This window comes from Stenotrophomonas sp. YJH_SMC_29, from assembly GCF_059371235.1.
The window spans coordinates 57,672-109,201 of the sequence record NZ_JCAFUK010000019.1 but is presented as its reverse complement, the minus strand read 5'-3'; the positions used below and the strand labels follow the sequence as shown (position 1 = coordinate 109,201).

The following is a 51,530-nucleotide window of genomic DNA, read 5'->3' as shown; positions in this document are numbered from 1 at the left end:
CTGCTTACATCCACGGCTTCTACAATCCAGCCCGGCTACACTCGGCGCTGGGCTACCACTCGCCTAACAACTACGCCCGGCAGCTCCGGACTGCCGCCTGAAACGGCTTCATGGCGTCCGTTTTCAGGGGGCCAGATCAGATACCCCGCCAACCCCACCCGCCCGGCCCCAGACAGATTCCGGCGGCCGATCCACCACGGGAAATCAACAAGCAAGAGCAAAAGCGGGTCGCTTCGCTCGCAAAGCCGAGCCCGCCAGCCAACCGCCTTTGCTTTTGCTTTTGCTGTTGCCTTTTCTCTTGATCTTCCCGTGGTGGGTACCGGAGGCAGGAAACTGTCCAGGGCCGGGTGGGTAGGCGGGGCGGGGGTATCCGCGCCATGGATGGCGCGGCTAAGCCCCCATGGATGGGTTTACGGCGTCCCCCGACCCGCCTACCCACCCGGGCAAATCCATGAACCCGCGCTTTCAGCGACCCACCCAAACCCACCACGGAGGGGCTCCGCCGTTCGCCGACCTCCGCCGAAGGCGCGCTTTCCGCGCAAGAAAAAATTTCCAACCGACGTGTCGATTCCCCGCCCCCTGGTTCGTTGTACTCAGTGAAGGGCACGCACCACGCGTCCCACGGGAGACCGCAATGAAAGTGATGGTGATCGTGAAGGCCAACGCCGACTCCGAAGCCGGCCGCATGCCCAGCGAACAGGAACTGTCCGAAATGGGCGCCTTCAACGAGCAACTGGTCGCGGCCGGCATCATGCTGGCCGGCGAAGGCCTGCACGCCACCCAGCGCGGCCGCCGCATCCATTTCGGTGGCACCGCCCCCCGGGTCGAGGCCGGTCCGTTCGGCCCGGCCAGCGAACAGATCGCCGGCTTCTGGCTGTGGGAGGTGCGCTCGCTGGAGGAGGCGGTCGAATGGGCCAGCCGTGCGCCGTTCGGCAGCGGCGGCACGCTTGAACTGCGCCCGCTGATGTCCGCGGAAGACTTCGGTGAGGCCTTCACCCCCGAATTACAGCAGCAGGAACAGCGTCTGCGTGCACAGCTGGAAGGTTGACCCGATTCATCTCCATGCCGGGCACGATCCGGCGCCATCCCCTTGAACCACACACGGAGCATTGCGATGAAATTGATTCCCTTCCTCGGCTTCAGCGGCCAGGCCCACGAGGCGATGGCGTTCTACGCCAAGGCACTCGGTGGCCAGGTCACTTCGGAAATGAAATACCGCGACATGCCGCCGTCCGATGGCTCGCCGGGCTGCAACGAGATGCCGCCGGAAACCCTGGACCACGTCGCCCACAGCCAGCTGGAGATCGGCAACGCCATCGTGATGGCGGCCGACGGCCCCGGCGGCGGCGAGGGCAGCTCGACCACCATCAATGTCGACGTCGACAGCGTCGAAGAAGCCGAACGCGTGTTCGCTGCACTGGCCGAAGGCGGGCAGGTGCAGATGCCGATCGCCGAAACGTTCTGGGCGCACCGCTGGGGCATGCTGATCGACCGCTACGGCAAGCCGTGGATGGTCAACTGCATGAAGGAGCCCTGATCCCGCCTTCTCCATCCACCCAGGAGCTTTACCGATGAGTGCACCACAACCGCAGATGATCTTCGTCAACCTGCCCGTGCAGGACCTGAACGCGTCCAAGGCCTTCTTCGCCGCGCTGGGCTACAGCTTCAACCCGACCTTCACCAACGACGATGCCGCCTGCATGGTCATCAGTGAAAGCATCTTCGTGATGCTGCTGACCCAGCCGTTCTTCAAGCAGTTCACCACCAAGCCGATCGCCGACGCGCGCAGCCAGACCGAGGTGATCACCTGCCTGTCGGCGGGCAGCCGCGAGGCGGTGGACGCGATGGTGGACAAGGCACTGGCCGCCGGTGCCAGCGAACCGCAGCCGGCGCGCGATTACGGCTTCATGTACCAGCGTGGCTTCCAGGACCTGGATGGCCATCTCTGGGAAATCGCACACATGGACGGCGAGCCGGGCTGACCGCCGCCGCAAGGGAGAACCCTCATGGCTTACGTGGATGCTTACGTGCTGCCGTGCCCACAGGACAAGGTGGCGGCTTACCGTCGCCTTGCCCGCAAGGCCGGCGCGGTGTGGAAGGACCATGGCGCGCTGCAGTACATGGAATGCGTGGCTGACGATGTGGAACCGGGCAAGCGCACCTCGTTCCCGCGCGCGGTCAAGGCAAAGCCCGGCGAAACGGTGATCGTTGCGTTCGTGGTGTTCCGTTCGCGCGCGGCACGCGACCGCATCAATGCCAGGGTGATGGCCGACCCGCGGCTGGCGTCGCTCGGCCCGAAGGACATGCCGTTCGATACCAAACGCATGTTCTGGGGCGGCTTCAAGCCCATCGTCGAAGCGTGAGCCATGGCGCTTGTGCGGGCCGGGCGTGCGTGCTGTGATCGGCGCATGCTCGATCCCGCACTGACGCAGCGTCTGGAAACCCTCTGGCGGATGGAGTCGCCAGTGTTGATCGCGCGCCTGGCGCGGCTGCTCGGCGGCGATGTCGGCCGTGCCGAGGAACTCGCCCAGGACACCTGGCTGGCCGCGCTGGAGCGCTGGCCGGAGCAGGGCATCCCGGACAACCCCGGAGCCTGGCTGATGACCACTGCGCGCAACCGCGCCATCGATGTGCTGCGCCAGCACCAGCGGGTGGCGCAGCAGCATGCGCAGTGGGGCGAGGAACTGCATCCGGCGGCACTGCCGGCGCCGGATGACAGCCAGGCACTGGAGGACGACCTGGGCGATGACCTGCTGCGGCTGATGTTCGTGGCCTGCCATCCGGTGCTGCCGGCCGATGCGCGGGTGGCACTGACCCTGCGCCTGCTCGGTGGCCTGACCACCGTCGAGATCGCGCGTGCGTTCCTGCAGCCGGAGCCGACCATCGCCCAGCGCATCGTGCGCGCCAAGCGCACGCTGGCGCAGAAGCAGGTGCCCTATGAAGTGCCGCGCGCGGACGCGATGCCGGAGCGGTTGGCCTCGGTGCTGGAGGCGGTCTACCTGGTGTTCAACGAAGGCTATGCGGCCAGCGCCGGTGACGACTGGATGCGTCCGGCGTTGTGCGAGGAGGCGCTGCGGCTGGCGCGCATCCTGGCCCATCGCCTGCCGGTGCCGCCGGTACTGGGCCTGCTGGCGCTGATGGAACTGCAGGCCTCGCGCGCGGCGGCACGCGTGGATGCACAGGGCACGCCGGTGCTGCTGGACCAGCAGAACCGAGCGCGCTGGGACTGGTTGCAGATCGAACGCGGCCAGCAGGCGCTGGCGCGCGCGCTGGCGGCCGGTGGTGGCGACGATCCCTACGTCCTGCAGGCGCGCATCGCCGCCTGCCATGCGGTTGCGCGGCGCGCCGACGCTACCGACTGGCCGCGTATCGCCGCGCTCTATGCACAGCTGCTGCAGGTGCAACCTTCGCCGGTGGTGGCATTGAACCGGGTGGTGGCGATCCTGCGCAGCGAAGGCCCGTTCGCCGCGTGGGCGCAGCTGCAACCCCTGCTGGTCGACGCGCGCCTGCGCGACTATGCGCCGCTGCAGGTGGTTCGTGGCGAGCTGTTGCAGGCACTGGGGCGTGAGCAGGATGCGCGTGACGCTTTTGCCGCGGCCGCCGAACTCAGCCAGAACCGCGCCGAGCGCGGACTGTTGCGGCGACGGGCGGGACTACCGCCCACGGACTGAGCCGACAAGGACAGCACTTGTCGCCGGGCGCCTGAGCGGCTATGTTTCGCGCCCAGCGGACGCATCAGCGTCCGCATTCCATGCGTATTGACCGAGGAGCGGTTGGATGTATTCAAGGACGAAGAGCGCATCGCGCGCTTTTGCGCGCCTGCTTGCCTGTGCCCTGTGCCTGGCCGTATGGCCGATGGCCGTGCAGGCCGCCGACAAATCACAGCAGGCCTATTGGGCCGGGTTTGCCTACACCGCCGACGCCGCTGCCGTGCAGGCGACCACGCCGCATGCGCACGCCGTGCTGGAAAAGCGCGGCTTGATCCCGCTCAACCAGGCGCTGGCACAGTCGCTCAAGCGCCGAGCTCCGGCCCACCTGGAGCTGATCGACCAGCCGGTGGCGATGCTGGACGGCACCACCAGCGCGACCGTGCTGGCCGCCGCGCTGGACCGCGAACTGGTGTCGGTCGAGCCGATCGGCGACCAGTACAAGGTGCTGGTGGAAGTGGCGCTGCAGGCGCTGTTCTTCGACTTCCGCGAGCGCCAGGTGATTGCCTCCTATCCGCTCACCCTGCAGCGCATCGACGTGCAGGACTACCGTCCTGACAACGATGATATCGACGCGATCGTCGCCGATCTGCTGTACGGCAGCGCCGATACCAGCCTGTCGCAGGTACTCGCGGCGAGCCTGGCACAGGCCCGGCTGCCCGACGCCGCCGTGCGCCGCCTGCAGGTGGGCGGGGTGACCCTGTCCGATGCGGTGCGCGCCAAGCTGCCCGACCCGAACTGGGAAGCGACGCTGCGCGCGACGCTGGCGCACGAGTTGTCCAAGACGCTGTCGTCCAACACCGGCGTCGGCCTGCTGCCACCGGCCTCGGGCCAGGCGATCGGCGGTGCGATGGCCGCTCGCTTTGCGGATGGCAAGGTCTACCAGCTGAAGATTCCCGAACCCGACTACGTCATCACCCTGCAGGTCGACGCGCTGAAGAACGGCGTGATCCAGGAAACCCCGGCGATGAAGACGATGCTGTTCGGTGCGTTCTTCACCGCCAAGGTGACCGAGCCGTTCTCGGGCAAGGTCTATTTCGAACAGCCGCTGCGCAAGGGGGCCACCAAAGTGGTGCCGGTCACGCAGTGGCAGGTTGACCAGTGGTCGGCCAGCTACGAAACCCTGCTGGCCGGGCTCGACGCCTTCGCCGGCGCCGCTGCCAGGCGCGCTGATTCGCGCGCGTGGCTGGACGAACAGAAGCCGGGCGGCCGCCCGTTGCAGCAGCAGACCCAAGCCCTCCAGGAGTTGATCAAGTCATGTCGTTGATGCGTACCATCCTGCTCATCCTCATCGCGCTGGTGGTGGCCTCGCCGGTCGCTGCACAGACCGCCAGCTCGCGCGGCACCGGCTCGGCCAGCTACGGCCTGCGCCTGAGCGCCGATACCCGCGCCCAGGCCCTGAACAAGGCCAAGGTCAACGCACTGGAGGCATACATCGCCGAAACCGGTGCGGCCAAGCTGCGCCTGTTCGAAGCCCGCCGCGCCGAGTTCATCGGCGAGATCGACCGCTACGTGCTCAGCGCCGTGCAGCTGTCGGACACCGAAGACAAGAAGGCCAAGACCTACACCGTCACCGTCCGCGCCGAGATCAACACCACCCTGCTGCAGACCAAGCTGGATGCGGGTTCGGCCGTGGCCGGCGCCACCGCCGCACAGCGCTCGCTGCTGACTTTCCTGTTCATGGCGCGCTCGCAGGACACCGTGCAGTCGTTCCAGGACAAGGAATACCGCCGCGTCGACGCCAGCAGCAGCTACAGCGAGAACACCCGCGAAGGCGACAGCTTCCGCGGCAACTCGGTCAGCACCAACGGCAGCATCAACCAGAACGGTTCGGTGTCGGTCACCAGCGGCGGCAGCACCACCGCGCGCGCCGACAACATCACCTGGAAGGTGGCCAACGCCGCCGAAGTCAACACCGCGATGACCGGTGCCTTCAGTGCTGCCGGCTACGAAGTGGTGGAAGCCGAGTACGTGGAAGGCGAGTCCCGCGGCCTGCTCAGCATCGAGCGCATCCGCAAGGACTTCAGCACCGGCAACGATCTGGCTCCGGCCACCCTGCGTGACACCGCCAACGGCATCCGCGCGGCCAACATCCCCTACATCGCCGTCGGCACGCTCGACGTCGGCATGCGCGACCGCGATCCGGCCAGTGGCAACACCCGCGTTTTCGTCACCGTCACCGGCAAGGTGCTGGATGTGACCGGCCGCTTCCCACGCACCGTGTCGTCGGTGGGCCCGGTGCAGTTCTCCGGTACCGGCCCGAACGAAACCGTGGCCCGTACCAATGCCCTGCAGCTGGCTGCCGAAAAGGCGGCCCAGCAGATGATCAACGAACTGAACGTCAAGGCGGTCCGCTGATCCGCCGCCCCCGGCAGGTGCCGAGCTCGCTCGGCATCGCCCCGGGGTTCACCGATTCCCCGCGTGCCGCACCGCGGCCGTCTCTCCCAAAGGACATCCTCATGATCCGCAATACCGCTCTTGTCGTGGCCATCGCCGCCGCTACCCTGTCGATGCCGGCGCACGCCGGCCTGGGCAAGCTGAAGGACCTGGCCGGTGCCGCCACCGGTTCCTCCACCAGCAGCGCCTCCAGCGCCGCCGCTCCGGACGAAGCCGCGCAGGAAGCGCTGGTGCGCCGTTTCGTCAGCTCGCAGTCGCACTCGCTGCAGGCCCAGACCTCGTTCGCCCGCGCCTTCGGCCTGGCCGAGCAGGTGCAGCTGCTGGAAGCCGAGCGCCAGGCGCTGTCGTCGGGTTCGGTCAGCGTCGATGCGATGAAGAAGTCGGTGTCGGTCAGTGAAGCCGCCCAGGCCGCGATCAACGAGCGCCAGGCCGCGCAGCCGGAACTGAACGCTGAATCCAAGCAGCACTACGCCGAAGGCCTGGTCTCGCTGCTGGCGTCGGCCGCCGAAGCGCAGAAGCTCGGTGGCGAGGCGAGCAACTTCACTGCCGGCATGAAGAACCTGGGCGCGACCCAGATGGCGACCGTTGGCCGCAAGCTGGCGGCAGGTGCCTGGGTTGCCAAGGAATCGCCGGGCTTCATCCAGGGCCTGTACGGCTCGACCAAGTCGGCCGTGACCTTCGCCAAGAAGAGCAAGGTGAAGGTGCCGTCGAACGCCGATTCGATGCTCGACTCGATCTGATCCGAGGTTCAACCCCATGCGTACGACCTCCCGCCTGATCGGCCTGGGCCTGGCCACGGTGCTGCTTGCAGCCTGTGGCAAGCAGGACACCCCGGCCGCCGATGCGCCCGCACCCGCCAAGGAAAAGGCAACCAGTGCACTGGCCAGCAATGCGCCAGTCGAAGCAGCGCCCCTGCGAGGCACGCCGGATTTCGGCGGCACCACCCAGGTCGCGCGCGAGGCCGACGGTATCGGCAGCACCCCGGAACTGGCGGTGCTGGCGGCACTGCAGTCGGCGGTGGCGCAGGTCAACGGCGTACGCGTGGCCAGCCAGATGCAGAGCCTGCGTGCAGGCCTGCATGTGGACGTGGATGACGAACACGTCGGCGATATCCGCGCCGACGCGTTCACCCAGCAGATGATCGCCGGCTCGCAGGGCGCAGTGCTGGGCTATGAAATCCTGTCGCAGGACGAAGTGCGGCAGCTGGATGAAGAAACCATCGCCCGCGTGCGCGCCAGCGACGAAGGCTGGAGCTTCAAGGGTTCGGCCTCTGCCAGCGCGTCCGGCGAGGCCACGGCCAAGGGCGGCGGTGCCTCGGCCAGCGTCAAGGAGAGCTACGACGAGAAGGTCAGCGTCGATGCCCAGCGTGGCGCACGCTCGTTCGATTCGGACGTGACCCACCGCAGCATGCGCAGCTACTGGAAGGTGCGCGTGCGTGCACAGATTGCCCAGTACCGCGCACCGGACGAGCAGGGCAAGCCGAAGATCGTGGTCGCGCTGCCGCGCACCAGGGCCGGCAGCTATGCCGTGGGCGATGGCCGCGTGAGTGCCGATGAAGTGGCCGACGCGATCCGCGCGCGCCTGTCCGACACGCTGACCCAGACCCAGCGCTTCATCGTGCTGGACCGCGAGTTCGGCGACGAACTGCAGGCCGAGATCGACCACATCAACAGTGGCAACGTGCGTTTGCAGGACACGGCCCGCGTCGGCCAGCAGCTGGCGACCGACCTGATCCTGATCCCGACCATCGAACGCTTCGAGTACCCGCGCAGCGTGCGCAACCTGCGCATGTCCGACCGCCAGGTGACCTCGTATTCCGGTGGCGGCCGCATCACCCTGCGCCTGATCAACGCCACCACCGGCCAGGTGGTGATGTCCGACAGCTTCGACCACCAGCTGGCCTCGACCGGCCCCAGCACCCTGCCGCGCGTGGTCAACGGCCGCAACATGGCTGCGGCGATGATGGAATCGTTGTCCGGCCAGATCGGTACCACCATCGTCACCACGCTGTTCCCGGTATCGGTGGTATCGGTGGACGGTGACCAGGTGGTGCTGAGCCAGGGCGGCGAGACCCTGCAGGCCGGCCAGCGCTGGCAGGCCGTGCGCCTGGGCGAGGAACTGAAGGACCCGCAGACCGGCCGCTCGCTGGGCCGCAGCGAACACCCATGCTGCACCATCCGCATCGACCGCGTGGCTGCACAGACCTCGTACGGCACCCTCGAAGACGGCGTCGACGCGATGCGCGGCGGTTTCCGTCCCGGCCAGATCGAACTGCGCCAGAAGCTGGGCAGCAAGCCCGCTGCCGCCGCCAGCGCGACCGCTTCGGCGGCCCCGGCTGCCGCCGCCCGCCCGGCCGCCAAGCCGAAGCCCAAGCCTGCTGCCGCCCCGGCCGAAGACCCGAACTGGTAACACGCCCAAGCAACACACAGATGGGGTCAGATCCCTTTCCCGCCGGGAAAGGGATCTGACCCCTTCGTGTTTTCGTCCGTGTCGACCCGGGTCGACAGCCAGCAACAGCAGCGGGACCGACCCGCCATCCCACGGAATGCCGCTGTTGCTTCGGCTGTTGCCCCCGACGTTGCCGGCCAGCGGCCGGCACTACCGCAGGTGCAGGGCGCAGCCCTGCCGAATCCCATTACACTCCAGAAGGATTTTCCTGCTGGAGAGAGCAATGAAACGAGCGGTACTGGGCGTGCTGGCCCTGTCGGTGTCGAGCGCACTGATGGCGGCCACCCCGAAATTCGATGGCGCGCGGATTTCCGCCGACGTCAAGGAACTGGCCTCCGATGCCTACGAAGGCCGCTCGCCGGCCACCGCTGGCGAAGCGAAGACCATCGCCTATCTCAGCAAGCAGTTCGCCGATGCCGGGCTGCAGCCGGGCGGTGACCTGAAGGACGGCAAGCGCCTGTGGACCCAGGCCGTACCGCTGCGCAAGGGCGACATCGTCGGCACGCCGCAGCTGGCGCTGCACCAGGGCGGAAAGACCGTTGCACTGGAGCAGGGCAAGCAGATCGCCGTGCGCGCGGCCATGAACGGCGCCAGCAGCGTCGACATCAGCAAGGCCCCGCTGGTGTTCCTCGGCTACGGCGTGAAGGCACCGGAGCGCAACTGGGACGACTTCAAGGGCGTGGACCTGAAGGGCAAGATCGCCGTGGTGCTGATCAACGACCCGGACTTCGAAACCGGCCAGGGTGATTTCGACGGCAAGGGCATGACCTATTACGGCCGTTGGACCTACAAGTACGAGGAGGGCGCCCGCCAGGGGGCGCTGGGCGTGCTGATCGTGCACGAGACCGCACCGGCGTCGTACGGCTGGGCCACCGTGGCCGGTTCCAACACCAACACCATGTTCGACGTGGTGCGTGACAACCCGGCAGAAAGCCACCCGCTGCTGGAAGGCTGGATCCAGCGCGACCTTGCCGTGGAGCTGTTCCGCTCGGCCGGGCAGGATTTCGAGGCACTGAAGAAGAAGGCGCAGCAGCGCGACTTCACCCCGGTGCCGCTGACCGGCGCCAGCCTGGACGCGACGTACGCGGTGAAGACCGAAGTGATCACCTCGCACAACGTGGCCGCGCGACTGGAAGGCAGCCGCCATCCGGACGAGACCATCATCTACAGCGCGCACTGGGACCACATCGGCGTGGGTGAGCCGGACGCACGGGGTGACCGCATCTTCAACGGCGCGCTGGACAACGCCAGCGGCACCGCCTCGCTGGTCGAGCTGGCCCGTGGCTTCGCCAAGGAGAAGCGCCCGCAGCGCTCGCTGCTGTTCCTGGCGGTCACCGCTGAGGAAAAGGGCCTGCTGGGTTCGGAGTACTACGCCACCCATCCGCTGTACCCGCTGGAAAAGACCGTGGCGGTGATCAACATGGACGGCATGGCGCCGTTCGGCCCGTCGCGTGACTTCGGCATCTACGGTGCCGCGCGCTTCGAGCTGCTGGACCAGCTGAAGGACGTGGCCAAGGGCTGGGACATCCGCTACACGCCGGACCCGAAGCCGGAAGCGGGCCTGTTCTTCCGCTCCGACCACTTCCCGTTCGCCAAGCGTGGCGTGCCGGCGCTGTCCTGGTCGGCCGGCCAGGACTGGGTGGACGGTGGCGTGGCCGCAGGCAAGAAGGCCTCCGAGGACTACACCGCCAAGCGCTATCACCAGCAGGGCGACGAATGGCAGCCGGACTGGGTGTTCGCCGGTGCCGCCCGCGACCTGGAAGTGCTGTACACGCTGGGCAACCAGCTGGCCAATTCCCGCGATTGGCCGAACTGGAGCAAGGACGAGGCGTTCCGCGCCGTGCGTGACGCCAGCGCCGGCCAGCGCAAATAACGGCGTCCGGTAGTGCCGGCCGCTGGCCGGCATTGCCGCCCCCGGAAACGCCGGGCCGTGCCCGGCGTTTCCATAACGGCTTCCATCCCCACTTTCCCGGCCTTCGTCGCAGGCCGCTTGTTTGCCCAGCCGGCCGTCCTATGCTCGGCTCACCCTCTTCCTCCAAGGCGCCGCCGTGTTCGCCAGCCTTTCACTTCTGTTCCGTCACCTGCTGGCCTGGGCCGCGGCGCTGTTCGTCGCGGGCATGGTCTGGAGCGGCATCTTCAGTGGCATGAACGATGGCCCGGGCTGGATCTTCGGGCTGCTGGCGATGTTCCTGATCATTTCCGCGCTCGGCAGTGCCATCACCCACGTCCGCCGGGTCTGGCTGGTGGCCGGTCGCCTGGATGCCACCACCCTGTCCGGCCGCCAGCGCCGCCAGATCGAACTGCCCATGGACGCCGGCCACGCCTTCTCGGTGGTGGAGGCGGCGATCTCCGAACTGCCCCGCGTGGAAGACGTGGAAAGTTCGGCCGGCAGCCTGCAGGTGCGTGCCTATGTCCGCCGGGTCGACCTCTGGAACGGTCGCCAGCCCTCGCGCTGGAACCTGCCGGCGCGGCTGGCGATCAAGCGCAACAGCGTGCTGGCCACGGTGACGCCGGGGCAGGGCACCAGCACCGTGACCCTGCTGTTCGAACCCGACGCGGGTTGGTGGGCCGACCTGCTGGCGCTGGATGAAGGCAGCAACTACGAGAATGCCGAAGCGGTCACCCGTGCGATCAGCCGCCGCGTCGGTGACCAGCGCCGCGACGAGCAGGCCGCGGCCGAACAGACGCAGGTGGAAAAGGAACTGTCGGTGGCGCGGTTGAACCTGCTGCACGCGCAGGTGGAACCGCACTTCCTGTACAACACGCTGGCCAACGCGCAGGTCCTGACCCGCACCGATCCGGCGCGTGCCGAGCAGATGCTCGGCCACCTGATCCAGTACCTGCGCAGCTCGCTGCCGCAGGTGGACGAGTCGGTATCCACGCTGGGCGTGGAGCTGGAACGCACCCGCGCCTATCTGGAGATCCTGCGCATCCGCATGGGGGCACGCCTGGCGGTGGAAGTGCAGGTGCCCAACGAACTGCACAGCGTCCACCTGCCGGCGATGGCGCTGCAGACACTGGTGGAGAACGCGATCAAGCACGGCCTGGAACCCAAGCCCGGCGGCGGTACGATCTGGATCCTGGCGCGCGGCTTCGACGACCACGTGACCGTGACCGTGGCCGACGATGGCCTCGGCTTCGGCCACGGTACCAGCGGTACCGGCATCGGCCTGAAGAACCTGCGCGAGCGCCTGCGCCTGACCTGCGGCGAGCAGGCCGGCGTGGCGATCGTGGCCAACTTCCCCAGCGGCGTGGCCGCGACCATGACCCTGCCGCAGTCGAACAAGGAGCGCAGCCATGCCGCTTGAAGCCCTGATCGCCGAAGACGAAGAGCTGCTGCGGCAGTCACTGGTGGAGCAGCTGGGCCGGCTGTGGCCGGAGCTGAAGCTGGTGGCCGAGTGCGAGGACGGTGCCAGCGCGCTGGAGCAGCTGGCCGAGAAAAAGCCGGACATCGCCTTCCTCGACATCCGCATGCCCGGCATCAGTGGCATCGAGGTGGCACGTTCGCTGTCCGAGCTGAGCCCGCGCACCCAGGTGGTGTTTGTCACCGCGTACGACCAGTACGCCATCGACGCGTTCGAGCAGGGCGCGATGGATTACCTGTTGAAGCCGGTCAGCGACGAGCGCCTGTTGGCGACCCGCGAGCGCATCCTGTCGCGGCTGCCGTCGACGCGGCAGGACGATGCCGTGCTCGAGCGCCTGCTGCAACGGTTGGGCACCCCGCAGGGCGCGGCGGAGCGCCCGCCGCTGGCCTGGATCACCGCCAGCAACGGGCGCGAGACGCAGCTGATCATGCTCGAGGACGTGGCCTACTTCCGCGCCGACAACAAGTACACCACCGTGGTCACCGCTGCTGGCGAGAGCCTGTTGCGCACGCCGTTGCGCGAGCTGCTGGAAGTGCTCGATGCGCAGCATTTCCGCCAGATCCACCGTTCGACCATCGTCAACATGAAGGCGGTGGCGGCGGTCAGCCGCGACGATACCGGGCGCGGCGTACTGCGCCTGCGCGGGCGCACGGAGACGCTGGTGGTCAGCCAGCCGTTCATGAGCCTGTTCCGCGGCATGTAGCCGCACCGTCACTGCCCCTGCACCGAGGAGCGAACATGTCCCGTCTACTGATTGCGTGCGTGGCCGTGCTGGCACTGGCCGGCTGCGAAAAATCCTGCAACACCTCGATCACCCGGACCCAGGCCAACGGCGTGGATACGCTGTACAGCAAGAGCACGGTGGTCGAGGGCGAAGCCCGCTTCCAGTGCATCGCCAGCAGCAGTGGCGCCTGCCACTACCTGGTGCTTGATCCGGCCTGCAGCCCCGATGCCGCGTGCACCTCGCCGCCGCTGCACCGGTTCACTGTTGCAGTGGGCAAGACCGAGGCCATGCGTGACCTGCCCGACGGCTTCCGCCAGTGCGTCAGCCAGGACCCGATGGAACACTGCCACCGTGAGTGATCACGGTGGCAGTGTGGATCCCCCGCTACCCGGACGGGTCAGTAGGCAGGCTGCAGCGTCAGCTCGTGATGGTGTTCGGTTTCGCCGACGTGGTTCAGGCGCCCGACCAGTTCCGAGTGCTGCTTCATCCGCCCGATCTCGGTCATGATGCGGATGTCCTCGTGGCGCAGTTCGCGCTTGGCGGTGACCGCCTGCTTGTAGTCCAGCACTTCCGGGTAGTGCTCGGCCAGGTCCAGCGCCTCGGCCACGTGCTCGACGCTGTCGGCCTTGGAACTGATGCGCGCGCGGCTGTTGAAGGCCTTCATCCAGCGCTCGAAACCGGCCTGCTGATCGAACATGTTGGCCATGAACCAGATCACGAACAGGATCGAGACCCAGGAGCCGAAGACGATCACCACGCGGGTGAAGGTGATATGGAAATCGTCGCGCCACAGGTAATTGGCGATCAGGCCGAGGATCAGCAGCGAGGCCGCCTGCCAGCCAACGATCGACGCGATCAGCCACTGGCACTTCGCCTGGGCCAGCACCGCCACTTCATCGCGGATCTGCTGCTCGCTCAGGTTGCGCCAGTGCGCCACCTGTTTGTCGAACGGGCTGCTGTAGAGCTCGTTGTCGCGAAGCAGAATTCCCAAACCCTTGAACAAAGCAATCATGGCTGGCTCCTTGTGGAACGTGCGTCGATCAGCATTGGACGGTGTGGCAGGTCCAGTTCTAGCACTTCCAGCGGGCCGTGCAACGGGGGCAATGCCAAGCGGCGCAAGGGTTTGCCCGGCGGGGGTGAAAATTGATGCATTGCATCATCGCAGTCGCAGCCTGCGACAGGATGTCGCAGGGTGAAACGTGCTGCGGCCGCACATGAAACCCTGGCTGAGTGCGAAGACTCGCCGCCGGCGCCGTGATCGCCGAGAATCGGGGCCGACCGCGCAAGATGCGACCGTTCCTCCGCCTTCCCTGGACCTGTGATGCCGGCCTTGCTGCAGCGACTCTCCCGCCCCGTGACCGCGCCGATCCGGCGCTGGGTACTGGAGGCCTTCCCGCGCGGGCAGAGCGGCATCGATTACGACCATCCGCAGGGTGATCCGGGCTGGTTCGGCCCGGACAGCGTGACCTGGCGCGTGCATGCCGAGCTGCCGTCGATGCTTGCCGGCGGCCTGTGCGCATTGATGCTGCAGACCCTGCACCCACGCGCGCTGGCCGGGGTCTACGACCATTCCAACTTCCGCCAGGACCTGGTGGGCCGGCTGCGCCGCACCACGGCCTTCGTGGCCGGCACCAGCTATGCGCCCACCGGTGAGGTGGAAGCGCTGGTGGCCAGGGTGCGCCGCATCCACGCGCAGATCCGCGGCCGCACCGCGCAGGGCGAGCCCTATGCCGCCGACGATCCGCAACTGCTGACCTGGGTCCATGTGACCGAAGCCTTCGGGTTCCTGCAGGGCTTCCGCCGCTATGGGCGCGAGGTCCCCGCGCACATCGCCGACCGCTACTACGATGAGTACCGCTGCGTGGCCGAGGCGCTGGGTGCGGTGGATGTACCGCGCAGCGAAGCGGAGGTGGCGGCGTATTTCTGCGCGCGGCAGCCGGAACTGCGTGTGGATGATCGCTCGCGCGAGGTGCTGGAGGTGCTGTCCGGCGTGCGCCTGCCGGTCCCGGTGCCGGGGCTGTCGCGCGACGTGTTCCTGGGGGCGGGCGCGGCGTTGCTGCCGGACTGGGCCGCAGGCATGCTCGAGCGCAGCGGCCGCCAGCGCGCGCAGGCGGCGGCATCGGCGAAGCTGATGCAGGGCATGGCACCGCTGTTCCGCCGCGCGCTGCCCGATGGCCTGGCCAGCCATGCCTGCGCGCGCATGGGCGTACCGGTGGAGATCCTGCGGGCGTGGCCCGCGGATGCCTGGTAGGAGCCGACCCGGGTCGGCACGCGTTTCGTGCGGCACCGCAGAAGCGCCAATCCAGGGTGGATCTACCAGAGCGGATTCGGGGGTGGACCCACGCGATGCGTGGAGGGGCGTTACCCTGCCACCTTCAATCCACGCAGGAGCATCTCCAGCGCCGCCGTCGCCCGCCGCAGGCGCGCATCCCCCTCTTCGCCCTCGGCGATCCAGAACGCGGCCTCGGCCAGGCTGCCGTACACCAGCGACGCCAGCGCCTGCGCATCTACCGGTGCCACCATCCCCTGGGCGACCAGACGTTCGATCAGGTGCTGCATCGAGTGCACGCAGTGGCGCTGCGATTCCGGTGAGGCGCCGCCGAGTACCGCACGCGCATCGCGCAACACGATGCGCTGGATCTCCGGTTCCAGGGCCATTTCCAGATAGGCGCGGCAACGCTGCACGAAACCCTCCCAGGCATCGTCGGCGGTGTCACTGATCGCCTGCAGGCGCAGGTCGGTCTCGTTGTCGAGCTGGGCAACCACGGCCGCAAGCAGGCCCTTCTTGTCCCCGAAGTGGTGGTACAGCGCACCGCGGGTCAGGCCCGCCTGGGCGGTCAGGTCGTCCATCGAGGTGCCCGCATAGCCGTGCTCGCTGAACAGCCGGCGGGCGGCAGCCAGCAGGGTGGCGCGGGTTTCTTCCATCTCGGCGCGGGTGCGACGAACCATTCGGAGCTCCTTACATACGCAGTGCATGATTATTTACATACGACGCGTATGAATGTAGCCTCTTATTCATACGCTGTGTATGTATTGTCGTGGCGCGCTGTGCGCCAGGCAAGTCGCTGCCTTGGACAACTGATGGCTACCCCCTACCGCGACCTGTTCACTGCCCCCGGCACTGCCGGCCTTGCCCTGGCCGGGCTGGTGGCGCGCCTGCCGCTGCCGATGACCGGGATCGGCATCATCACCCTGCTGTCCCAGCTGCGTGGCAGCTATGCGCTGGCCGGTGCGGTGTCGGCCACCTTCGTACTGACCTACGCGCTGCTGTCGCCACAGGTGTCGCGCTGGGTCGACCGGCGTGGGCAAAACAAGGTGCTGCCGTGGGCCACTGCGGCCAGCGCGGCCGGTCTGTTGCTGCTGCCCGCATGCACGCTGCTGGCTGCGCCGGACTGGATGCTGTTCATTGCGGCGATGCTGTGCGGCTGCATGCCCAGCGTGTCGGCGATGGTGCGCGCGCGCTGGACCGCGATCCATCGCGGCCGTCCGCTGCTGCAGACCGCGTACTCGCTGGAGACGGTGTTCGACGAGGTGACCTTCATTGCCGGGCCACCGTTGTCGGTGGGACTGTCGGTGGCCGTATGGCCACAGGCGGGCGTTCTGGCGGCGGCCCTGCTGCTGGTGCTCGGGGTGACCGCACTGGTCCTGCAGCGCGGCACCGAACCGCCGCTGCAGCCCTGCGAGAGCGTCACCCCCGTGCGATCACTGCTGCGGCAGCCGGAAATCCGCCTGCTTGCGCTGTTGATGCTGGCGATGGGGATGATCGTCGGTACGGTCGACATCACCAGCGTCGCCTTCGCCGAACAGCGGGGACAGCCGCTTGCTGCCAGCGCGGTGCTGTCGGCCTATGCGCTGGGCAGCTGCGCGGCGGGCCTGCTGTTCGGTGCACGGACGCTGCAGATACCGCTACCGCGCCTGTTGCTGACCGGCGCAGCGGCCACCGCACTGGCCACGGTGCCGCTGCTGTGGGTCGGCAGCCTGCCGGCGCTGGCCCTTGCTGTGCTGCTGGCCGGGGTGTTCTTCGCACCGACGATGATCGTGGCGATGTCGCTGGTCGAACAACACGTGCCCGAATCGCGCCTGACCGAGGGCATGACCTGGCTGCTGGCCGGATTGAACATCGGCGTGGCGCTGGGCGCAGCGCTGTCCGGGCAGAGCGTCGATGCGGGGGGCGTGCGCAGCGGTTTTGTGGTGGCGCTGGCGGCAGGCGGCGGCGTGCTGCTGTTCGCCGTGCTCGCGCAGCGTGCGCTGCGCCCGTCTGCCGCGTCGAGATCGCCCGAAGGCATCATCCCATGAGCGCGTCATCGCCTGCGCATCCTGCGCCCGTGGCCCGCCATCGGTGGTGGGCGGTGTCCGCCGTGGGCCTTGCCACGTTCTCGGTGGTCACCACCGAAATGCTGCCGGTCGGGCTGCTGACCCCGGTCGCTGAAGATCTCGGCGCGTCCACCGGTACGGCCGGCCTGCTGATCTCGCTGCCGGCCCTGCTGGCGGCGGTGTTCGCACCGCTGGTGGTGATTGCAGCCGGTGGCATCGATCGTCGCCGCATCCTGTGCGCGCTGCTGGGCCTGCTGCTGGTCGCCAACCTTGCGTCGGCACTGGCACCGGGCATCGGCTGGCTGCTGGCCGCGCGCGTACTGGTGGGGTTCTGCATGGGTGGCATCTGGGCCATCGCCGGTGGGCTGGCAGCGCGCCTGATACCTGCGCAGCGCATTGGCCTGGCCACTTCGATCATCTTCGGAGGCGTGGCCGCAGCTTCGGTGCTGGGTGTTCCGTTGGGCGTGCTGATCGGGGATGCCTGGGGCTGGCGCAGTGCATTCATCGCGATGGCCTTGTTCAGCGCGGCAGTGATGCTGCTTCACGTGTGGGTGGTTCCGGCGCTGCCGGTCAGTACATCGGTGCGGCCACGGCAGTTCGCGCAGCAGCTCGGTCATCGCGGACTGCAGCGGGGACTGGGGCTGACCCTGCTGCTGGTGTCCGGGCATTTCATCGCGTTCACCTATGTGCGGCCGCTGCTGACATCCCTGTCGGGCGTGGACGCGTCATGGGTCGGCGCACTGCTGTTTGCCTACGGCCTGGCCGGCATCGTCGGCAACTTCCTGGCCGGGCCACTGGCAGCACGCCATCCACGCGGCACGCTGCTGGCCATCGCGTCCAGCCTGCTGCTGACGCCTGTGCTGTTCCTGTGGATGGGAAGTACACCGGCCGGTGGCAGCGTGTTGATGCTGGTGTGGGGCCTGGCCTATGGCGGCGTGTCGGTCGGTCTGATGGGCTGGATGATGAAAGCGGTGCCGCAGGCCGTGGAGATCGCCACCGCGCTGTACGTGGGGGCGTTCAACATCGGCATCGCATTGGGCGCCTGGGGTGGTGGTCGCCTGCTGGATGGCATCGGGCTGCACGCCACGCTTTGGGCTGCGGCGGTGTTGGCGGGGAGTGCTCTGCTGATGGTTGCCACCACCCGCAGGTAGAGCCACGCCATGCGTGGATTCCCACCCTGTGCCGACCAAGGTCGGCCGCCACCTGAAATGAAACGGGCGCCTTGCGGCGCCCGTTCCGGTTACATCACCACACCTTGACCCGCTTGTCCGGGGCCAGGTACAGCTTCTGGCCTTCCTTCACCTCGAACGCCGGATACCAGGCGTCGATGTTGCGCACGGTCAGCGCGCGGAACTGGCCCGGTGCATGCACGTCGGTCAGCAGCGAATTGCGCAGCGCCTGCTCGCGGCTCTTGCTGCGCCACGCCTGGGCGAAGCCGAGGAAGAAGCGCTGGTCCGGGCTGAAGCCTTCCAGGGTCTGGCCCGGCTTGCCCTGCAGCGACAGCTGGTAGGCATCGTAGGCGGTACCCAGTCCGGCCACGTCGGCGATGTTCTCGCCCAGGGTCAGCTTGCCGTTCACATGCACGCCGGGGAACGGCTCGTAGCTGCTGAACTGCGCGGCGAGTGCATCACCGGCCGCGTTGAACTGCTTCAGGTCTTCGTCGGTCCACCAGTTGTGCAGCTTGCCGGTCTCGTCGAACAGCGCACCGGCGTTGTCGAAGCCGTGGCTGATCTCGTGGCCGATCACCGCACCGATCGCACCGTAGTTCACCGCGTCGTCGGCGGCGCCGTCGAAGAACGGCGGCTGCAGGATCGCGGCCGGGAACACCAGGCGGTTTTCCAGCGGCACGTTCATCGCATTGATGGTCTGCGGCAGCATCGCCCACTCGCTGTGGTCGACCGGCTTGCCCAGCTTGGCGATGTTGCGCTGGTACTCGAACAGCTCGGCGCGCTGTGCATTGCCCAGCGGGTCATCACGACGGATCTCCAGGCCGGTGTAGTCGCGCCACTTTTCCGGATAGCCCATGCCCACGGTCAAGCCGGCCACCTTGGCCTTGGCATGTGCCTTGGTCTGCGGTGACATCCACGCCAGTGCGTCGATGCGCTTGCTGAAGGCGGCGATGATGTTCTTCGCCATCTCGTCCGCGCGTTCCTTGGTCCTGGCGTCGAAGTGCTTCTCGACGTAGCGCTTGCCGATGGCCTCGCCGACCGCATGGTTGGCATCGTCCACCGCGCGCTTCCAGCGATCGCTCTGCTGTGGCGTGCCGCTCAGCGCGGTGCCATGGAAGGCGAAGCGGGCGTCGGCGAACTTCTTCGGCAGGTAAGCGGCGGCACGGTCCAGCGCGTGGAACGCCAGGTAGTCCTTCCACGCGTCCAGCGGCTCGGTGGCGACCAGCCGGGACAGGCCGGCCACGGCCTTGGGCTGCCACACGATGAAGTCCTGCTGGTTGCCCAGTGCGGCTGCATCGAGGAAGGCGTTCCAGTCCAGGCCCGGCGCCTTGGCATTGAAGTCGGCCTGGGTCCAGGGATTGGCCCCCTTGGTCACGTCGTTGGTTTCTTCCTGGGTGGCATGCGCCTGCGCGATCTTGGTTTCCAGCGCGAGGATGCGCTGCGCCTTGCCGGCCGGGTCGGCGACGCCGGCCAGCTGCAGCATCTGCGCGATGTAGGCCTGGTACTGCTTGCGCAGCTCGGCCATGCGGCCATCGCCCAGGTAGAAGTCGCGGTCGGGCATGCCCAGACCGCCCTGCACCAGGTACGGCGCGGTGCGGTCCGGCTGCAGCATGTCCACCGACACCCACAGGCCGAACAGGCGGTCGGTGTAGAAGTTGGTGGCATTGAGCAGGTCGACGTCGGCGCGCAGGTCGCCGCCGAGGGCCCGCGCCAGCCCGGCCTTGTCGGCGATCGCATCGATGGCCTTCAGCTGCGGCTGCACCGGCGCCAGCCCGTGCTGCTCGATGCCGGCTTCGTCCATGTAGGCGGCGTAGTAGTCGCCGATCAGCTTGTCGTCGCCGCTGGCCTGGGTGTTGCCGGCAGCCCCTTCCAGGATGGCGCGGGTGTCGGCCAGGGTCTTCTCGGCAATGACATTGAAGCTGCCGAAGCGCGAGCGGTCGGCCGGAATCTCGGTGTTCTTCACCCAGGTGCCGTTGGCGAAGCCGAAGAAGTCGTCGCCGGCGGCGATGCTGCGGTCCATGCCGCTGGCATCGAAGCCGAAACTGCCCAGCATCGGCTTGGCCGCAGCGGGGGCGGCGTCGGCCGGGGCGGTGGCCGTGGCGGCCGGGTCGGCCGGGCGGTCACAGGCGGCCAGGGACAGGCTGGCGACGATGGCCAGCGCCAGGGTGGGACGGCGCAGCTTGGACATGGACTTCTCTTGCGGCGGAAAACACCAAGTCTAATCCGCTCCAGCGCCGCTGGCCGCTCCCCTGCGGCGCCTGCCCTGTGCAGGATCTGGCTGAACGCGCAGCGGCGATCTTCACGCCGTCACCGGGGTGGTGCATGCTGGACCCTCGAGCCCTGCGCGGACACGGGGAGGTGGCCATGCAGGACGGGGTCAGGCGTCAAGAATGGCGTCCGCCGGCCGTTGAGGTCGGGGACGTGGAGGATTCGTTCGCGCATGAAGCCAGCCGACTGCACAAGGAACATCAACCGATGCCCGCGCTGAAGCGGGCGTTGGCCCGGCCGTTGCGCGCCATTACCTGGGGCGGCGTGCTGGTGGGCGTGCTGCTGGTGGCCGGCCTGACCCTGATGCTGGTCAACGACCACCACCGCCGCCTGGAAGCGGCGCAGCGGCAGAGCCGCGCGCTGGCGGTGGGCAGCGAGCGCCTGCTGGCCCTGGAGCTGCGCAACCTGGAGCGGGCCATGTCCGGCATCGCCGCCGATGCCGCGGAACTGTTCCGCAGTGTGCCGGCGCAGGCGCCGGCCCTGCTCGATGCGTCCATCGGCGGCGTGCTGCGCCGGCACGCCGAACTGCACAGCATCGTGGTGCTCGACAGCTATGGCCGCGCATTGACGGCCGGCAAGGGCGACCTGCAGTTGCCGCTGTGGACCGATCCGCAACGGCGCGGCCCGGGCAGCGCGCTGTACATCGGCCCGCCGCAGCGCGCCAGCGATGGGGGCTGGGTGGTCCCGCTGGCGCTGCCGATGGCCGATGGGCGCTGGCTGCTGGCACGGCTGCGCTGTGGCGAACTGCAGCGCATCGTCGGCGGCCTGGATGTCGGTCCCAACGGATTGGTCTCGATCAGCGATGCCCAGGGCTACATGCTGGCCCGCGTACCCGATCCGCATGGCACGGTGGGCCGCCGCTATGACCTGCCGCGCCGGGACCTGCTCGGCACGCAGGCAGTGGTCGAGCTGGGCAGCATGCCCGGCGTCGTCGACGGCGTGCCGCGCATCCTCACCATCAGCACGCTCGAACGCAGTCCGCTGGCGGTACAGGTCGGGTTGGCCGACGAGGACGTGCTGGCACCCTGGTGGCCGTACCTGCAGGCCTCGGTGGCGATCGTGCTGGCCTACATCGTGGTGTTGCTGGTGCTGCTGTACGCCGTCCGCCGCAGTACCCGCAGCCAGCAGGCGATGGCCGAGGAGCTGAAGGCCGGCCATGCCGAGCTGCGCCTGGCGCACCAGGTCGGGCGTGTCTGCACGTGGTACGTGGATGAGGACGCCGCGCTGCTGCGCTGGTCGCCGCTGGCCCGCGAGATCTTTGGGGTACAGACCGACGCCTTGCCGGTTGCGGATTTCTTCGCGCGCGTGCATCGCGATGATGCCGCGCGCCTGCAGCAGGCGTTCGACCAGGCCTTCGCCGGCGGCGCGGTGCTCGACCAGGTGTTCCGCCTGGTGCTGCCCGGAGGCGAGGTGCGCTGGGTCGGCGCGCGTGGGCAGCGGGTGGAAGTGGCCGACAGCGAGCGGCGCATGATCGGTGCCCTGACCGACCTGAGCGAACGCTATCAGGCGCGCGAGCAGATGAGCGAAGTGGAGCGCCGCTTCCGCCTGCTGTTCGACCGCAATCCGGCGCCGTTCTGGGTGTTCGACCCGGATACGCTGCGCTTCATCGAGGTCAACGACGCTGCGGTGCGCCAGTACGGCTACAGCCGCGACGAGTTCCTGGCGATGAGCATCCTCGACATCCGCCCGCGCGAAGGCTGGGACGAAGTGCGTGGTGCCATCCAACGGGCGCAGGTGGGCGATCCGCCCGACGCGACCGTGCGCCTGCACCGGCGCAAGGACGGCAGTGTGTTCGAGGTGCGCGCACACCTGTCCAAGCTCGATTTCGATGGGCAGCCCGCGTGCCTGGTGCTGGCCGAGGATGTCAGCGAGCGGCTGGCCTACGAGCGCGACCTGGCGTACCAGGCACGGCACAACCCGGCCACCGGCCTGCTCAATGTGCGCGCCCTGACCGAGCAGCTGGACGAGCAGGACGCCGGCTATACCATCGCCTTCGTGCAGCTGCGCGGCCTGCAGCTGGTGGCCGACACGCTCGGTCGCGAGATCGGTGATGCGGTGCTGCAGTCGATGGCGACCCGGCTCGGGGGCCTGGGCGCGCGCTGTGGCACGCTGGCGTTCCAGCCGGCCGAGGACTTCGTGTTCGCCATCGGTGCCGAGCACGATACCCAGCGCGTGCTGGACGACCTGCTGCAGATCGTGTCGGCGCCGATGCGCGGCAAGGACTCGCTGCACCAGTTCGAGCCGCGTATCGGCGTGGCCGTGCACATCGCCGGTGACGGGCACACGGCCGAGCAGGTGATCGGCATGGCCGCGCAGGCCGCGCATGCGGCGCGCGCCGAGGGCAACGTGGTGGTCTGGTTCGACGCGGCCGTGACCACGCGCCTGGCCGACCGCCTGCGCCTGGCCGGGCGCATCCATGCCGCCATCGACAACGAATTCCAGCTGTATTTCCAGCCGATCCGGCATGCCAGCGACGGCAGCCCGGCAGCGCTGGAGGCACTGCTGCGCTGGCCGCAGGCCGATGGCAGCTTCATCCCGCCCAACGAGTTCATCCAGCTGTGCGAGGACACCGGGTTGATCCTGGCGCTTGGCCGCTGGGTGATCCGCGCGGCGGCGAAGGCGCAGCGCCGTCTGGTCGACGCCGGGTGGGGCGAGCTGCCGATCGCGGTCAACGTGTCTGCGGTGCAGTTCTTCAACAGCGATCTGGTGGCCGAATTCACCCGTGCCCAGCAGGATTTCGGCCTGGCCCGCGGCGCGCTGCACGTGGAGCTGACCGAGAGCAGCCTGATGCGCAAGCCGGCGCAGGCGATGCAGACCATGCAGCGCCTGCATGAGCAGGGCATCCGCGTGTCGCTGGATGATTTCGGCACCGGCTATTCCAGCATGTCCTACCTGCAGCACCTGCCGCTGGACATCCTGAAGATCGACCGCAGCTTCGTCGCCGACGTGGAAACCAACCCACGCAATGCCTCGATCTGCCGCGCGCTGTTGTCGCTGGGGCACAGCATGGGCCTGACCATCATCGCCGAGGGCGTGGAAACGCCGGGGCAGCTGGACTGGCTGGCCGCGCACGGCTGTGACCAGGTGCAGGGCTATCTGCTGGGGCGGCCGGCGCCGCTGGAGCGGATCATCGACGCGCTGGATGAAGTCGCCGCCTAAGTGGGAGTGCCGGCCGCTGGCCGGCATTGGCCCAGGACCGGGAGGTGTCTGATTGCCGGCCAGCGGCCGGCACTACCGGCAAACGCCAGCCTCGGCTACACCCCGCTTTCCACCAGATGGTCGATGAAACTGCGCACCTTCGGTGCGAGGTGGCTGCGGCTGGTATAGACGGCGAAAATGCCGATCGGCGAGGCCTCCCATTCGGGCAGCACGCGCACCAGGCGGCCATCGGCCAGCGCGTCTTCCAGCAGGAAATCCGGTTGCAGGATCACGCCCATGCCGGCGATCGCCGCTTCGCGCAGCACGTCGCCGTTGTTGGCGTGCAGCAGGCTGTTCACCGCCACCTTGACCTCGCCGCCAGGTCCCTGCAGCGGCCAGTGGTCACCGGCGGCCCAGTAGCTGTAGCTCAGGCAGGCGTGGGCCTGCAGCTCCTGCGGATGCTGCGGGGTGCCGCGCGCGGCCAGGTAGGCCGGCGCCGCGCACAGGCTCACCCGTGACTCGCCCAGGCGGCGCGCAATCAGCGCCGGGCTCGGTTCGCGGGTGATGCGGATGGCCACGTCGTAGCCTTCCTCGACCATGTCGACCAGGCGGTCGGACAGGGCCAGGTCCAGTTCCACCTGCGGGAAGCGCTCGCGGTAGCGGGCCAGCAGCGGGCCGAGGCGGGCAATGCCCCAGCTGACGGGGGCGTTGATGCGCAGCGTCCCGGAAGGCTCCAGTGCCTGCGCGCCGATGCTGGCCTCCAGCGCATCGAACTCGGCCAGCAGGCGCACGCACTGCGCGTAGTAGGCGGCGCCGGCACTGGTCGGGCTGACCCGGCGCGTGGTGCGGTGGAGCAGGCGGGTGGACAGGCGTTTTTCCAGCGCCGCGACCTGGCGGGTGACGCCGGCGGTGGACAGGTCCAGGGCCTGGGCGGCGGCGCTGAAGCCATTGCGTTCGACCACCGCCACGAACACGCGCATCGCCTCGAGAGTGTCCATTGTTGCGCCTTTTGAAATAAATACGGTCAAACGATCCTATTTATCGGTCCACGAACGCGCAATAACCTGTCTCCACCCCCTCAAGGTGCTTTGCCATGCACACCACGACCGCTCCTGTCTCGTCGCTGGCCCCGTACGGTGCCACCCTGCTGCGCCTGGCCCTGGGCGTGCTGTTCCTGGTCCACGCCCTGACCAAGCTGCTGGTGTTCACCCCGGCCGGTACTGCCGCGTTCTTCGAATCGCTGGGCCTGCCTGGGGTACTCGGCTATCTCACCCTCGGCGTCGAACTGGCGATCAGCGCCGCGCTGCTGCTGGGCATCTACGCGCGCTGGATGGGCCTGATCGGCGTGCCGCTGCTGCTGGGCACCATCGTCACCGTGCACGGCGCCAACGGCTTCGGCTTCGCCAATGCCGGCGGCGGCTGGGAATACCCGGCGTTCTGGGCGCTGGCGCTGGTGGTGCTGTTCCTGATCGGCGATGGCAAGTGGACCCTGCGTTCGCGCTGATCGCCGCCCGACCCTGCAACTGGAGCCTTCCATGTCCCGCCTGCCTTCGCTGTACATCTCCCACGGTTCGCCGATGACCGCCCTGCATCCGGGCCAGGTCGGCGTGCGCCTGGCCGAGCTGGCGCGCGACCTGCCGACGCCGCGTGCCATCGTGATGGCCTCGGCGCACTGGCTGGGCCGGCAGCCGCTGGTCGGTGCGCACCCGCAGCCGCCGACGATCCACGACTTCGGCGGCTTCCCGCGCGCGCTGTTTGAACTGCAGTACCCGGCGCCCGGCGATCCGGCGCTGGCCGAAGAGGTGGCCGGCCGCATCGCCGCCGCCGGGCTGCCGGTGGCGCTCGACCCGCAGCGTGGCCTCGACCACGGTGCCTGGGTGCCGCTGCGGCTGCTGCGCCCGCAGGCCGACATCCCGGTGGTGCCGGTATCGATCCAGCCGCTGCTCGGCCCCGAGCATCAGTTCGCGCTGGGCCGCGCGCTGGCGCCGCTGCGCGAACAGGGCGTGCTGCTGGTCGGTTCGGGCAGCATCACCCACAACCTGCACGACTGGGGCGATTACCAGGACGGCAAGGAAGCACCGTATGTGCGGCCCTTCATCGAGTGGGTGGAGCAGCGGCTGGCCGCCGATGACCGCCAGGCGCTGTTCGATTACCGCCGGCAGGCCCCGTTCGCCGAGCGTGCGCACCCGACCGACGAGCACCTGCTGCCGCTGTTCTTCGCGATGGGTGCAGCCGGCGAGGGCGGTTTCGGTGCGCGCCGCATCGACGCCGGCATCGATGCCGGCTTCCTGGCCATGGATCTGTACCGCTTCGACGGGGCATGAGCCGGGGCTGACGCGCGGCGGCTGCGGCCGTCGCGGCCAGGGCCGCATGTGGTAGTTTTTTCCGGGTTTCCGGCGCTGGCCCTCGTGCCTCCCCACGCGCCGCTTCCTGGAAGAAGCATGCATACCATCGAAGTCGTCCTGGCGATGCTGGTGGCCGTTGTCGCCAGCGGCTACCTGGTTCGCGTCCTCCCGTTCTCGCTGCCGCTGCCGTTGGTGCAGATCGGCCTGGGGGCGGTGATCGCCGGCGTGTTCAACCGCGGCCACGCGCTGGAGCCGGAAGTGTTCTTCCTGCTGTTCCTGCCGCCGCTGCTGTTCCTGGATGGCTGGCGCATTCCCAAGCAGGGCCTGTTCCGCGACAAGGGGGCGATCCTCGAACTGGCGTTCGGCCTGGTGGTGTTCACCGTGATCGGTGCCGGCCTGCTGATCCACTGGATGATCCCGGTGATGCCGCTGGCGGTGTGCTTCGCGCTGGCGGCCATCGTCTCGCCGACCGACCCGGTGGCGGTGGGCGCGATTGCTTCGAAGGCACCGATTCCCAAGCGCCTGATGCACATCCTGGAAGGCGAATCGCTGCTCAACGATGCCTCCGGCCTGGTCTGCTTCCGCTTCGCGGTGGCGGCGGTGATGACCGGTTCCTTCTCGCTGGCCACGGCCTCGCTGACCTTCCTGTGGGTGGCGGTGGCCGGCCTGGCCGTGGGCGTGGCGGTTACCCTCGGCGTGTCCACGTTCCAGCGCTGGCTGTGGCGCCGCTTCGGCGAGGAGCCGGGTGCGGCGATGCTGGTCAACCTGCTGATCCCGTTTGCGGCCTACCTGCTGGCCGAAGAAATCCATGCCTCGGGCATCCTCGCCGCGGTCGCCGCCGGCATCGCGATGAGCTACGTCGAGCTGACCGGCCGTGTCTCCGGCAGCATGCGCGTGCAGCGCGCGGGTGTCTGGAACATGCTGCAGTTCAGCTTCAACGGCATCATGTTCGTGCTGCTGGGCGAGCAGTTGCCGGGCATCGTCGAGCGCGCCACCACCACCATGAACGAGTCCGGCCACCAGAGTGCATGGTGGCTGCTGGTCTACGTGGTGGTGATCAACCTGGCGTTGATCCTGCTGCGCCTGCTGTGGGTATGGCTGTCGCTGCGCTGGAACCTGCTGCGTGCGCGCCGTCGTGGCCTGGAGCGGGGCGAGGCGCCGAACTGGCGCATCGTGGTGGCGACCTCGGTGGCCGGCGTGCGCGGCGCGATCACCCTGGCCGGTGTGTTGACCCTGCCACTGTTCCTGCCCGATGGCAGCGCGTTCCCGGCGCGCGACCTGGTGATCTTCCTGGCCGCGGCGGTGATCCTGTTCTCGCTGGTCGGCGCCAGCGTGGCGCTGCCGCAGCTGCTGAAGGGCCTGCAGCTGCCGGCCGATTCGGGCGAGCGCAAGGAAGAGGACCTGGCACGCCGGCTGTCGTCCAAGGCCGCGCTGGCCGGGGTCGAGCGCATGCGCCAGCAGCTGGTGATGAACCAGAACACCGAGAACGTGCAGCTGTACAACGACGCTGCCTCGCGGGTGAGCCTGCTGTACCAGCGGCACCTGGAGAAGGACAACGACGGGCCCGACGTGGACCCGGAGAAGGTGCGGCGCATGGAGCTGGGTTACCGCCAGCTGCGCAGCGCCGGCCTCAATGCCGAGCGTGAGGAACTGTTCCGGCTGACCCGGCGCGGGGTGATCTCCGATGAGATCTCGCGGCGCCTGATCCGCAACCTGGACCTGCTGGAATCGCGCAAGCGCGAATGACCGTGTACCCCGGGTGGGTGCGGACCTTGGTCCGCACACCGTTCAGGCCTTACTCCGGCTTCTGGTCCAGGAAATACACCTCGACCTTGCCCTTGACCTTGATGGTCATCGGGTTGCCACGGCGGTCGCGGGCCTTGCCGGCCTGCACGCGGATCCAGCCTTCGCTGACCGAGTATTCCTCGACGTTGTCGCGCTCGACGTCGTTGAAACGCACGCCGACGCCGCGCTCCAGCGCCTGCGCATCATGGAAGGGGCTGGCCGGGTTGATCGCCAGGTGGTCGGGAGGGGTATCGCTCATCGCTTCATTCACAGTGACGGCCACCAAGGCCGGCTTCAGCGGCACAGGATAAACCGTAGAATGCCGACCTGCCCCAGAGGACGTTCCGCCATGCCCGACAACAGCGACTATTTCGACTTCGAGGAAGACATCCACGACTTCGACGAGGAGGGCTTCGAGGCGCGGGTCTGGAACCTGCTGGTGCTGATCAACCCGGGCGACGAAGAGCTGGCCCTGCAGCAGTTCAACCGCTGGCGCGAGCACCTGTCCGAGGACGGGCAGCCGCTGGAAGCGGACAGCGACTGGCTGCCGGCGCTGTTCACCGCCATTGCCTGGCAGTCCGGTTTCGATGTGGAGCGGGATGACCTGGAATCGCTGCAGTCGGCGGTCAACGAGCTGTCGGCGCGCTTCAACCTGCAGCTGGACTGGGGCGGGGACCTGGACGACGAGGACTTCGCCGAGGGCCTGGACGGCGTGCAGCTGATGTCCACCGCCTTCGACCGCCTGCGCGAGCACAATTACACGCTGTGGAGCGTGGATGCCGGCAGTGACGGCTTCACCGGGGTGATGGCATTGACCCGCGACGACGACGCGATGCTGGCGCTGTGCTCGCTGCTGAACGTGGAAATCCGGCTGGGCAGCGACCCGTTCTGAGCAATGGGCCGATCCGCCGGGCACGACCCGGCGGGTTGATCCGCTGAGGACGACCCGACGGGGTAGAGTCGACTGTTAGTCGACTGCTCTCCCATCCGGCCGCGAGACCCCCGCGCTGCGCGCGATAGTCGACTGACAGTCGACTCTACCCCGCCGGTGCCGGTTGGTGTCCGGCGAACCCGCGGCGCGGCCTACGGCCGGTACTGCGCCCGGGCGTTGGCGATCACCGCTTTGACCAGTTCGCGGTCGGCATGCCGCGAAATCGCTTGCGCGCCGAGCGCGATCGCCTGCGCGCGCAGCTCGGCAGTGACATCGTAATGGGCACCGCTGGCCTTGTTCTGGAAGGCCCGCGGTGGAATGCCGAGCTGCGCCGCCATGGCGTGCAGCTCGGCCAGGGTGTCGGCCATCAGGTGCGCCCAGCGCTGTCCGCGCCAGGGATGCACCGCGTCATCGACGTAGACCGTCACCGCCGCGGCCGGTTCAGGCCTGCGGCTTGCTGTCGCTGTCAGCGGCCGGGGCGGCCTCGGCAGCAGCGTCAACCACGTCGCCTTCGGCAGCCGCGGCGGCTTCTTCGCCTTCTTCGGCTTCCACGGTCTCGAACTCGGCGACCAGCTTGTCCAGGTACTCGTCAGCGGTCTGATCGGATTCGGCGGCCAGGGTGTCCAGCAGCGACTTCAGCAGTTCGGAATATTCCAGGTTGACCTTGCGGCCTTCCTTTTCCTGCACGTTGGACAGGTGCTTGAGCATGGCCAGCATCGGCACCGGGTTCTCGGCATTGCCCATGGTCTGGCCGCCGATGGCCAGCAGCCACTCACGGCCCTGCAGGCCGATGGCCGCCACCACCTGGCCGTCTTCGTTGGTCAGCACGGCATGGTTCTGCACCTGCTGCTGGGCGTTAAGGCGGAGGAACGGGCGCTTGCCCTGCTGCTTCTTGCGCTTGTCGCGCTTGGCCTTGGAGTTCTGGGACATGGGGGTGGAATCACCTGGAAACGGAAAGACCGCCATTGTAGCGGGTGCGCCGGGGGATGCCCCTGGTGGGTGCGGACCTTGGTCCGCACGCTTTCCCGGATGTGCGGACCAAGGTCCGCACCCACCGTCTACTTTGCCTCACCCTGCGCGGCCTGCACGTCCGGGTCGGCGGTCGGCGCCGACAGCCCGACCTGCGGCCCGGCGCCGGCCAGCGCGGCCGCTTCGGCGGCCTGGGTCATCACCACGATGCTGATACGGCGGTTGATCGGGTTCTGCGGGTCGGCCTTGTCGAACAGCACTGACGAGGACAGGCCGACCACGCGGGTGATCTTGCTGTCCTCCAGGCCGCCGTCCACCAGTGCACGTCGTGCAGCGTTGGCGCGGTCGGCGCTCAGTTCCCAGTTGCCGTAGCCGCGTGCGGCCGAATAGGCGGTGATGTCGGTGTGGCCGGTCAGGCTGATCCGGTTCGGCACGTGGTTCAGGTAGTTGGCCAGCTCGTGCAGGATCTGTTGGGTGTACGGCTTCAGCGTAGCGCTGCCGAGGTCGAACATCGGCCGGTTCTGCTTGTCCACGATCTGGATGCGCAGGCCTTCCGGGGTCAGGTCCAGCAGCAGCTGGTCCTTGAACGGTTCCAGTGCCTGGCTCTTGCTGATCGCTTCCTGCAGTTCCTTCATCAGCGCTTCCAGCTGCTGCTTGTCGCGCTGCTGCTGGTCCACCGGCTGCGGCACCGCTTCCTTCTGGTTCTGGAAGGGATCGTTGCTGCTGCCGCGCGAGATGTCGGTGGCGCCGCCCAGCTTGATCATCGAGGTGCTGGCGCCGCCCGGGCCGGCCATGCCGGGCGCCGGCGTGGCGTTCTGCCCGCTCAGCGGGCTGGGGTTGCGGAAGTACTCCGAAATCGCCGCACGGTCGTTCTTGTTGGTGGTGGCCATCAGCCACAGCACCAGGAAGAAGGCCATCATCGCGGTCACGAAGTCGGCATAGGCCACCTTCCACGACCCGCCGTGGTGAGCGGCGTGGCCGGCTTTCTTGACCCGGCGGACGATGACGGTGGGCTTGTTCTCGGCCATGGCTTACTTGACCGTCTTCAGGTGCTGCTCGAAATCGGAGAAGGCCGGGCGCACGTTCGACGGCAGCGTCTTGCGGGCGAATTCCAGCGCGATCTTCGGGTTGTAACCGCGCAGGCAGGCCAGCAGGGCAGTCTTGACCGATTCGTAGATGCGGCTGTCCTGCTCGGCGCGTGCCTCCATGGCGGCGGCCATCGGGCCGACGAAGCCGTAGCCGAGCAGGATGCCGAGGAAGGTGCCGACCAGTGCACCGGCCACGTGGCCACCGACCTCGACGATGTCGCCGCCGATCGAGCCCATGGTGATGACGATGCCCAGCACCGCCGCGACGATGCCGAAACCGGGCAGTCCGTCGGCGACCTTGGTCAGCACCTGCGACGGTGCCATGGCCTCGGCGTGGTGCTTCTCCAGTTCCAGCTCCAGCAGCGGCTCGAGCTCGTGCGGCTCGATGTTGCTGCCGATCATCAGGCGCAGGCAGTCGGTGATGAAGTCGATCAGGTGGTGGTCGGCCTGCACCTTGGGGTAGTTGGCGAACAGGGCGCTCTCGGCCGGCCGCTCGACATGGTCTTCCAGGGCCATGAAGCCTTCGCGGCGGGCCTTGTTGAGCAGTTCATAAAGCAGGCTGAGGACATCGATGTAGTCCTGCTGCTTGTAGCGCGGGCCCTTGAACACGCCGACCATGGCCTGCAGGGTCTGCTTGACCGTCTTGGCCGGGGTGCCGACCAGGAACGCGCCCAGTGCGGCGCCGCCGATGATGACCAGCTCGTAGGGCTGCCAGAGGGCACCCAGGCGGCCGTGGGCACCGAGGTAGCCCCCGATCACGCTGATGATGACGACCAGGAATCCAACGATGATGAGCATGGGGCGACGCAGGGAGGGGGGATATCTCCTTGTCGGCCCGTCGCCCGGTTTTCTGAAGAGGGAATTCTGTGAAATCGGTCAGCGGGGTGTTTCAGCCCGCCACACCGGCTTCGGCACCGCCACGCTGCAGCGGATCGGGCCAGGGCTCGCCCGTGCCGACGAACGAAAGTGAGACGGAGTTCAGGCAGTGGCGCTCGTAGGTGGGCGGCGGACCGTCCGGGAACACGTGGCCCAGGTGGCTGCCGCAGCGGGCGCAGGTGATCTCGGTGCGCACCATGCCATGGCTGGTATCGCGGATCTCGCGCACGTGCGCCGGGTCGAACGGGGCGAAGAAGCTGGGCCAGCCGGTGCCGGAATCGAACTTGGTGCTGGAGCGGAACAGCGGCAGGGCACACAGCCGGCAGCAGTAGACGCCATCGCGCTTGTTGTCGAGGAACACGCCGCAGAAGGGCGCCTCGGTACCGTGCTGCAGCAGCACGCGGCGCTCTTCGCTGCTGAGGCCGGCGACCAGCGCCTCGGTCTGGGTGGCAGTAGGGGGCGTCAGGTCGAAGGCAGTCATGCCGGCTCTCCGTGGGGTCGATGGCCTGGGATGCCGGACAACGTGGGGGTCGTGGCGCGCGCTTGCAAGTGTGATGGCCGTTCATGGGCGGCACACAGGCGCGGGCGCAAGGTGACTGCGATCCACGCCGGAGCGTGCCATGAAACCGACCCTTCCCCTGCTGTTGATCGCCCTGATGCCGGCACTGGCGCAGGCCCAGATGCCCACGGCCGACCCGACCGCCACCCGCAGCGCGACCCGCGTGGCCCCGCCGCCGGTGGCACCCCCGCCACAAGCGGCCCGGCCGCAGCCGCTTGTGCTGCCGTCGCCGCAGCCCACGCAGCCGATCAAGTCCACCGGTCCGGCCCAGGTCGCGCCCGCCCCGGCGCCGAAGCCGGCCGACAAGGTCTATGACCGCAACGGCCGCATCGTGCCCGGGGTCCGCCCCGCAGGCCCGAACCGCGTGTTCGATTCGCGCACCGGTCGTTATTACGACAGCGTGCCGGCCGGCGATGGCCAGCAGATCAAGCGCTGACGCCGCCGCAGGCCCGGCGGGCGGACACGCTGGCCTGAACGCACGAAAACAACGATCTGCCAATCACTGCTTTTTCGCCTGCGATTAACCGCTGCCGGACCAACGTGGCCGTGCGCCGGCATTCCGCCGCCGCATGTCCTTCGTCCACTGGATCGCGATCATGAAAAACCAGCAGAACCGTCATCCCGGCAAGGAACCGCAGGGCCGCAACCCGCAGCAGCAACAGCAGCAGCAACAGCAGATGGAGCCGCAGCAGCACAAGGGCGGCAAGCCGCAGGAACAGCGCTCGCAGAAGCATCCGCAGCAGCGCTGACTATCGCCATGACCGGGGTCAGGGCCCGCGGCGCGGGAGCCGACCCCTTGCCAGCTGGCGACCGGGGTCGGATCCCGCGCAGCGGGCTCTGGCCCCAACCGGTTCCCAGCTTCAATCCGGAATCGGCAGGCTCAGCGTCTCTTTCACTTCTTCCATCACGATGTAGCTCTTCGATTCCCGTACATGCGGCAGCGTCAGCAACGTGCTGCCCAGCAGCTTGCGGTACGAGGCCATCTCGCTGATCCGCGCCTTCAGCAGGTAATCGAAGTCGCCCGACACCAGGTGGCACTCCAGCACGTTGGGAAGCTTCAGCGCCGCGCGCCGGAACTCCTCGAAGATGTCCCCGGACTTGTAGGCCAGGCTGATCTCCACGAACACCAGCAGGCTGGCCTTCACTGCCGCCGGGTCGAGGTGCGCGTGGTAGCCGGTGATCACCCCTTCGCGCTCGAGCCGGCGCACGCGCTCGGTGCACGGGGTGGTCGACAGGCCGACCCGTTCACCCAGTTCGGTGAAGGAAATACGGCCCTCGGCCTGCAGGATGCGCAGGATCTTGCGGTCGATCTTGTCCAGTTCGCGGGTCCGGGGGGCCATGGCCGTCAACCTCGGGGAATGAATTGCAGGAGAACATCCTGCCGGTTGATTGTAAATCAGGCAAATCGACTGGTATTGCCTGTCTATACTTCCCCAATTATGGTCCCCGCGCGCTCTGGTGCAGGGAATGATCGGGTTGGAGAATTCCCATGCGAGTCCTAGTTCTCGGCAGCGGCGTGATCGGCACCACCAGTGCCTGGTACCTGCGACAGGCCGGGTTTGAAGTCACGGTGATCGACCGCCAGCCCGGCCCGGCGCTGGAGACCAGCTTCGCCAATGCCGGCCAGCTGTCGTTTGGCTACACCTCGCCCTGGGCGGCCCCCGGCGTGCCGAAGAAAGCGATCGGCTGGCTGTTCGAGAAACACGCGCCGCTGGCGATCAAGCCGGGCATGGACCTGGCCCAGTACCGCTGGCTGTGGCAGATGCTGCGCAACTGCACGCATGAGCGCTATGCGATCAACAAGGCGCGCATGGTGCGCATGTCCGAATACAGCCGCGACTGCCTGAACGAGCTGCGCGCGCAGATCGGCATCGAATTCGAAGGCCGCGACCTGGGTACCACCCAGCTGTTCCGTACCCAGCAGCAGCTGGACGCTTCGGCGCAGGACATCGAGATCCTGGCCCAGTACGGCGTGCCGTACGAGGTGCTGGACCGCGCCGGCATCATCCAGGCCGAACCGGCCCTGGCCCATGTCGACGGCCTGGTCGGCGCACTGCGCCTGCCACGTGACCAGACCGGCGACTGCCAGCTGTTCACCCGCCGCCTGGCGCAGATGTGCGTGGATGCCGGCGTCGAATTCCGCTTCGACCAGGACATCACCGGCCTGGAGTTTGAGGGCGACCGCATCACCGGCGTGCGCATCGACGGCAAGCGGGAAACCGCCGACCGCTTCGTGGTCGCGCTCGGCAGCTACTCGCCGGCGCTGGTGGCACCGCTGGGCATGCGCCTGCCGGTGTACCCGCTGAAGGGCTATTCGCTGACCCTGCCGATCACCGACCCGGCGATGGCGCCGACCTCGACCATCCTCGACGAGAGTTACAAGGTGGCGGTGACCCGCTTCGACGACCGCATCCGCGTCGGTGGCATGGCCGAAGTGGCCGGTTTCGACCTGTCGCTGTCGCAGCGCCGCCGCGAAACCCTGGAGCTGGTGGTCAGCGACCTCTACCCGAAGGGCGGTGACCTGTCGCGCGCGCAGTTCTGGACCGGCCTGCGCCCGGCCACGCCCGATGGCACGCCGGTGATCGGCGCCACGCCGTTCCGCAATCTCTACCTCAACACCGGCCACGGCACGCTGGGCTGGACCATGGCCTGTGGCTCGGGCCGCTACCTGGCCGACCTGATGAGCGCGCGCCAGCCGCAGATCAGCACCGAAGGTCTGGATATTTTCCGCTACGGCCAGTACGGTCACGCGCCGCAACACGAGAACCGCACATGCGTCCTGCCCGCGCGCTGATCGATCTGGGCGCCCTGCGCAGCAACTACCGGTTTGCCCGTGAACTGGGCGGTGGCAAGGCCCTGGCGATCATCAAGGCTGATGCTTATGGGCATGGCGCAGTGCGCTGTGCGCAGGCGCTGGAAGGCGAGGCCGATGGCTTCGGCGTGGCCACCATCGAAGAAGCGCTGGAGCTGCGCCAGGCCGGCATCCGAGCACCGATCCTGCTGCTGGAAGGCATCTTCGAGCCCAGCGACATGGCATTGGTGGCCGAACACGATTTCTGGTTCGCCGTCGGTTCGCCGTGGCAGGTGGAGGCGCTGGCCGCCTTCGCCAGCCCGCGCCCGCTGACGGTGTGGCTGAAGCTGGACAGCGGCATGCATCGCCTGGGCCTGGACGTGGACAGCTTCCGCGCCGCGCATGCACGCCTGTCGACGCTGCCGCAGGTCGAACGCATCGTACTGATGACCCACCTGGCGCGCGCCGACGAGCTGGACAGCGAGCGCACCCACGAACAGGCCGCGACCTTCGCCCGCGCCATCGACGGCCTGCACGGCGAGACCAGCGTATGCAATTCGCCGGCACTGCTGGGCTGGCCGGATGTACGCAGCGACTGGGTGCGCCCGGGCCTGATGCTGTACGGCGCCAACCCGCTGCCGGACGACACCGCGTTGACCGAGCGCCTGCGCCCGGTGATGACGATGCAGTCGAAGGTGATTGCCGAACGCTGGATCGAGGCCGGCGAGCCGGTGGGGTATGGCGCGCGCTTCGTGGCGAAGGCGCGCACCCGCGTGGGCGTGGTCGCGCTCGGCTATGCCGACGGTTATCCGCAGTTCGCCCCCAACGGCACGCCGGTATTGATCGATGGCCAGCCCGGCGCACTGATCGGGCGCGTGTCGATGGACATGCTGACGGTGGACCTGACTGCGCACGCGCAGGCCGGCGTCGGCAGCGTGGTGGAACTGTGGGGCGCTGCGCCGACGCTGTCGGAACTGGCGCCGCGCTGTGGCGTGAGTGCCTACCAGCTGCCGTGCGCGGTCAAGCGTGTGGCGCGGGTGTACCAGGAGTGACGTAATGCCGGCCAGCGGCCGGCATTACCAAGACCAGGGCTGGCGCCGGGCCATGCCCGGCGGTTGCCCATCATCGTGCAGCGGTAGCCCGCGTGCTCAGCTCGCGCTTGACCCAGTCGTCGATCAGGCGCTTCTCGTAGCGCAGCGGATCGCTGTCGCTCTTCAGCCCCAGGTTGTGCAGGTAGCCGGTGTCGCTGAGCTTGGCTTCGCCCTCATCGACGATGCGGCCGCTGGCGTCCTTCAGCGTGTACTGCAGGGTGATCCGCGGCGGATAGATGTCGCGCATGATCCGGATGTCGCTGCCTCGCGGGCCGTGCCAGGGCTCGTAGTCGCCGGCGCGCTTGATGTCGACCAGGGTCACGTCCAGGGTCTGCCCGGGCTGCAGCGGCTTGGCTGCAGTGGTCTGCACGTAGCTGGCCAGCTGCTGCACCCAGTTGCCGCGTTCGGCTTCGAAGCGGTTGGTGCTCTGGCGGATCTCGGTGAATGTGGCCGGATCGTCCCATTTCACGCTGACCGGCCCGTTGGCCTGCAGCGCACGGGGCGCGTCCGGATCAGTGACGGCGCGCGGCGCGGCGTTCGCGCTGCCGGCCATGAGGGCGCCTGCCAGCAGCAGGGCAGTGGCCGATGAGCGGTTCATGACGGTCTCCTGCGTCCCATCAATGGGGACGATGCGGTTCTCGGAGCGAGTGTGATCCCGCATTCCGGTGGCCGCAACGGCCGATTGCGACATACGCAAGAGCGGTTGCCGCCAATTCATCGTCGTCAACCATGACTGACGGCGCTTGACGCTGTGAATACGCCCTTTGGAAGATGCTGTGTCTCCAACCCGGCCCGTCCAGACGCCCTTGTCCACACTGCCGCCCCTAGTGGAGCGCCCACCGATGATGGTGCCGGCGCCCGAACCCGACCTGCATCATGGCGTGCTTGAACGCATCAACGCCGGTTTCTGCGTGATCCAGGTGCTGTTCGAGGGCGACCGTGCGGTCGACTATCGCTTCATCGAGGTCAACGACGCGTTCGAACGCCATACCGGCCTGAAGGACGCGCGTGGCCAGCGCATGACCGCGCTGGAACCCAATCATGAGCAGGACTGGTTCCGCATCTATGGCGAGGTCGCCCGCAGCGGCCGCCCGGCCCAGTTCGAGATGGAAGCGCGTGCGCTGGGTCGTTCGTTCGCGGTCGACGCGGTGCGCGTGGGCCGGCCGGGCGAGGACAAGGTCGGCATCCTGTTCTTCGACATCACCGCGCGCAAGCAGATGGAAGTGGAGCTGGGCGAGAGCGAAGCGCGCTTCAGCGCGCTGGCCGACGGCCTGCCGATGCCGGTGTGGGTGCTCGATGAGCGTGGGCACGCCCGTTTCGTCAACAGCGCTTTCAGCGAGTTCTTCGGTGGCGACGAGACGCGCGTTCCGGAAGACGTCTGGCGTGGCCTGGTGCATCCGGACGATGCCTCGGTGTTCGAATACGAACTCCAGGAGGCGTTGAAGGCGCAGCGCTCGATGCACGCGCTGGTGCGTGCGCGGCGTGCCGATGGCCAATGGCGCTGGCTGGAGATGAACGCCCGCCCGCGCTTCTCGCGCATGGGCCGCTTCATCGGCCTGGCCGGCAGCAGCCCGGACGTGACCGAACGCCGCGAGATCGAGCTGGCCCGCGAGGAGCTGTTGCAGTCCGAGCGCGCCGCACGCAGTGCCGCGGAAAACATGGCGCGGCTGAAGGATGAGTTCCTGGCCACGCTGTCGCATGAACTGCGTACGCCGCTGACCACCATTCTTGGCTGGAGCGAACTGCTGCTGCAGCGCGTGGACGACACCAGTCCGCTGTACAAGGGCCTGAACGTGATCGCCAACAGCGCCGGCGCGCAGAAGCGGCTGATCTCGGACATGCTCGACCTCAGCAGCATGCTGCTGGGCAAGGTGCAGCTGGAGGTGGAAGTGCTGGACCTGCGCACCGTGCTTGGCGAAGCCATTGGTGCGCAGGAACTGGTCGCCGAAGGCAAGGCACTGGACGTGCACCTGCAGCTGCCCGAGCAGCCCAGCCTGGTGCTGGGTGATGCCACGCGCCTGCAGCAGGTGTTTTGGAACCTGCTCTCCAACGCCATCAAGTTCACCCCGGCCGAAGGCCGCATCGACCTGCAGCTGCAGGCCGACGGCAATCACTGGGTGATCACCGTGCGCGACACCGGCGACGGCATCGCGCCTGAATTCCTCAATCATCTGTTCAGCCGTTTCCGCCAGGCCGACGGCACCACCACGCGCCGCCACGGCGGGCTGGGGCTGGGCCTGGCGATCGTGCAGCAGCTGGTGGAACTGCACGGCGGCACGGTCACGGCGGCCAGCGAAGGGCATGGCCTCGGTGCCACGTTCACCGTGCGCCTGCCGCAGCACCTTCCCGATGCCGAGCGGCGGCCACTGCGCGAAGTGATCAGCGGGCCGATCCTGGAGCCGGTGATCGTCGAACCGTATCCGCTGCGCGGCATGCACGTGCTGGCGGTGGAAGACCAGCCGGAAGTGCTGGAATACCTGCGCCGCATGCTGGAAGAGCAGGGCGCCAGCGTGTCCGCGGCCAGCTCGGCCGGCGAGGCGTTGGCGCTGCTGGCCGACACCGGCCATCTGCAGTACCACGTGCTGCTGACTGACATCGGCATGCCGGGCATGGATGGCTATGGCCTGGTGCGCACGCTGCGCGAGGACATGGGCGTGGATGCGGCGACCTTGCCTGCGGTGGCGGTGACTGCACTGGCGCGTGCCGACGACCGCCGCCGCGCGCTGGCATCGGGCTTCCAGGAGCATGTGGCCAAGCCGTACTCGGTAGCGCAGCTGGTGGCCGCTGTGCGCAAGGTGCAGGTGCCGCGCGCGGACAACGCGCTGCACTGAGCATTCACGGACGATCGGCGATCCTGCAGCCAGGAGGTCGCCGATGTCCCGCATAGCTCCCCGTATCCATACCGATCCGGCGCAGATCGCGCGCCTGGAAGCCCTGCTGCCGCAGCTCGACGGCGAGACGCAGGTGGAACTGATCCTGCAGGACGGCCGTCGCCTGCTCGGCACCGTCGCGGTGAGGCCGACGGTGCAGCAGTATCGCAACGAAGCCGGCGATGAAGGCAGCAACGGACAGTTGCGCCTGGATGACTGCGACACGCCGGTGCAGCAGCACCATGTGTGGCTGGACGAGATTGCCAGCATCCGCAGGTTGCCGCCGAGGGTCTGACGGCCGCCTGCCGGGCCCATCCACGCATGGCGTGGATCTACCGGAGGTTGCAGTAGAGCCACGCCGTGCGTGGCTGCTGGGCTCAGTGCTCGAACAAGGTCGGCGTCGCTTCGAACCGGCGCGCGTAGGCGCGTTCTTCCGCCACCCGGGCTACCTCGTCATCGGCCAGGTCCGGCGCGCCATAGACCGCATAGGCCACGCTGCCGTCGGCCCCATGGCCAACCTGGTGCAGCCGGTAGCGCGAGTGGCCGCCGCCGGTGTCTTCGGGGTAATGCACGGGCGGATGGCTGCCTTCCAGGTCCATTTCACTGTTGTCGACCACGCCACCGACGAACAAGGCTCGCATGCAGGTTCTCCTGGGTTCCGGGGGGAGCCTCTACCCTGAACGTTTCAATGTTGCTGGCAGATCAAGGCCCCGTTCGGGTTTCGCAAAGCGCCCTGGGCGGGGCTGCCTGGCCGAGCCGGTACAATGGTCGGCCCTCACGCTTGAAGTACCCCGCGCCGATGGCCTCCAGCGACGACGCCCCCCTGCAGACCCTGCTCCTGCCGTTCTCCCAAGGCGCCCTGCGCTGGCCGGAGGGCCCGGTGGCCTTCCTGCGTGCCCGCGACGGCTGGCCGCTGCGCGAAGTGGCCGGCCACCGCGAGCTGCACTGCGAACAGAGCTTTGCCCCGTTCGCGCAGCCGCTGCAGCAGGCCGCCGGCTGGACCGTCAGTGGCCAGCTGGAGGATGGGGCCGGCAAGGGCCGCTACCCGCTGGTGCTGGTGCTGCCGCCGCGCCAGCGCGAAGAAGCCCGTGCGCTGTTCGCCCGCGCGCTGGCGCTGGTCGCCGAAGGGGGCCGCATCGTCGCCTGCCAGTCCAACAACGAAGGCGCACGCTCCGGCGAGGGTGACCTCAAGCAGCTGACCGGCCTCGGCGGCAGCCTGACCAAGAACCATTGCCGCGTGTACTGGACCGCCCCGATGCAGGGCCAGCACGATGCCGAGCTGGCCAAGCGCTGGTCGGCGCTGGATGCGGTGCGCCCGATCGTCGGTGGCCGCTTCCTCAGCCGCCCGGGCGTGTTCGCCTGGGATCGCATCGATCCGGCGTCGGCGCTGCTGGCCGAGCACCTGCCGCCCGACCTGGCCGGCCGCGCCGCCGACCTGGGCGCCGGCTACGGCTATCTGTCGCGCGAGTTGCTGGAACGCTGCCCGAAGATCACCGCGCTGGACCTGTACGAGGCCGAGCAGCGCGCGTTGGCACTGGCCGAGCTGAACCTGGCGCCGCCACCGCGCGCGCTGCCGCTGCGCTTCCTGTGGCAGGACGTCACCACCGGCATCGAGCCGGGTTACGACGTGATCATCAGCAATCCGCCGTTCCACACGCCGTCGCGCGCCGACCGCCCGGACATCGGCCAGCGCTTCATCGCCGTGGCCGCGCAGGCGCTGCGCCCGGGTGGGCGCCTGTACGTGGTGGCCAACCGCCACCTGCCGTACGAGCACACCCTCAACGACAGTTTCGGTGCGGTGCGCGTGGTCGCCGAGCGCGACGGGTTCAAGCTGGTCGAAGCGGTGAAGGGGAAGGGCAAGTGAAGCTGGTCAAGCACATCGCCAACCTGGGCTATGGCAGCCGCAAGCAGGTGCAGTGGCTGTTCCGCGAAGGCCGCATCACCGACGCCGACGGCGAGGTGTTGTACGCCGACGACCAGGTGCCGCATGAGGCCATCCGGGTCGATGGCGAGCCGCTGGATCCGCCGGTGGGCCTGTCGATCGCGCTGCACAAGCCGGCCGGCTACACCTGCTCGACCAAGGACACCGGTCGCCTGATCTACGACCTGCTGCCGCCGCGCTTCCGCGACCGCGACCCGGTGCTGTCCACGGTGGGCCGCCTCGACCGCGAGACCAGTGGCCTGCTGCTGCTGACCGATGATGGTGGCCTGCTGCACCGGATCATCTCGCCGAAATCGAAGCTGCCCAAGGTCTACGAGGTCGAGTTGAGCGACGACCTGCGCGGTGATGAAGTGGCGCTGTTCGCCAGCGGCACGCTGATGCTGGAGTCCGAGAAGACGCCCCTGCTGCCGGCTGAACTCGAAGTTCTGGATGTGCGTCGCGCGCGCCTGGTGCTGCACGAAGGTCGTTACCATCAGGTACGCCGCATGTTCGCCGCCACCGGCAACCACGTGCAGGCCCTGCACCGCAGCCGCGTCGGCGGGCTGGACCTGCAGGGGCTGGACGAAGGGCAATGGCGGCAGCTCACCCCTACCGACCTGGATACGCTGTTCGCTCCATGACCCCCATCGCTGCGCTGCCGTTTCTTCCCGACGCCGTCATCTTCGACATGGACGGCCTGATGATCGACAGCGAGCGTGTCTCGCTGGCCTGCTGGGGCCAGGCCGCCGATGAATTCGGGCTGGGCCTGGACGAGGCAGTGTTCCTGCGCATGGTCGGCCTCGGCGACCGCGATTCGCACGCGCTGCTGCGCGCGCAGGGCATCGAGGACAGCGTGATCGATGCGGTGGCCGCACGTTGCCACGACCTGTATGAAGCACGTACGCAGACCGGGTTGCCGTTGCGTCCGGGCATCCTGGAGCTGCTGGAGCTGCTGAAGGCACATGCGATCCCGCGTGCGGTGGCCACCACCACGCGGCAGCCGCGGGCCGGCCGCAAGCTGGCCGCTGCCGGCCTGCTGCCGTATTTCGATGCGGTGATCACCAGTGGCGACGTGGCGCGGCCGAAGCCGGCGCCGGACATCTACCTGCTGGCCGCGCAGCGGCTGGGCCAGGCGCCAGAACGTTGCCTGGCGCTGGAAGATTCACCGGCCGGCACGCGCGCTGCACTGGCGGCGGGAATGACCGTGATCCAGGTGCCGGACCTGGTACATCCGGATGAAGATCTGCGCGCACTGGGCCACCGCATCGTCGGCTCGCTGGTGGATGCGCACGCGTTGCTGCTGCCGTTGCTGCCGAGGTAACGGTGGGTGCCGTCCGCTGGTCGGCACGCCTGCCCCATCACACCCGACCGAACACCAGCGCCGCGTTGGTGCCACCGAAGCCGAAGCTGTTGGACATCACCGTGTCCAGCTTCTGTGCGCGGCTCTCGCGCAGGATCGGGAAATCCACCACCTTCGGGTCCAGCTCGGCGATGTTGGCCGAACCGGCCACGAAGCCGTCGCGCATCATCAGCAGGCAGTAGATCGCCTCGTGCACGCTGGCCGCACCCAGTGAATGGCCGGACAGCGCCTTGGTCGAGGACAGCGGCGGCACCGCGTCGCCGAATACTTCGCGGATCGCGTTGAGCTCGGTGACATCGCCCAGCGGGGTCGAGGTGCCGTGGGTGTTGAGGTAATCCAGCGGGCGGTCGACGCCCTGCAGTGCCATCTTCATGCAGCGCACCGCGCCTTCACCGGAGGGTGCCACCATGTCGGCGCCATCGGAGGTCACGCCATAGCCGATCAGCTCGGCATGGATGCGCGCGCCGCGTGCGACGGCGTGGTCGTAGTCCTCCAGCACCAGCATGCCGCCGCCACCGGCGATGACGAAGCCGTCGCGATCCTTGTCGTACGGGCGCGAGGCGCTGGCCGGAGTGTCGTTGAAGCTGGTCGACAGCGCGCCCATCGCGTCGAACATCACGCTCATGGACCAGTGCAGGTCTTCGCCACCACCGGCGAACATGATGTCCTGCGCACCGTGGCGGATCATGTCCGCGGCGGCGCCGATGCAGTGCGCGGAGGTCGCGCAGGCGGCCGACAGCGAGTAGCTGACGCCCTTGATCTGGTAGGCCGTGGCCAGGCAGGCCGAGACCGTCGAGCACATCGTGCGCGGCACCATGTACGGGCCGACCTTGCGCACGCCCCGTTCGCGCAGCAGGTCGACGGCACCGATCTGCCATTCGCTGGAGCCGCCACCGGAGCCGGCAATCAGGCCGGTACGCAGGTGGCTGACCTGCTCGGGGCTGAGCCCGGCGTCGGCGATGGCATCGCGCATGGACAGGTAGGCGAAGGCCGCCGCATCGCTCATGAAGCGCTTCTGCTTGCGGTCGATCAATGCGTCCAGGTCGAGGTCGACACGGCCGCCGACCTGGCTGCGCAGCCCGGCCTCGGCGTGGTCGGCCAGCGGGGTGATACCCGAGCGCCCTTCGCGCAGCGCAGACGATACGGTATCCAGATCATTGCCGAGGCAGGACGTGATGCCCATGCCGGTGATGACGACGCGACGCATCAGAAGCTCCCGGTTTCAGTGAACAGGCCGACGCGCAGGTCGCGCGCGCTGTAGATTTCGCGGTCATCCACGTACATGCGGGCGTCCGACTGGGCCATCACCAGCTTGCGGTTGATGACCCGGCTGATGTCGATCTCGTAGCGCACCCGCTTGGCGTCCGGCAGTACCTGGCCGGTGAACTTCACTTCGCCACAGCCCAGCGCGCGGCCCTTGCCGGGGGCACCCAGCCAGGTCAGGAAGAAGCCGGTCAGCTGCCACATGGCGTCCAGGCCGAGGCAGCCGGGCATCACCGGGTCGCCGATGAAGTGGCAGCCGAAGAACCACAGGTCCGGGCGGATATCCAGCTCGGCGCGTACCATGCCCTTGCCGTGCGGTCCGCCGTCCTCGTGGATGTCGGTGATGCGGTCGAACATCAGCATCGGATCGTTGGGCAAACGGCCGGCGGCGGTGCCGAACAGTTCACCGCGTGCGCTGGCCAGCAGCTGTTCGCGGTTGAACGCGTGGAGACGGGTCATGAAGCACAATCCTGGAAGCGGGGAAACGGGGAAACAAGTTCTCGAGGATGCCCGTGGAAACTGTGCCGATCAAACATTTCAACCGTACGCAACCGTAGAGTTTTCAAGGGAATACGCGCATCCTGTTGATGTGCAACGACCATACTTCGGCGTGTGGCCTGCCTGGCCCGCCCCCGCCTTTTCCGCCCGACATGACCCGACTGCGCAAGATCATCCACGTTGACATGGACGCGTTCTACGCGTCGGTGGAGCAGCGCGACGATCCGTCACTGCGCGGCAAGCCGGTGGTTGTGGCATGGCGCGGCGCGCGTTCGGTGGTGTGTGCGGCCTCGTACGAGGCACGCGTGTTCGGCGTGCGTTCGGCGATGCCCGCGGTGCGCGCCGAGCGCCTGTGCCCGGACGCGATTTTCGTACCGCCGGACTTCGCGCGTTACAAGGCGGTGTCACAGCAGGTGCGCGCGATCTTCCTGCGGCATACCGACCTGGTCGAACCGCTGTCGCTGGACGAGGCCTACCTGGACGTGACCGAGCCGAAGAGTGGCATCGAGCTGGCCACCGACATCGCGCGTACCATCCGCGCTCAGATCCGCGAGGAAACCCACCTGACTGCTTCAGCCGGGATCGCCCCGAACAAGTTCCTGGCCAAGATCGCGTCGGACTGGCGCAAGCCGGATGGCCAGTTCGTGATTCCACCGCAGCGGGTGGACGCGTTCCTGTTGCCGCTGCCGGTGAAGCGGGTGCCTGGCGTGGGCAAGGTGATGGAGGGCAAGCTGGCCGCGCGCGGCATCGTCACCTGCGGCGACCTGCGGCAATGGGCATTGACCGATCTGGAAGAGGCGTTCGGCAGTTTCGGGCGCAGCCTGTACAACCGGGCGCGCGGCATCGACGAGCGGCCGGTGGAGCCGGACCAGCAGGTGCAGTCGATTTCCTCGGAGGACACCTTCGCCGAAGACCTGCTGCTGGAAGACCTGACCGAGGCAATCGTGCAGTTGGCGGAGAAGACCTGGAAGGCCACCCGCAAGACCGAGCGTGTCGGCCATACCGTGGTGCTGAAGCTGAAGACCGCGCAGTTCCGCATCCTCACCCGCAGCTTCACCCCGGAGCGCCCGCCGGAATCGATGGAAGAACTGCGCGACATCGCGCTGGCCCTGCGCGCCCGCGTCGACCTGCCGGCGGAGACCCGTTACCGCCTGGTTGGCGTCGGGCTCGGCGGCTTCCGCGAGAAGGAGGCTGTGGTGCAGGGCGAGTTGTTCGAGCACGGACCGAACGAGTCCACATCCCTCTGATCGTCAAAGGCGGGGTCAGCGCCCGTTGCGCAGCAACGGGATCCGACCCCGGCAGATTGCCGATATCTGTCGAAGGCGGGGTGGGTCCGGTTGCGGGGGCGTGAGCGCCATGGATGGCGCGACCGAGCCTCCATGGACGGATTCACGGCGTCCCCCGCAACCGGACCCACCTCGCCATCCCACGGATGGCCAGCTGTTGCTGTTGCTTCGGCTGTTGCTGTTGCCTCTGCAGGTGCAGGGCGCAGCCCTGCAAAAGAAAACGCCCTACCTCATGGCCACTGCATCTCGCCCTTGGCCACCTTTGCACTCAGCTCCAGCGACGCCACGCCGGCCAGCGTCGGATAGCGGGCCTGCATCGCCTTCACCAGCGCCGCACTGTCCTTGGCCTTTGCCGTCTCGGCATCGAACGTGCGGATGTAGTCCGCAGTGAAGCGCAGTGCACTGGCATCCAGCGCCGTACCCGGCGCGTAGTGCCCGGGCACCACCACCTTCGGCTTCAGTGCCTGCAGTCGCTGCAGGGTCTGCAGCCAGTCGGCATGTGACTTCGGCGTCTGCGTGTCGGCCATCCACACGTGCTCGCCGGCCACCACCGGAATGCCACCAACGATCGCGCGCAGCGACGGCACCCACAGCACCGTGCGGTCCGGGGTCGGGCCGTCCAGGCCGATCAGCGGCAGGCGCTGGCCTTCCAGCTGCAGGGCATCACCGTCCAGCACCTGCGGCACGACGATGCGCGCCGGCGCATCGGCTCCCATCTTCGGTCCCCAGTAGGCCAGCTTGCCGGCCTGGGTCTGCCGGATATGCGCAACGGTCTGCGCGGTGGCGACGATGCGTGCCTGCGGGAAGGCGTCCTGCACGGTGGCCAGGCCGAAGTAGTAGTCCGGATCGCCGTGGCTGATGTAGATCGTCGTCAACCGCTTGCCGCTGGCGCGGATCCGTTCGACCAGTTTGCGCGCGTCGCTGGCACCGAACTGCGCATCGACCAGGATCGCGTCGTGGCGGCCTTCGATCAGCACCGAGGAGACCGAGAACATCGCCTGCGGGCCGGGATGGAAGGTCTGCAGGTGCAGCTGGGCTTTCGTCGACGCCGCCGGCGCCGGGGTGGCCGGTGCGGCGAGCAGCGGTGCACTGGTGAAGCTGGCGGCCAGGGCGAGGGGGAGCAGCAGGGCAGCGGTACGCATGGGAATTCCTTGTGTAGAGCCGGGCCAATGCCCGGCTGCATGTTCGCGTAGAGCCGAGCGCGGGCTCTGCTCTACAAGGGACGTGCGTGGATCAATACGCGGCCGTGATGATCTGCTTCGGGTACCGGTGTGCTTCCAGCTCGGCGACGAACGCTGCACCGTAGTCGGCGTAGCTGATGCGGCTGTGGCCGCTGGCATCGGCGAGGAAGGCCTTGGGCTGCACGCGGTACTGGCCGCGCTCTTCGCCCGGGCCGATTTCGGCGGCCGGCGAGAAGAAGGTCCAGTCCAGGTCGTCCACTGCCTGCAGGCGGTTGAACGCCTCGCGATGGGCCAGCGCGTACGGCTTGTATGCCTCCGGGAAGTCGGGGGTATCGACCAGCTGAACGCCGGGCGCGACTTCCAGGCTGCCGGCACCACCGACCACCACCAGGCGCGGCACGCCGGCCTTGCGTGCGGCGGCGGCCAGCTGCGCGGCGACCTCGCCCACACGGCCGATGTCATCGCCGGGGCGCGGGCCGTAGGCACTGGCCAGCACGTCGTGGCCGGCAATGGCGGCGACCAGCGCATCCAGGTCGTCCAGCGAGGCGACCACTGGATGCGCACCGGCCAGTTCAGCCGGGAGGTCCTGCGCGCTGCGCACGATGACGGTGAGTTCGTGGCCGCGGGCCAGCGCGTGGCGGGCGATCTGGCGGCCGATGTTGCCGGTGGAACCAACGAGGGCGATCTTCATGGCAGGACTCCGTGGGGCGGTGTGGGGTGGGAATGGGGCCACTCTAGGCCCCTGCAGTCGGCCGAAAAACAGCGTATAACGCGCTTGTTTGTTGCATGGATCGAGCATATGGACCGATTGACCGCCATGACCGTGTTCGTCGAAGTGGCCGAGCGTGGCAGCCTGACCGCGGCCGCCGAGGTGCTGGACATGTCGCGGGCGATGGTCAGCCGCTACCTGGCCGAGGTCGAGGCCTGGCTGGGCGCGCGCCTGCTGCACCGGACTACGCGCCGGGTCAGCCTGACCGGCCCGGGCGAGGTGGCGCTGGCGCGCTTCCGCCAGATGCTGGCGATCGGCGAGGAACTGCAGGGCGAGCTGGCCAGCGACGATCCCGAGCCACACGGCACGCTGCGGGTCACCGCCAGCGTGTCGTTCGGGCAGAGCCACCTGGCACGGGCCGTTGCCGGCTTTGTTGCGCGCCATCCTGCCGCGCGCATCGAGCTGCTGCTGGTCGACCGCATGGTGAATCTGGTGGAGGAGCGGGTGGACCTGGCGGTGCGCATCGCGCGCCAGATCGACTCCAGCCTGATCGCGCGGCGGTTGGCCACCTGCCGCTCGGTACTGTGCGCAACGCCGTCGTACCTGCAGGCACGCGGCACGCCCACTGCCCCCGAGCACCTGGCCGCGCACAACTGCCTGACCCACCATTACGTCGGCAAGAGCCTGTGGCAGCTGCACCGCGATGGCCGTTCGCTCTCGGTGGCGGTGGGCGGCAACATCAGTGCCAACGAGGCGTCGCTGCTGCTGGAGGCGGTGCGGGCCGGTGCCGGCATCGCCATGCTGCCGACCTACCAGGTGGCACCGTTGCTGCGCAGCGGTGAACTGATCGAACTGCTGCCTGCGTTCAGTCTGGACGAACTCGGTATTCATGCCGTGTACGCATCACGCCGCCAGCAGCCCGCTATCATGCGGCGATTCCTGGACTACCTGGCCGAGTGCTTCGCCAGCCCGGCCTTCCAGGATCTGGATTGGCGCCCACCGGGCAAGGAGAACACATGAACCATGGACAGGCCTTGATCGACCACAACCGTGCTGCCTGGGACCGCCAGGCCAGCGAAGTGCGCGAATGGTCGCGCCCGGTGGAGAGTTCAACGATTGCCGCCGCGCGCGAAGGGCGTTGGCAGGTGCACCTGACGCCCCGCGCCCTGCCGCTGGACTGGCTGGGCGATGTGCGCGGCCGTCGGGTGCTGTGCCTGGCCTCGGGCGGTGGCCAGCAGGCACCGGTGCTGGCGGCGGCCGGGGCCGACGTCACCGTGTTCGACCTGTCCGACGGGCAGCTGGAACAGGACCGCAGCGTGGCGGCGCGCGACGGCCTGCGGCTGCGCACGGTGCAGGGCGACATGCGCGACCTGCACGTATTTGCCAACGACAGCTTCGATGTGGTGTTCCACCCCATCTCCAATCTGTACGTGCCGGACGTGCGCCCGGTCTGGACCGAATGCCGCCGCGTGCTCGCGCGCGATGGCATGTTGATGGCCAGCTTCTACAACCCGGTGCTGTTCGTCGGTGCGCGCGATCCGCAGCTCGATGCGCAGGGCCTGATCCGGCCGCAGTACGCCATTCCCTATTCGGACCTGGAAGACCTGCCCGCCGCCGAACGTGAGGCGAAACTCGCCCGCGGCGATGCGCTGACTTTTGGCCACAGCCTGACCGAACTGATCGGCGGCCAGCTGGATGCGGGGTTCGTCATCGATCGCTTCATGGAAGACTGGCAGCCGCAGCCGCGCTTCCTGATCGACCGCTACCTGCCCACGTTCCTGGCCACCCGCGCGCGCCGGATCGGCTGAGGCGGATCGGCGCAGAAACCAGCGGCGTACAATGGGCGGCCCCACGTCGTGCAGGTGCCGTCCCTTGTCGTATCCCTATCCGCTGGTCGTGTTCGACCTTGATGGCACGCTGGTCGACAGCGCAGCTGATATCGCCGAAGCACTGAACCGCACGCTGGAAGACATCGGCATGGCACGCGTGCCGGAAGCCACCGTGCTCGGCTGGATCGGCGACGGCGTGCGCCGCCTGGTCGAACAGGCCGTGCACGCCGCCGGTCGTGAGGTCGACCTGGCCGAGGTGATGCCGGTCTTCATGGTGCACTACCGCGAGTGCCTGCTGCGCAGCCCGCGCCTGTTCGATGGCGTGGCCGACGCACTGGCGCAGCTGCGCGCGCGCGACGTGCCACTGGCGATCTGCACCAATAAGCCCGAAGCACTGGTGCCGCCCCTGCTGCAGCACCTGGGCATTGGTGATGCGTTCGCGCTGGTACTGGGGGGCGATTCGCTGCCGCAGCGCAAGCCCAGTGGCGAACCGCTGCGGCACATCGCTACGCATTTCGCGCTGCCGGTGGACGCCTGCCTGATGGTGGGAGATTCGTTGACCGACTACCGCGCCGCCGAAGAGGCCGGCATGCCGATCGCGCTGGTGCGCTACGGCTACCCGCGCGGCCTGGATCTGGCCAGCGCGCATGCGGTGGCAGTGATCGACGACCTGCGTGAGTTGCCGGGGTTGGCCGCGGGCCGGTAACCCAGCCAACGCAACAGGTGGTGCCGGCCGCTGGCCGGCAACCCAGGGCCAACGCAACGGGTAGTGCCGGCCGCTGGCCGGCAATCCAGGGCCGACGCAACGGGTAGTGCCGGCCGCTGGCCGGCAACCCCGAGGACGTCGCCGAAGGTCATGATGTTGCCGCCCGCTGGCCGGCACCACCATGACCGTCGCGGTCATTTCGGCTGGTAACGCACGCTCAGCTGGTACTCGCGACCGGGCTGGTTGAACCACGCCACTGTTTCATAGCGGCGGTCGAACACGTTGGCAGCGCGCGCCAGCAGCGACCACGACGGCGTCAGTGCGTATTCGGCGCGAACATCCAGCGTACCGTAGCCGCCCACCTTCACCGCATTCGAGGCGTCGTCATAGCGCTTGCCCGCACCCTGCACGGTCAGGCCGGCACGGAAGTCCCCGAAGCGGCGATCGATGTCCAGGCGCGCGGTCTGCTGTGCACGACGCGGCAGCCAGTTGTCGAACTGGCTGCTGCCGCGGGTGCGGCTGCGCGGGTCGGTGTAGCTCAGCTGCGCGTTGAGGTCGAAGCCGGCCAGCAGCATGCCACCGGTCAGTTCGGCGCCGCGGATGCGCGCCTTCTCCACCTGCTGCATCCTGAACGTCGACGCATCGTAGGTGATCAGGTCATCGATGCGGGTCTCGTACACATCCAGGCCCCAATGCCAGCCCTGGCCCTGCTGCGAAACCCCCAGGTTGGCACTCTTGGACTTCTCCGGCTTCAACGTCGGCACGCCGCTCCACGGGTCGTACAGGTCGCTGAAGGTCGGCGCCTTGAACGCGGTGCCGTAGCTGGCATTGCCGCGCAGGCCGTGTCCCAGTTCCATCGCCCAGCCGACACTGCCGGTGGCATGGTTGCCGAACTGCTGGTTGTCGTCGTTGCGCGCACTGGCCTGTAGCTGGTGGCGACCAAAGCGGCCCTGGTACTGCACGAACACGCCGGTGTTGCGACGGCTGTCGACCAGATAGCCGGCACTGCTGCCATCCAGGTTGTCCTGGCTCCAGTCCACACCGGTGCTCAGCAGCTGGCCCTCGGCCAAGCCGATGTCACCCTGCAGCGAGGCGCTGTCGCGGTGGGTCTGCGCACTGCCACGCGCACCGAAGTCGCCGAAGTTGTCCGACTCGTTGTCGCTGCGGCCGACATTGGCGGTCAATGCCAGGCGCTCGGACGGGGTGTAGCGCACCTTGCCGGCCAGCACCTGCTGACGGGTTTCCGAGTAGTTGTAGTAGCCGTCGTAGTGGTTCTTGCCGTCGGCACGCAGTGCGCTGCCTTCCACGCTCCACTGGTCGTTGAAGGTGTAGCCGCCGCGCAGGCTCTTGGACAGGTTGCGGTAGCCGTCACGGTCATGTTCGTCGGCAAAGCAACCGGTGAACAGCGTTGCCGAGCCGCGGCAGGCATCGATGCCATCAGAATGCTGGTAGGCGATGTCGGCGCCGAACCAGCCGCGCTCGGTACCGCCGCCGATGCCGCCGCTGGCCTCGCGCAGGCCGTTGCTGCCACCGCCGAGCTGGAAGTGCGGCGCGAAATCGCCCGGGGTGCGGCGGGTGAAGATCTGGATCACGCCGCCGATGGCGTCGGCACCGTACAGGCTGGACTGCGGGCCACGCACGATTTCCACGCGCTCGATCTGCGCCAGCGGCAGGTCCTGGTACATCGCCAGGCCGAGGTCGGCGCTGTTGATGCGCACGCCATCGACCAGCACCACGGTGTGGCCCGAGTTGGTGCCGCGCAGGAACAGCGAGCTCTGCTTGCCCAGCCCGCCGGCATTGGTCAGGTTGATGCCGGCGCGGCCGCGCAGCAGTTCCTGCAGTGAAGTCGCCTGGCTGGATTCGATCTGGGCGCGGTCGATCACCTGCGCCGGCGCGATGCTGTCCTGCAGGGCGATCGGGGTGCGGGTGGCGGTGACCAGGA

At 68.1% G+C, this 51,530-nt stretch carries 52 protein-coding genes (1 of these 52 only partly in view); 34 read left to right on the top strand and 18 right to left on the bottom strand.

Translation table 11 applies throughout. The annotated features are described in order from the left end of the window. Positions 1-634: 634 nt before the first annotated feature. The 13 genes from AC5P9I_RS18190 to AC5P9I_RS18130 all read left to right on the top strand — a co-directional run bounded on the left by AC5P9I_RS18190 (position 635) and on the right by AC5P9I_RS18130 (position 13,000). Positions 635-1,048: a YciI family protein gene (locus AC5P9I_RS18190; protein WP_064237554.1), complete on the top strand. Its 414-nt coding sequence runs from the start codon at positions 635-637 to the stop codon at positions 1,046-1,048. Between the two features lie 66 nt (positions 1,049-1,114). Continuing rightward, the gene (locus tag AC5P9I_RS18185) at positions 1,115-1,537 is read left to right on the top strand and encodes a VOC family protein (RefSeq protein ID WP_187756831.1); all 423 of its coding nucleotides are present in this window, start codon (positions 1,115-1,117) and stop codon (positions 1,535-1,537) included. Between the two features lie 34 nt (positions 1,538-1,571). Beyond that, positions 1,572-1,982, top strand: a complete 411-nt coding sequence (locus AC5P9I_RS18180) for a VOC family protein (protein WP_130768537.1) — start codon at positions 1,572-1,574, stop codon at positions 1,980-1,982. Positions 1,983-2,006: 24 nt separating this feature from the next. Next, positions 2,007-2,363 carry a DUF1428 domain-containing protein gene (locus tag AC5P9I_RS18175; RefSeq protein ID WP_053462048.1) on the top strand — a complete coding sequence of 119 codons (357 nt, stop codon included), beginning with the start codon at positions 2,007-2,009 and terminating at the stop codon, positions 2,361-2,363. 45 nt (positions 2,364-2,408) lie between these two features. Then, on the top strand, positions 2,409-3,671 hold the full coding sequence (locus AC5P9I_RS18170; RefSeq protein ID WP_049464583.1) for an RNA polymerase sigma factor: 1,263 nt from the start codon (positions 2,409-2,411) through the stop codon (positions 3,669-3,671). A 106-nt stretch (positions 3,672-3,777) separates the two neighbouring features. Continuing rightward, a complete protein-coding gene (locus AC5P9I_RS18165) occupies positions 3,778-4,974 on the top strand; it encodes a hypothetical protein (protein WP_130768536.1) in 1,197 nt (398 codons plus the stop codon). After that, complete coding sequence (locus AC5P9I_RS18160) at positions 4,965-6,065, top strand: hypothetical protein (protein WP_049464579.1); 1,101 nt, start codon at positions 4,965-4,967, stop codon at positions 6,063-6,065. Before AC5P9I_RS18165 ends, AC5P9I_RS18160 begins: the two co-directional genes overlap by 10 nt. 101 nt (positions 6,066-6,166) lie before the next feature. Further along, positions 6,167-6,844, top strand: a complete 678-nt coding sequence (locus AC5P9I_RS18155; protein ID WP_049464577.1) for a hypothetical protein — start codon at positions 6,167-6,169, stop codon at positions 6,842-6,844. A 16-nt stretch (positions 6,845-6,860) separates the two neighbouring features. Beyond that, entirely contained in the window at positions 6,861-8,513 is a 1,653-nt protein-coding gene (locus tag AC5P9I_RS18150) for a CsgG/HfaB family protein (protein ID WP_049464575.1), read from the top strand. A gap of 262 nt (positions 8,514-8,775) precedes the next feature. Further along, entirely contained in the window at positions 8,776-10,425 is a 1,650-nt protein-coding gene (locus tag AC5P9I_RS18145) for a M28 family metallopeptidase (RefSeq protein ID WP_053462051.1), read from the top strand. A gap of 175 nt (positions 10,426-10,600) precedes the next feature. Then, entirely contained in the window at positions 10,601-11,860 is a 1,260-nt protein-coding gene (locus AC5P9I_RS18140) for a sensor histidine kinase (RefSeq protein ID WP_130768535.1), read from the top strand. Continuing rightward, positions 11,850-12,620, top strand: a complete 771-nt coding sequence (locus AC5P9I_RS18135; protein ID WP_130768534.1) for a LytR/AlgR family response regulator transcription factor — start codon at positions 11,850-11,852, stop codon at positions 12,618-12,620. The genes AC5P9I_RS18140 and AC5P9I_RS18135 overlap by 11 nt, the downstream gene beginning before the upstream one ends. Positions 12,621-12,655: 35 nt before the next feature. Beyond that, positions 12,656-13,000, top strand: coding sequence for a hypothetical protein (locus tag AC5P9I_RS18130; protein ID WP_187756832.1), 345 nt, complete (start codon positions 12,656-12,658; stop codon positions 12,998-13,000). Between the two features lie 38 nt (positions 13,001-13,038). Here AC5P9I_RS18130 and AC5P9I_RS18125 read toward each other — a convergent pair whose 3' ends face one another. Further along, a complete protein-coding gene (locus AC5P9I_RS18125; RefSeq protein WP_049464567.1) occupies positions 13,039-13,653 on the bottom strand; it encodes a hypothetical protein in 615 nt (204 codons plus the stop codon). A 309-nt stretch (positions 13,654-13,962) separates the two neighbouring features. On the opposite strand from AC5P9I_RS18125, the gene AC5P9I_RS18120 reads away from it, so the two are divergent. Then, positions 13,963-14,892 (top strand): oxygenase MpaB family protein, encoded by a 930-nt coding sequence (locus AC5P9I_RS18120; protein ID WP_074725494.1) that lies wholly within the window; start codon positions 13,963-13,965, stop codon positions 14,890-14,892. Between the two features lie 110 nt (positions 14,893-15,002). Here the strand turns inward: AC5P9I_RS18120 and AC5P9I_RS18115 are convergent, their stop codons facing one another. Then, on the bottom strand, positions 15,003-15,590 hold the full coding sequence (locus AC5P9I_RS18115; protein WP_049464564.1) for a TetR/AcrR family transcriptional regulator: 588 nt from the start codon (positions 15,588-15,590) through the stop codon (positions 15,003-15,005). 132 nt (positions 15,591-15,722) lie between these two features. On the opposite strand from AC5P9I_RS18115, the gene AC5P9I_RS18110 reads away from it, so the two are divergent. After that, on the top strand, positions 15,723-16,937 hold the full coding sequence (locus tag AC5P9I_RS18110; protein ID WP_074725496.1) for an MFS transporter: 1,215 nt from the start codon (positions 15,723-15,725) through the stop codon (positions 16,935-16,937). Continuing rightward, complete coding sequence (locus AC5P9I_RS18105) at positions 16,934-18,106, top strand: MFS transporter (protein ID WP_130768531.1); 1,173 nt, start codon at positions 16,934-16,936, stop codon at positions 18,104-18,106. The genes AC5P9I_RS18110 and AC5P9I_RS18105 overlap by 4 nt, the downstream gene beginning before the upstream one ends. Before the next feature lie 94 nt (positions 18,107-18,200). On the opposite strand, the gene AC5P9I_RS18100 is transcribed toward AC5P9I_RS18105, so the two are convergent. Further along, on the bottom strand, positions 18,201-20,312 hold the full coding sequence (locus AC5P9I_RS18100; RefSeq protein ID WP_049464558.1) for a M13 family metallopeptidase: 2,112 nt from the start codon (positions 20,310-20,312) through the stop codon (positions 18,201-18,203). 176 nt (positions 20,313-20,488) lie between these two features. Between AC5P9I_RS18100 and AC5P9I_RS18095 the strand changes: the two genes are divergently transcribed. Continuing rightward, on the top strand, positions 20,489-23,551 hold the full coding sequence (locus tag AC5P9I_RS18095) for a bifunctional diguanylate cyclase/phosphodiesterase (RefSeq protein WP_164688873.1): 3,063 nt from the start codon (positions 20,489-20,491) through the stop codon (positions 23,549-23,551). A gap of 95 nt (positions 23,552-23,646) precedes the next feature. Here the strand turns inward: AC5P9I_RS18095 and AC5P9I_RS18090 are convergent, their stop codons facing one another. Then, the gene (locus tag AC5P9I_RS18090; RefSeq protein WP_053462055.1) at positions 23,647-24,528 is read right to left on the bottom strand and encodes a LysR family transcriptional regulator; all 882 of its coding nucleotides are present in this window, start codon (positions 24,526-24,528) and stop codon (positions 23,647-23,649) included. 95 nt (positions 24,529-24,623) lie between these two features. Between AC5P9I_RS18090 and AC5P9I_RS18085 the strand changes: the two genes are divergently transcribed. The 3 genes from AC5P9I_RS18085 to AC5P9I_RS18075 all read left to right on the top strand — a co-directional run bounded on the left by AC5P9I_RS18085 (position 24,624) and on the right by AC5P9I_RS18075 (position 27,621). Continuing rightward, a complete protein-coding gene (locus tag AC5P9I_RS18085) occupies positions 24,624-25,034 on the top strand; it encodes a DoxX family protein (RefSeq protein WP_049464552.1) in 411 nt (136 codons plus the stop codon). A 31-nt stretch (positions 25,035-25,065) separates the two neighbouring features. Beyond that, the gene (locus AC5P9I_RS18080) at positions 25,066-25,854 is read left to right on the top strand and encodes a dioxygenase family protein (protein ID WP_049464550.1); all 789 of its coding nucleotides are present in this window, start codon (positions 25,066-25,068) and stop codon (positions 25,852-25,854) included. A gap of 117 nt (positions 25,855-25,971) precedes the next feature. Further along, complete coding sequence (locus AC5P9I_RS18075) at positions 25,972-27,621, top strand: Na+/H+ antiporter (RefSeq protein ID WP_005415111.1); 1,650 nt, start codon at positions 25,972-25,974, stop codon at positions 27,619-27,621. A 49-nt stretch (positions 27,622-27,670) separates the two neighbouring features. Here AC5P9I_RS18075 and AC5P9I_RS18070 read toward each other — a convergent pair whose 3' ends face one another. After that, complete coding sequence (locus AC5P9I_RS18070; RefSeq protein WP_005415112.1) at positions 27,671-27,919, bottom strand: DUF3297 family protein; 249 nt, start codon at positions 27,917-27,919, stop codon at positions 27,671-27,673. 90 nt (positions 27,920-28,009) lie between these two features. Here AC5P9I_RS18070 and AC5P9I_RS18065 point away from each other — a divergent pair, with 90 nt between their 5' ends. Then, on the top strand, positions 28,010-28,552 hold the full coding sequence (locus AC5P9I_RS18065) for a DUF6630 family protein (protein ID WP_032959249.1): 543 nt from the start codon (positions 28,010-28,012) through the stop codon (positions 28,550-28,552). 191 nt (positions 28,553-28,743) lie between these two features. Here AC5P9I_RS18065 and AC5P9I_RS18060 read toward each other — a convergent pair whose 3' ends face one another. The 5 genes from AC5P9I_RS18060 to msrB form a co-directional block, all read right to left on the bottom strand. After that, positions 28,744-29,019, bottom strand: coding sequence for a DUF4031 domain-containing protein (locus AC5P9I_RS18060; RefSeq protein WP_014035835.1), 276 nt, complete (start codon positions 29,017-29,019; stop codon positions 28,744-28,746). A gap of 13 nt (positions 29,020-29,032) precedes the next feature. Continuing rightward, on the bottom strand, positions 29,033-29,521 hold the full coding sequence (locus tag AC5P9I_RS18055; RefSeq protein ID WP_130768530.1) for a hypothetical protein: 489 nt from the start codon (positions 29,519-29,521) through the stop codon (positions 29,033-29,035). A 128-nt stretch (positions 29,522-29,649) separates the two neighbouring features. Further along, positions 29,650-30,588, bottom strand: a complete 939-nt coding sequence (gene motB, locus AC5P9I_RS18050) for a flagellar motor protein MotB (RefSeq protein WP_057494271.1) — start codon at positions 30,586-30,588, stop codon at positions 29,650-29,652. A gap of 3 nt (positions 30,589-30,591) precedes the next feature. After that, a complete protein-coding gene (gene motA, locus AC5P9I_RS18045) occupies positions 30,592-31,446 on the bottom strand; it encodes a flagellar motor stator protein MotA (RefSeq protein ID WP_014645799.1) in 855 nt (284 codons plus the stop codon). Between the two features lie 91 nt (positions 31,447-31,537). Next, positions 31,538-32,005 (bottom strand): peptide-methionine (R)-S-oxide reductase MsrB, encoded by a 468-nt coding sequence (gene msrB, locus AC5P9I_RS18040; RefSeq protein WP_130768529.1) that lies wholly within the window; start codon positions 32,003-32,005, stop codon positions 31,538-31,540. A gap of 139 nt (positions 32,006-32,144) precedes the next feature. Between msrB and AC5P9I_RS18035 the strand changes: the two genes are divergently transcribed. After that, positions 32,145-32,519 (top strand): classical arabinogalactan protein 4, encoded by a 375-nt coding sequence (locus AC5P9I_RS18035; RefSeq protein ID WP_130768528.1) that lies wholly within the window; start codon positions 32,145-32,147, stop codon positions 32,517-32,519. 133 nt (positions 32,520-32,652) lie between these two features. Then, positions 32,653-32,832, top strand: coding sequence for a hypothetical protein (locus tag AC5P9I_RS18030; RefSeq protein ID WP_053462060.1), 180 nt, complete (start codon positions 32,653-32,655; stop codon positions 32,830-32,832). 111 nt (positions 32,833-32,943) lie between these two features. On the opposite strand, the gene AC5P9I_RS18025 is transcribed toward AC5P9I_RS18030, so the two are convergent. Beyond that, the gene (locus AC5P9I_RS18025) at positions 32,944-33,423 is read right to left on the bottom strand and encodes an Lrp/AsnC ligand binding domain-containing protein (RefSeq protein WP_049464533.1); all 480 of its coding nucleotides are present in this window, start codon (positions 33,421-33,423) and stop codon (positions 32,944-32,946) included. 149 nt (positions 33,424-33,572) lie between these two features. Here AC5P9I_RS18025 and AC5P9I_RS18020 point away from each other — a divergent pair, with 149 nt between their 5' ends. Further along, on the top strand, positions 33,573-34,877 hold the full coding sequence (locus tag AC5P9I_RS18020; RefSeq protein ID WP_032959242.1) for a D-amino acid dehydrogenase: 1,305 nt from the start codon (positions 33,573-33,575) through the stop codon (positions 34,875-34,877). Further along, complete coding sequence (gene alr / locus AC5P9I_RS18015) at positions 34,856-35,926, top strand: alanine racemase (protein ID WP_049464532.1); 1,071 nt, start codon at positions 34,856-34,858, stop codon at positions 35,924-35,926. The genes AC5P9I_RS18020 and alr overlap by 22 nt, the downstream gene beginning before the upstream one ends. Before the next feature lie 70 nt (positions 35,927-35,996). On the opposite strand, the gene AC5P9I_RS18010 is transcribed toward alr, so the two are convergent. After that, positions 35,997-36,563, bottom strand: coding sequence for a DUF3016 domain-containing protein (locus tag AC5P9I_RS18010; protein WP_130768527.1), 567 nt, complete (start codon positions 36,561-36,563; stop codon positions 35,997-35,999). A gap of 244 nt (positions 36,564-36,807) precedes the next feature. On the opposite strand from AC5P9I_RS18010, the gene AC5P9I_RS18005 reads away from it, so the two are divergent. Continuing rightward, the gene (locus tag AC5P9I_RS18005; protein ID WP_057494275.1) at positions 36,808-38,796 is read left to right on the top strand and encodes a hybrid sensor histidine kinase/response regulator; all 1,989 of its coding nucleotides are present in this window, start codon (positions 36,808-36,810) and stop codon (positions 38,794-38,796) included. A gap of 43 nt (positions 38,797-38,839) precedes the next feature. After that, positions 38,840-39,130, top strand: a complete 291-nt coding sequence (locus tag AC5P9I_RS18000) for a DUF3247 family protein (RefSeq protein ID WP_049464526.1) — start codon at positions 38,840-38,842, stop codon at positions 39,128-39,130. Between the two features lie 82 nt (positions 39,131-39,212). Here AC5P9I_RS18000 and AC5P9I_RS17995 read toward each other — a convergent pair whose 3' ends face one another. Continuing rightward, the gene (locus AC5P9I_RS17995) at positions 39,213-39,476 is read right to left on the bottom strand and encodes a hypothetical protein (protein WP_005407925.1); all 264 of its coding nucleotides are present in this window, start codon (positions 39,474-39,476) and stop codon (positions 39,213-39,215) included. A 158-nt stretch (positions 39,477-39,634) separates the two neighbouring features. On the opposite strand from AC5P9I_RS17995, the gene AC5P9I_RS17990 reads away from it, so the two are divergent. From AC5P9I_RS17990 to AC5P9I_RS17980, 3 genes are read left to right on the top strand one after another with little or no spacing between them, the layout of a single operon-like run. Continuing rightward, positions 39,635-40,699 (top strand): class I SAM-dependent methyltransferase, encoded by a 1,065-nt coding sequence (locus AC5P9I_RS17990; RefSeq protein WP_130768539.1) that lies wholly within the window; start codon positions 39,635-39,637, stop codon positions 40,697-40,699. After that, complete coding sequence (locus AC5P9I_RS17985; protein WP_049464521.1) at positions 40,696-41,397, top strand: pseudouridine synthase; 702 nt, start codon at positions 40,696-40,698, stop codon at positions 41,395-41,397. Before AC5P9I_RS17990 ends, AC5P9I_RS17985 begins: the two co-directional genes overlap by 4 nt. Then, entirely contained in the window at positions 41,394-42,077 is a 684-nt protein-coding gene (locus AC5P9I_RS17980; protein WP_057494278.1) for an HAD family hydrolase, read from the top strand. The genes AC5P9I_RS17985 and AC5P9I_RS17980 overlap by 4 nt, the downstream gene beginning before the upstream one ends. Before the next feature lie 37 nt (positions 42,078-42,114). Here the strand turns inward: AC5P9I_RS17980 and fabB are convergent, their stop codons facing one another. Beyond that, a complete protein-coding gene (gene fabB / locus AC5P9I_RS17975) occupies positions 42,115-43,323 on the bottom strand; it encodes a beta-ketoacyl-ACP synthase I (protein WP_130768526.1) in 1,209 nt (402 codons plus the stop codon). Continuing rightward, entirely contained in the window at positions 43,323-43,838 is a 516-nt protein-coding gene (fabA, locus tag AC5P9I_RS17970; protein ID WP_049464516.1) for a 3-hydroxyacyl-[acyl-carrier-protein] dehydratase FabA, read from the bottom strand. The genes fabB and fabA overlap by 1 nt, the downstream gene beginning before the upstream one ends. Before the next feature lie 191 nt (positions 43,839-44,029). Here fabA and dinB point away from each other — a divergent pair, with 191 nt between their 5' ends. Then, positions 44,030-45,124, top strand: a complete 1,095-nt coding sequence (dinB, locus tag AC5P9I_RS17965) for a DNA polymerase IV (RefSeq protein ID WP_130768525.1) — start codon at positions 44,030-44,032, stop codon at positions 45,122-45,124. A 269-nt stretch (positions 45,125-45,393) separates the two neighbouring features. Here the strand turns inward: dinB and AC5P9I_RS17960 are convergent, their stop codons facing one another. Further along, positions 45,394-46,305 carry an MBL fold metallo-hydrolase gene (locus AC5P9I_RS17960; protein WP_130768524.1) on the bottom strand — a complete coding sequence of 304 codons (912 nt, stop codon included), beginning with the start codon at positions 46,303-46,305 and terminating at the stop codon, positions 45,394-45,396. 91 nt (positions 46,306-46,396) lie between these two features. Further along, positions 46,397-47,035 (bottom strand): NAD(P)-dependent oxidoreductase, encoded by a 639-nt coding sequence (locus tag AC5P9I_RS17955; RefSeq protein WP_130768523.1) that lies wholly within the window; start codon positions 47,033-47,035, stop codon positions 46,397-46,399. A 108-nt stretch (positions 47,036-47,143) separates the two neighbouring features. Between AC5P9I_RS17955 and AC5P9I_RS17950 the strand changes: the two genes are divergently transcribed. The 3 genes from AC5P9I_RS17950 (at position 47,144) to gph (ending at position 49,588) form a co-directional block, all read left to right on the top strand. Then, the gene (locus AC5P9I_RS17950) at positions 47,144-48,073 is read left to right on the top strand and encodes a LysR family transcriptional regulator (protein ID WP_130768522.1); all 930 of its coding nucleotides are present in this window, start codon (positions 47,144-47,146) and stop codon (positions 48,071-48,073) included. Continuing rightward, positions 48,070-48,861 carry a class I SAM-dependent methyltransferase gene (locus AC5P9I_RS17945; protein ID WP_049465045.1) on the top strand — a complete coding sequence of 264 codons (792 nt, stop codon included), beginning with the start codon at positions 48,070-48,072 and terminating at the stop codon, positions 48,859-48,861. The genes AC5P9I_RS17950 and AC5P9I_RS17945 overlap by 4 nt, the downstream gene beginning before the upstream one ends. A 64-nt stretch (positions 48,862-48,925) precedes the next feature. Continuing rightward, a complete protein-coding gene (gph, locus tag AC5P9I_RS17940) occupies positions 48,926-49,588 on the top strand; it encodes a phosphoglycolate phosphatase (protein ID WP_049465047.1) in 663 nt (220 codons plus the stop codon). Between the two features lie 194 nt (positions 49,589-49,782). On the opposite strand, the gene btuB is transcribed toward gph, so the two are convergent. After that, positions 49,783-51,530, bottom strand: partial view of a TonB-dependent vitamin B12 receptor gene (btuB, locus tag AC5P9I_RS17935; protein WP_130768521.1) — the 3' portion only. The gene runs 94 nt beyond the window's last position; 1,748 of the gene's 1,842 nt are visible here — the last part of the coding sequence; its start codon lies off the right edge, out of view — the gene reads right to left on this strand; its stop codon occupies positions 49,783-49,785.

What these genes read in the sequence shown, in the direction of transcription:
- AC5P9I_RS18190 (WP_064237554.1), top strand. Translation starts at nt 635, where the DNA reads ATGAAAGTGATGGTGATCGTGAAGGCCAACGCCGACTCCGAAGCCGGC.
- AC5P9I_RS18185 (WP_187756831.1), top strand. Translation starts at nt 1,115, where the DNA reads ATGAAATTGATTCCCTTCCTCGGCTTCAGCGGCCAGGCCCACGAGGCG.
- AC5P9I_RS18180 (WP_130768537.1), top strand. Translation starts at nt 1,572, where the DNA reads ATGAGTGCACCACAACCGCAGATGATCTTCGTCAACCTGCCCGTGCAG.
- AC5P9I_RS18175 (WP_053462048.1), top strand. Translation starts at nt 2,007, where the DNA reads ATGGCTTACGTGGATGCTTACGTGCTGCCGTGCCCACAGGACAAGGTG.
- AC5P9I_RS18170 (WP_049464583.1), top strand. Translation starts at nt 2,409, where the DNA reads ATGCTCGATCCCGCACTGACGCAGCGTCTGGAAACCCTCTGGCGGATG.
- AC5P9I_RS18165 (WP_130768536.1), top strand. Translation starts at nt 3,778, where the DNA reads ATGTATTCAAGGACGAAGAGCGCATCGCGCGCTTTTGCGCGCCTGCTT.
- AC5P9I_RS18160 (WP_049464579.1), top strand. Translation starts at nt 4,965, where the DNA reads ATGTCGTTGATGCGTACCATCCTGCTCATCCTCATCGCGCTGGTGGTG.
- AC5P9I_RS18155 (WP_049464577.1), top strand. Translation starts at nt 6,167, where the DNA reads ATGATCCGCAATACCGCTCTTGTCGTGGCCATCGCCGCCGCTACCCTG.
- AC5P9I_RS18150 (WP_049464575.1), top strand. Translation starts at nt 6,861, where the DNA reads ATGCGTACGACCTCCCGCCTGATCGGCCTGGGCCTGGCCACGGTGCTG.
- AC5P9I_RS18145 (WP_053462051.1), top strand. Translation starts at nt 8,776, where the DNA reads ATGAAACGAGCGGTACTGGGCGTGCTGGCCCTGTCGGTGTCGAGCGCA.
- AC5P9I_RS18135 (WP_130768534.1), top strand. Translation starts at nt 11,850, where the DNA reads ATGCCGCTTGAAGCCCTGATCGCCGAAGACGAAGAGCTGCTGCGGCAG.
- AC5P9I_RS18130 (WP_187756832.1), top strand. Translation starts at nt 12,656, where the DNA reads ATGTCCCGTCTACTGATTGCGTGCGTGGCCGTGCTGGCACTGGCCGGC.
- AC5P9I_RS18125 (WP_049464567.1), bottom strand. Translation starts at nt 13,653, where the DNA reads ATGATTGCTTTGTTCAAGGGTTTGGGAATTCTGCTTCGCGACAACGAG.
- AC5P9I_RS18120 (WP_074725494.1), top strand. Translation starts at nt 13,963, where the DNA reads ATGCCGGCCTTGCTGCAGCGACTCTCCCGCCCCGTGACCGCGCCGATC.
- AC5P9I_RS18115 (WP_049464564.1), bottom strand. Translation starts at nt 15,590, where the DNA reads ATGGTTCGTCGCACCCGCGCCGAGATGGAAGAAACCCGCGCCACCCTG.
- AC5P9I_RS18110 (WP_074725496.1), top strand. Translation starts at nt 15,723, where the DNA reads ATGGCTACCCCCTACCGCGACCTGTTCACTGCCCCCGGCACTGCCGGC.
- AC5P9I_RS18105 (WP_130768531.1), top strand. Translation starts at nt 16,934, where the DNA reads ATGAGCGCGTCATCGCCTGCGCATCCTGCGCCCGTGGCCCGCCATCGG.
- AC5P9I_RS18100 (WP_049464558.1), bottom strand. Translation starts at nt 20,312, where the DNA reads ATGTCCAAGCTGCGCCGTCCCACCCTGGCGCTGGCCATCGTCGCCAGC.
- AC5P9I_RS18095 (WP_164688873.1), top strand. Translation starts at nt 20,489, where the DNA reads ATGCAGGACGGGGTCAGGCGTCAAGAATGGCGTCCGCCGGCCGTTGAG.
- AC5P9I_RS18090 (WP_053462055.1), bottom strand. Translation starts at nt 24,528, where the DNA reads ATGGACACTCTCGAGGCGATGCGCGTGTTCGTGGCGGTGGTCGAACGC.
- AC5P9I_RS18085 (WP_049464552.1), top strand. Translation starts at nt 24,624, where the DNA reads ATGCACACCACGACCGCTCCTGTCTCGTCGCTGGCCCCGTACGGTGCC.
- AC5P9I_RS18080 (WP_049464550.1), top strand. Translation starts at nt 25,066, where the DNA reads ATGTCCCGCCTGCCTTCGCTGTACATCTCCCACGGTTCGCCGATGACC.
- AC5P9I_RS18075 (WP_005415111.1), top strand. Translation starts at nt 25,972, where the DNA reads ATGCATACCATCGAAGTCGTCCTGGCGATGCTGGTGGCCGTTGTCGCC.
- AC5P9I_RS18070 (WP_005415112.1), bottom strand. Translation starts at nt 27,919, where the DNA reads ATGAGCGATACCCCTCCCGACCACCTGGCGATCAACCCGGCCAGCCCC.
- AC5P9I_RS18065 (WP_032959249.1), top strand. Translation starts at nt 28,010, where the DNA reads ATGCCCGACAACAGCGACTATTTCGACTTCGAGGAAGACATCCACGAC.
- AC5P9I_RS18055 (WP_130768530.1), bottom strand. Translation starts at nt 29,521, where the DNA reads ATGTCCCAGAACTCCAAGGCCAAGCGCGACAAGCGCAAGAAGCAGCAG.
- motB (WP_057494271.1), bottom strand. Translation starts at nt 30,588, where the DNA reads ATGGCCGAGAACAAGCCCACCGTCATCGTCCGCCGGGTCAAGAAAGCC.
- motA (WP_014645799.1), bottom strand. Translation starts at nt 31,446, where the DNA reads ATGCTCATCATCGTTGGATTCCTGGTCGTCATCATCAGCGTGATCGGG.
- msrB (WP_130768529.1), bottom strand. Translation starts at nt 32,005, where the DNA reads ATGACTGCCTTCGACCTGACGCCCCCTACTGCCACCCAGACCGAGGCG.
- AC5P9I_RS18035 (WP_130768528.1), top strand. Translation starts at nt 32,145, where the DNA reads ATGAAACCGACCCTTCCCCTGCTGTTGATCGCCCTGATGCCGGCACTG.
- AC5P9I_RS18030 (WP_053462060.1), top strand. Translation starts at nt 32,653, where the DNA reads ATGTCCTTCGTCCACTGGATCGCGATCATGAAAAACCAGCAGAACCGT.
- AC5P9I_RS18025 (WP_049464533.1), bottom strand. Translation starts at nt 33,423, where the DNA reads ATGGCCCCCCGGACCCGCGAACTGGACAAGATCGACCGCAAGATCCTG.
- AC5P9I_RS18020 (WP_032959242.1), top strand. Translation starts at nt 33,573, where the DNA reads ATGCGAGTCCTAGTTCTCGGCAGCGGCGTGATCGGCACCACCAGTGCC.
- alr (WP_049464532.1), top strand. Translation starts at nt 34,856, where the DNA reads ATGCGTCCTGCCCGCGCGCTGATCGATCTGGGCGCCCTGCGCAGCAAC.
- AC5P9I_RS18010 (WP_130768527.1), bottom strand. Translation starts at nt 36,563, where the DNA reads ATGAACCGCTCATCGGCCACTGCCCTGCTGCTGGCAGGCGCCCTCATG.
- AC5P9I_RS18005 (WP_057494275.1), top strand. Translation starts at nt 36,808, where the DNA reads ATGATGGTGCCGGCGCCCGAACCCGACCTGCATCATGGCGTGCTTGAA.
- AC5P9I_RS18000 (WP_049464526.1), top strand. Translation starts at nt 38,840, where the DNA reads ATGTCCCGCATAGCTCCCCGTATCCATACCGATCCGGCGCAGATCGCG.
- AC5P9I_RS17995 (WP_005407925.1), bottom strand. Translation starts at nt 39,476, where the DNA reads ATGCGAGCCTTGTTCGTCGGTGGCGTGGTCGACAACAGTGAAATGGAC.
- AC5P9I_RS17990 (WP_130768539.1), top strand. Translation starts at nt 39,635, where the DNA reads ATGGCCTCCAGCGACGACGCCCCCCTGCAGACCCTGCTCCTGCCGTTC.
- AC5P9I_RS17980 (WP_057494278.1), top strand. Translation starts at nt 41,394, where the DNA reads ATGACCCCCATCGCTGCGCTGCCGTTTCTTCCCGACGCCGTCATCTTC.
- fabB (WP_130768526.1), bottom strand. Translation starts at nt 43,323, where the DNA reads ATGCGTCGCGTCGTCATCACCGGCATGGGCATCACGTCCTGCCTCGGC.
- fabA (WP_049464516.1), bottom strand. Translation starts at nt 43,838, where the DNA reads ATGACCCGTCTCCACGCGTTCAACCGCGAACAGCTGCTGGCCAGCGCA.
- dinB (WP_130768525.1), top strand. Translation starts at nt 44,030, where the DNA reads ATGACCCGACTGCGCAAGATCATCCACGTTGACATGGACGCGTTCTAC.
- AC5P9I_RS17960 (WP_130768524.1), bottom strand. Translation starts at nt 46,305, where the DNA reads ATGCGTACCGCTGCCCTGCTGCTCCCCCTCGCCCTGGCCGCCAGCTTC.
- AC5P9I_RS17955 (WP_130768523.1), bottom strand. Translation starts at nt 47,035, where the DNA reads ATGAAGATCGCCCTCGTTGGTTCCACCGGCAACATCGGCCGCCAGATC.
- AC5P9I_RS17950 (WP_130768522.1), top strand. Translation starts at nt 47,144, where the DNA reads ATGGACCGATTGACCGCCATGACCGTGTTCGTCGAAGTGGCCGAGCGT.
- AC5P9I_RS17945 (WP_049465045.1), top strand. Translation starts at nt 48,070, where the DNA reads ATGAACCATGGACAGGCCTTGATCGACCACAACCGTGCTGCCTGGGAC.